This is a genomic window from Crossiella sp. SN42, assembly GCF_023897065.1.
GTDB lineage: Bacteria > Actinomycetota > Actinomycetes > Mycobacteriales > Pseudonocardiaceae > Crossiella.
The window spans coordinates 1-56,143 of record NZ_JAMHIV010000043.1; the positions used below are offsets into that span (position 1 = coordinate 1).

The window sequence follows — 56,143 nt, forward strand, 5'->3', positions numbered from 1 at the left end:
CTTCGGCGGCGAGGGCCGCGGGGAGCGCGAGGTCCAGGGCGCGAGCGGCGTGGTTGGCGGGGTTGGGGGCGCGGTCGGCGAGGGGCGCGGCGGGCGGGGGTTGTGCGGTGCGGTCGGCGTGGCTGGCGGAGGGTGCGGGGTCCGCGGCGGGGGCTGCGGGCGGGGCGGGGTTCGGCGGGTGGGGGGCTTGGGCGTGTTTGGCGCGGCGGAGCAGGGCGTCCGCGTGCCACCAGGCCAAGTTCAGCGCCAGGTGCCACAGGCCGTGTTCCGCGCAGGCCGCGCGGGCCTCGGCGAAGCTCTCGTCGGCCCGGTCGAACTCCGCCATCGCCTCACAAGCGCTGCCGCGCACCGACAACACCCCGATCCGCACCCGGGGCGAGTCCGTGGGCACCTCCGCCAGCAGCCGCACCGCCTCCGCCGGGCGGCCCAGCGTCACCTGCGCCGCCGCCTGGCCGAACGCGCTGGCGATCCGGTGCCACGGGTCGGTGCCCAGGCCGGCGGCCGCGGTGTAGTGCGACAGGGCCTCCTCGTCCCGGCCTGCCAGGTGGGCGAGGCGGCCCAGGCTGTTCAGCGCGATGGCCTCGCCGTCGGACTCGCCGAGGGCGGCGAACAGTTCGCGGGCCAGGTGCTGGTGTTCGGCCGCTGTTGCCGGGTCGCCGGTGCCGTCGGCGATCTCGGCCAGAGCCAGGTGGATGTTCGGGATCAGTTGGGGGGCGGCGGTTTCCGCCAGGGTTTGGGCGGTGGCGGCGTCGGTGGCGGCCTCGGCGAACTCGCCGGCGGCGGCCAGCACGGAGGCGCGGATGGTGTGCAGTGCGGCCAGTCCGCCTTCCTGGGGGAGCGGGAACCAGGTGCTGGCCTCGATGGCGGCGTCCAGGAGTTGCCGGGCTTCGGCGAAGCGGGCGTGGTGGCGCAGGACGTGCGCGTACTCGTGGCACCAGGTCAGCAGGTGGCCGAGGACCTGTTGGGCCAGTTCGTCTTCCGGGGCCAGGTCCAGTGCGCGGCGCAGGTCCGGCAGTGCGGACCGCCAGTCGCCGGTGTTGACCACGGTCTGCGCGCGGACGGCGAACAGGGTGGCGCGCAGGGACTCCGTGCCGAACTCGTCGCCGACCAGGGCCTCGCACTCGTGGGTCAGCTCGATCGCGGTGTTGACCAGCTCCAGTGCCGGTTCGCCGTCGGTGAGGCTGGCCAGGTTGATCAAGGTCTGGGCGCGGCGGGCCAGGGCTTCGGGGTCGCCGGGCGCGGCGAGGGTGAGGGCGTGCGCCTCGTGCATCAGCCGGGCGGCGCCCGCCACATCACCCTCGGCGAAGCGGTGCGCGCCCTCGTTGTGCAGCTGCTTCCACCGTTGCCAGGCCGGGCCTGCGGGAGTGGTCACGCACCGCTCCACAGCAGCCGGGCGGTGCGTTCGGTGAGCGTGGCGGCGGGATCGTCCAGGCGGGTCCTGGCATGGGCGATCAGCGCGGCGCGGCGGTCGGCGGCAGCCGGGTCCGGTGGCGCGGGCTCGGCGAAGCCGGGCGCGTAGACGGTGAGCACGCGCTGGTCGGCCGGGAGCAGGAGCGCGTTGGCGGGCAACGGGATCGAGCCGGTCAGCGCACCGGCCGGGGTCGGTTCCAGGGGCAGGTCGATGGGGCCGAACTGGGCGGCCAAGCGGGGTGGGACTCCGCCGGGAGCGGGCCGGGCGGTGACCTCCAGGAGGGTTTTTCCGTTGCGGCGCAAGATGAACCAGGTCGCCTCGGCGGCGGCGTCGACCGCGCCAGCGGGGACCATCGACCAGTCGACAAGTGCCGAACCTTGTTGCATCACAACGCCATCTGGGCGAGTGTCGGCACCGGCGGCGAGGGCGAAACCCTCGCGGGTCAGTGCGGCGGTCGGCGTGGGCGGGGTGACGCCGAAGTCCTCGGCGAGCTCGGCCAGCTCCTCGGCGAGGACGAGCGCTTCGGCGTGCCCGGACAGCGCGGCCAGGGGCAGCGGAAGCAGTGCGGACAGGGCGCGTTCGGTGGCTTGCTCGTCGTCCAGGAGGTGGCTGACCGCGGCGGTGGCCACCGCGTGCTCGGCGGCCAGCAGGGCGGGGTGCAGCGGCGGCACCCCGGCCACGGTTGAGGCGGGCCACCAGGATTGGGCCCAGTTCAGGCGGGCCAGGCGGTGCACCGCGGCGAGCACGGCCGGATCTTCGGTCAGCTCCCACAGCCAGGCGGCGGCGCGCTGCTGCTCGTGCACCTCGGTGACCGGGCCGGGTTCGCCGAGCACGTCCCAGCGCACCAGCGCGCCCGCGGCCTCGACCAGCGCGGTCTGTTCGGGATGGGTCATGCCGCACCGGCTTCCCGGCTCAGCGCCGAGCGCAGGTGGTCGCGCTGGTCCATGATCACCGAGCGCAGCACGCCGTCCAGCAGGTCCCACACCTGCCCCGCGGTGAGCTGCCCGGCCCGCAGCTCCCGGCCGTGCAGGCGCACCCACAACCGGCGCAGGTAGGCCTGGCGCACGCCGTGCACGCCCGCGCGCAGCCGGTCCGGCACCCGCGCGCCGGGCAGGCGCAGCACCCGGCGCACATAGGCCTCGCGCCGCCAGCGGGCGCGCAGCCGGGTCGCCGCGCCGGGCGGGACCGGATCGTCGTTGTCCAGGCCAGTGGTGGCGTCGCGGCCCAGCACCAGCGTCACCCGGCTGACCTCCTCGGCCAGCTGCCAGGGCTGGGCGCAGCGGTGGATCTCCTGGCGCACCAAGGCGGGCACCCCGGCCATCGACTCGCGGTGGAACCCGCTGGTGAAGGCGGCGAAGAGGCGTTCCAGCACCGAGCGGTCCCACGGTTTGGGCAGCTGCCGCTTGGACGCGCCGTCACCCAGCGCGGGCCGGGCCGGGCGTTCCTGGTCGGTCAGCCCGTAGCCGAGGGCGATCCCCGGCCGGTCCGCCTCGGCCGACTCGTGGGTGCCGGTGCGGCCGGTGACCAGCGCGGCGAACAGGTTCTCGTCGGGGGTCTCGGGGCAGGTGGCCAGGAAGTCGGCGGGCCGGGCCGCCGGTGCGGTGGATTCCCTTGGCGCGGGCCAGGTCTGGGCGAGCAGCTCGGTCAGTTCGGCGGCGTGCGCGCGGACGAACTCGCGCAGCTCGGCCACGGTCGGCCTGCCGCCGGGGGAGTGCAGCTCGACGATGGTGTCCGCGGCGATCCGCTCGGCCTCCGGGCGTCCGGTGGGGTCGCCGTGTTCGATGGCCAGCTCGAAGCAGCGCTGGAAGTACAGGTCCTGCGGGTTGCCCTCGGTGATCCCGGCCCGCCGCCGCGTCTTCTTCAGCAGGGTGAACCAGGAGGCCGTCGCGGCCAGCGCGGGACCGGCCTCGGTGATCACCCGGCGCAGCTCCGCGGCGTGCTCGGCGAGCACCGAGCCACCGGCGAACCGCGGGTTGCGCACCGGGCGCAGCACCAGCGGGTCCAGGATCAGCTTCTCCGTGCGCGCCAACGGCCGCCCCGCGCCGTTGCTCAGCGCCGCGACCGCGGACCCCAGCTCCGCCCAGCACTGGGCCAGCAGCTGCCCTCTCGGCACCGCCGTCGCGGTCGCACTCCCCATGCCCCTGAGCCTAAGGCGTGTGCTGCCCGCGATCGGGATCGCGGGCAGCACGCCACCGGCTTGTTACGAGGTGGGCTGGCAGGCCTTGGCGCGCGCCGCGGCCAACTTCAGCTCGTGCGACTCCAGCTTGAGCGGACGCAGCGGGTCGACGGCCTCACTGGTGTGGTCCTGCGCCGCATGCATCGCCTTGAGCGCGGCGTCCTGCCCGCCGCCGGCGTCCAGCTTCTTCTTGCCCTCCGCCGCTGCGTCCCTGGCCGCGGCGAACTTGTCCACGAAGGTCTTCTTCGCCGCGTCACCGTCCGGGACCGGCGAGGCCGCCAGCGCGTTCAGCTCGCCGACCGTCTTGCCTGCCAGCTCGGCGAGCCTGCCGAGCTCACCGCTCAACCACTTCTTGGTCACCGTGACGCCGGACTTCTCCTTGCTCCGGTGCTCGTTGTTGGCGAGCCGGTAGCCGTGCACCGCGCCGCACATCCCGTCGAACCAGGCGACCGCCTTGGCATCCGGCGCGGCAGGAGCCGCGGTCGTCGGACTGACGGTCACCGTGGTGGTGGACGGCGTCGGTGCGGGCGGCGCTTCCCCAGTACAAGCCGCTGTCCCGAACAATGCCCCCAGTACGCAAATCCCCAGAATTTTTGCGTTCATCGTTCCCCTCATGGCGTGAACACGCTCCGGGGCGGCCGCCGGTTGCCTTGGTTCCACCGGCAGATTTGGGCGGGCCACCCCGGATGACCGAGGCGGCCCCACCGCAACTGGCTGATCAGCAGGAGCGCAGCTCGGAGACCTTGGGCCTCGGCGGCACGGCGGCCGCGCCACGGGTCTCGGTGAACTCGTGGCCGCGCGGGACCGAGATGCAGCCGCCGTCGGCTGCCCAGGCCCAGATCATCCGCACCCGCTGGGTGCCGGTGCAGGTGTTGGTCGCCTTCGCGTGGGCGGTGTTGCCGGTGCGCCACTGCTTCAAGGTGACGCAGGACGGCGCGGTGCCCTCGATCCCGGCCTCCGCCGCCTGCGCGGGCGCGGCCATCAGGACCCCGCCCGTGACCGCCATCAGTGCCACTGCCACGGCGCTCGCTGTCTTACGCATGCAATCCCCTTCCCAGCCGCCGGACTCCAGGTGGGCCGGCGAGAGCAAACCTGGCAGGGGGCGGGTCCGCGCGCCCGGTCGTAGCAGGTCAGGACCGCCTGAACTGCTGATCATGCCTACCCGGTCGGGTGAACGCCGGGCCGAAAGTTGTGATCGGTAGGCGCGGGTCCCGCCAGAGGCTTCTCCCATGTCGAGAGGAGCAGCCCGATGAAGGACCCCAGCCAGACCGGTTACGTGTGGGCGGAGCCCGGACCCTACGAGGTGCGCCGCAAGCCCCGCGGCCAGCTGCGGGTGCAGTTGCCGCGGGTAGTGGTGGCGGCGCCGCTGGCGTTCGTGTTGTTCATGGTCTTCGGCTTCTCCTACCTGGTCTCCCCGGAGCCGGACGTGACCTTGAAGCCGGGCGCGGGTTTCGCCACCGTGCGCGGCGCCGAGGTGGCCCTGGTGCCCTACCAGCGTTCCGGCAAGCGGGGCCTGGTCCAGATGATCACCCAGGACATGTTCCAGGCGCGGCTGGCCGCGGTGGAGCTGGCCACCGGACGCGCGCTGTGGGACGTGCAGCTCGCCGACCGGCTGAGCTGGCCGGTCCGGGTGCTCGCCGCCGGGGAACGGATGGCCTACGTCAGCACGGACGAGGGCCTGGTGATCCTGGATCTTGGCAGTGGCAAGATCGAGGTTCGCGGCGGCCTGGTCCCCGGGCTGTCCCGGCCGGTGCACTCGCGGTCCGCCTACGGCTACGACCGGCGGCACCGGGCACTGGTGGCCATGGACGCCGACGGCGGCCTGCGCACCATCGCGCTGGATGCCGCCACCGCGACCCCCGCCGCACCGGAGGTGGCCGCGGCCTGGGCGGGCAAGCTCAGCGCGCAGCGATCCAGCACCAGTGCCACCGCCGCGTCGGCCACCGAAGCCCTGCTGCCCGGCCGGGAGACCGTGCAGCTGCGCGCTCGCGGGGCCGCACCCGGCCGCACCCTGGTGCGCCGCAGCCCCGACGGCCGCACCGGAGCGGTCGGCGAGACCGTCTTCCACGAGGCCCAGCTGCCGCTCACCCCGCCGCCCGGCGAGGCCGAGCCGGAGGGCTTCCCCACCGGGCCCCGCCCCGACGCCGCCGCGGGCGGGCCAGCCGGATTTGTGGTGGTGCACCACAACAAGGACGTCAACGCCAGGGACCGCGCGCTGAGCGTGGTGTCCCTGGAGACCGGCCAGGTCACCGCGACCCTGCCGGTGGGCACCGGCCAGGCCCGCGCGCTGACCAGCCCAGAGCACCGCACCCTGCTCTACGTCCGCGCCGGCGACCACGACACCGGCGAAGGGCTGCTCGTGGTCGGCCTGGACGGCCGGATCACCGTGGCCGAGTTCGGCCGCCTCGACTTCTTCGGCAACCCCTGAACCGGAAGGACATTCCCATGAAGATCATCGCCTGGCTCGTCACCCTCGTCGGCCTGGTCGTCACCGCGCTCTACCTGCACACCGGCCTCACCGGCACCGGCCCGGTGCCCTGGCTCAACGGCTTCCTGGCCGGACCGATCTGCGCGATTTTTGTCGCTCCCATGCTCTTCCGGATCGCCAAGCTGATGGAGAACTCCGGCTTCGGCGGCAAGGTCCCGGCCGCCTTCCAGGGCGCGCCGATCGGCATGGGCACGGTGATCTCGGTGTCCCGCACCGGGTTGTCCGTCAACGACCAGCCGCAGCTGCTGATCACCATGGACGTGGACACCTTGCAGGGCAACACTTTCCGCGCCGAGGCCAAGCAGCTGGTGGACCTCACCGACATCGCCGCGGTGCAGCCCGGCCGCCTGCTGCCGGTGCGCTACCTGCCCGGCACCGGCCGGGTGGCGCTGGCCACCGACGCGCCGCCGCAGGAGCTCCAGCACGCGCTCGACCAGATCCGCCTGGCCAAGGGGCTGATCACGCCGCGGCAGCTGCTGATCTCCCAGCAGGGCGTGGAAAGCCGGGCCGTGGTGCTGAGCATGTCGCCCACCGGCGAGCTGCGCGGCGACCGCGCGGTGGTCGCGCTGCGGCTGCGGGTGACCCGGCCCGGCGGCAGCACCTTCGACCTGGACCAGGAGAAGGCGCTGGAGCCGAGCCTGGTGGCGCAGGTGCAGCCCGGCGCGGTGGTGCGGGTGCGCTACCTCGCCCAGGACGAGTCCGAGGTGGTCATCCTCGCCGCCCTCCAGTCATGAAGCGGGCACTGGCGGTGCTGGTCGTGCTCACCGCGGTGGTGCTGGTCTTCCGCGGCTGCGACCACCACCTCCAGGGCTTGGGGGCCACCGTGCACGCGTACTTCCGCGCGGTGGGCGCGGGCGATCCGCCGGCGGCCTGCCGGGTGCTCACCGGAGCCGCGCTGGCCAAGCTCCAGGACCGGCTGAACGCGCGCGGCTGCGAGAAAGCGGTGGCGCGGCTGGCCGCCGGGCTCACCGAGGAGCAGCGCGCGATCCTCCGGGCGCGGGTGGCGGTGCTGGAGTACCGGTCGGCGATCCTGCCCGACTTCAGCTCCCGCATCGAGGTCACCATGGACCGCAACCCGTTGCGGCAGGAGCTGTTCGTGCTGGCCGAGGTCGACGGACGCGAGCAGATCGTGGACTGGGGCTGGGATGTCCGGCGGCTCTCCTGACCGCGCCGACCACGATCACGTCGGCGTCCGCACGGGGTCCGGCCACCGACGCGCGCTGTTACGCTCGCGTGACCACAGGTGACCAGTCGCGGCCGGGGCGGAGGCAGGTTCGTCCGTCCGAACGCCGCAGATCCCGTTGTGCGCTCGCCGCAACGACTTTCGGAGGTGCCGTGCCTGCCGGGATGACCGAGGCGGTGCTGCGGGCGCTGGCCACGATCGCCGCCGACGACCGGGTGGTGGCCAGGGTGACCGCGGCCGCGCGCACCCATTCCCCCGAGGTGGCCCGGCTGCCGGAGGAGGAGAACCGGCGGCACATCGCCACCCTGCTCGCCGAGGGCATCGCGCACCTGGAGCGCGGCGACCCGCACGAGGAGGGGGAGTTCAGCGCGGCGCAGGCGCTGGGCGCGGACCGCGCCGCGCAGGGCGTGTCCATCGGCGGCCTGCTGCGCGGGGTGCACGCCGGTCGCACCGAGCTGATCAGGGCGAGCGTGGAGCTGGCCCGCGGCATCGGCGCCGACGACGGGACCATCCTGGACTTCGTGGTGGACCTGGACCACTACATCGGCGCGGTGGAGCGCAACATCATCAGCGGCTACCACACCGCCGAGTTGCAGTTGTCCCGCACCGCGCGCGACCTGAACACCCAGGTGCTGCGGCGGTTGCTGGTGCCGGACGGCGACTTCCCCGACCCGGCCGAGCTGGACCGGGCCGGGCTGCGGCCTGCCGAGCGCTACCACTGCGTGGTCTCCGATGTCACCGATCCCAGCCGTGCCAGGGCATTGGAACAGCGCCTGCTCGCCTTCGGCGGCGTCTACGGACTGGTCGAGGGACGGCTGGCCGGGCTGGCCCAGCAGCCGCCGTCCTGGCCGGCCGACGACGGACCGCTGCTGGTGGCCGCGCCCGCCACCGCGCTGACCGCGCTGCGCGAGGTCTACCCGATGTGCGTGCGGGCACTGGGGGTCGCGAGCGGGGGCGGGGGCGTGCGGCTGCTCACCGACCTGGCCGCGGAGACCGCGCTGGCCGCCTACCCGGTGCTGGCGCGGACCCTGGCCGAGGGGCTGCTGCGGCCGCTGGACCCGCAGAGCACCTTCCACCAGGAGATCGCCGCGACCGCGTTGTGCTACCTGGACCACGGCCGCAGGCTGACCGCCACGGCCGCCGCCCTGCACATCCACGCCAACACCGTGCGCTACCGGCTGGACCGGCTGGCCGAGCTGACCGATCTCGACCTCAGCGAGGCCCCGCCCGCTGGGCGCTCACACGTGCTCACCACGGTGCACACGTGGTGGGCGCTGCGCACCTGGCTCGCCGAGAGCGGCTGAGGCGGTTCGCCCGGCTCAGATCCACCCCGCGTCCCTGGCGATCCGGATGGCGTCGATGCGGTTGCGCGCCCCGACCTTGCTGATCGCGTTGGACAGGTAGTTGCGCACCGTGGCCGGGGACAGCGACAGGGTGCGGCCGATCTCCTCGGTGGAGTCGCCGCTGACCGCGGTGCGCAGCACCTCGGTCTCGCGCGCGGTCAGCGGGCTGGCCCCGGTTTCCAGCGCGGCGGCCACCAGGTCCGGATCCAGCACCCGCTCGCCCCGGTGCACCCGGCGGATTCCGTCGGCCAGGTGCTGGGCCGGTGCGTCCTTGACGATGAACCCGCGCACCCCGGCGGTCAAGGCGCGCAACAGGTTTCCCGGCTGGCTCAGGCCGGTGAGGATGAGCGTGCGGCACTCCGGCAGCTCGCGGTGCAGCAGTTCGGCCGCGCTCAGGCCGTCCATGCCGGGCAGGTCGATGTCCAGCACCGCCACGTCCGGGCTCGATTCCCTTGCCGCGGCGAGGATTCCGTCTCCCCGGTCCAGCTGGGCGACCACGGTGAAGTCGGCCTCCATGGTCAGCAGCGCGGCCAGCGCGCCCCGGATGAGGTGCATGTCCTCGGCGATCAGGATGCGGATCACGGGGCCTCCACGGGTAGTTCGAGCACGAGCCGGTACTCGCCGTCCCGGCACTGCGTGTGCAACCGCCCGCCGTGGGCGCGGGCGCGCTGGCGCAGTCCGGTGAGGCCGTTGCCGTCCGGGCCGGGAGAGTCCGCGCCGTCGTTGACCACTTCAAGGCGGCCGGGGCGGACGGTGATGGTCGCGGCGGTGGCGTGGCTGTGCCGCACCAGGTTGGTGACCGCCTCGCGCAGGGTCCAGGCCAGCACCTCCTCGTGCTCGGCCGGCGCCAGCACGTCGAGATGCGGCCGGATGCCCGCCGCGCGCAACAGCGACTCGGCCGCGGCCAGTTCCCCGGCGAAGGTCGGCGTGTGCTCGCCCTGGCTGATCTCGCGCAGGCTGCGCAGCGCGGCGCCGGCCACCTCCGCCATCCCGGCCACCTCGGCCCGCGCGGCAGGCGGATCGGTGGTGAGCAGGCGCAGCGCCAGGTCGCCCTTGAGCGAGAACGCGGACAGGCTCTGCCCCAACAGGTCGTGCAGGTCCCGGGAGATGCGCAGCCGCTCCCGGTTGACCGCCAGCTCGGCCAGCTCGCGGCGGTTGGCGGCCAGCTGGTCCATGATCCGCACCACCCTGGCGCCGCCGTAGAGGGTCAGCGAGATGCCGACCGCGGTGGCCACCCCCTGCACCGACTGGAACAGCGCCAGCGGCTTGCCGACGCTGAGCGCGTAGTAGACCCACCAGCCGAGCCCGCCCAGCACCACGAGCGCGAACCAGGCCAGCGCGGCCCGTCTGCGCAGCACCATCAGCGCGGAGGCGGCCACCGCCTGGTTCACGTTGAGCCCCCAGGTCCAGGTGAACCACAGCTGCGGCACCGCGACCAGCACCACCAGCAGCGCGAAGGTCCACTTCCCGTGCTTGGGGGTCTCGCCGCGCATCACGGCCAGGCTGTGCCGCAGTTGCAGGGCCAGGATCGCCGCGCCGAAGAGCAGGCCGGTGCCCGCGCCCTGCGGCGGTTCGTGCCGGGCGCCGAAGGTGACGAACAGCGGGCCGACGGAGAGCAGCACGACGTGCACCACGATCACCAGCACTCGCAGGTAGCGGACCGGGATCATCCGGTCACCGCCAGCGAACCGTTGGCGCGCACGGTGATCACGCACTCCGCGACCGGCGGCCCGGCCAGCACCGCGGCCAGCTCCGCGCGCAGCCGGACCAGCTCCGCCTCCGCCGGTTCGGGCAGCGGGTCCTCGGGCAGCTCCAGCCTGGCCGGGATGCCGGCCGCGGCCAGCAGCGCGACCGCGGTGTCCAGCTCCGCGCGCAGCGGGCCGCGCCGGTACCGGCTGACCAGCCGCCTGGCCCCGGCCAGCGACTGCCGGGACACCCCGGCCAGCTCGCGGATGCGCACCGCCGCGCCAGGGGTGTCCGCGCCGATGAGCCGGGTGGCCGCGGCCGCGCCCTCGGCCAGCCGGGCCAGCGGCGCGCCCAGCGACGCGGTGATCTCCGCGCCCGCCCTGGCCCGCTCGGCCAGCACCGCCTCGGCGGCCAGCTCCGCGTGGCTGTCCCGCAGCCGGACCACCGCGACCAGCAGCCAGGTCAGCACCGCCGCGCCGAGCCCGATCATCGGGCCGCCGAGACCGAAGAACAGCACGTGGTCCGGGCGGCCCATGGCCAGCGGCAGCAGCACCAGCGACGCGGCCAGCAATGCGGCGGCCAGTAGCGACCACGGCGGCCGGAGCACCACCAGCACCAGGGTGATCAGCAGGTAGTAGGAGGTCAGCCAGTCCAGCCCGATCACCGCGGTCGCGCCGAGCACCACCAGCGCGACCCAGCCGAGCAGCAGCCCGGCGTGCCGGGGCCGCCGCCCGCCGGTGGCGGCGTAGAGCAGCACGCAGGCAGGCGGCAGGAACAGCAGGGTGGCCACCGCAGCCTGCCCGGTGTGGCCCGGTTCGACCGGCGTCAGCTCCAGGCGCACCAGGGACATCAGCGGGATGTGCGCCAGGAACGCGACCAGCCCGATCCGGGCGGCGAGCAGCCAGCGCGGTGGCACGTCGAGGGAGTCCGGCACGGGTGCACGGTAAACGACCGGCGCGGTTCACAGCCGCCGATCGTGCCCGCCGGAACTTGTCAGTGACCAGATGCGGATGTCACAAGGCTCCGGTGACTTCGCGATCTGCCCGGTCCGGTCCGGAGTGGACAGGCTGTGGCCATGGCTGAAACCACAACGGAAACCCGGATCGAGATCAACCGTGTGCTGCCCGGCACCAGGGCGCGCATCTACCAGGCGTGGACCGACGTCGAGCTGTTCGTGCAGTGGTACGGCACCGACCCCGAGCGCACCACCCTGGACGCCCGGCCCGGCGGCAAGTGGCGCGGCGTGCTGGTCTACGAGGGTCAGGAGATGACTTTCTCCGGCGAGTTCGTCGAGCTGGTCCCGGACAGCCGGGTGGTGCTGACCTTGACCGACCAGGCGGACGGCTCCGGCCCGCACGCGCTGATCACGGTCGCGCTGACCGAGGTCGAGGGCGGCACGAACGTGCGGTTCACCCAGGTCGGGCCGCTGCCGGAGGAGTACCTGGAGGCGACCACCGCCGGCTGGCAGGGCTACCTGGACGAGCTGGAAAAGGTGACCGGCTGAGTGTGGGGGAGGGGCGGGGGTGGTCTGGACCACCCCCGCTTCCGCACGCTTAGGCGAGGCTAACCTATGCTGCGAACGTCGGGTCAGGGCCGCCGCCCTGGTAACTGGGGAGTTCGCAGTGGAAAAAGTAGATCATCGACATCGGCACCGGGAGCGGATCGCCGAGGTCAGGGCCGGGACCAGCGCGGAGCGGGTGCCCTACCCGATCCGCATCCGGCAGGCCGAGGTGCGCGCGGTCCGTCCGGTCGGCGCGGGCCTGGTCCGGGTGACCCTGGGCGGTCCCGGCACCAAGGGCTTCGAGGCGCACGCGCCGGACGAGCACGTGAAGCTGATCTTCCCGGAGCCGGACGGTTCGCTGCGCCTGCCCGAGCCCAACGGCCTCATGCTGCGCTGGCCCCGGCCGGCGCCGACCTCCCGCGAGTACACCGTGCGACGCTACGACCCGGCCACCGGCGAGCTCGACCTGGACATCGCCCTGCACGAGGGCGGCCTCGGTGCGGACTGGGCCCGCACGGTCCAGCCCGGCGAGCCGGTGCACGTGGCCGGTCCGCCCGGCGGCCGGATCGTGCCGCACACCTTCGACCGCTACCTGCTCGCCGGTGACCTCACCGCGCTGCCCGCGATCGCCCGCTGGCTGGAGGAGTTGCCGCGCACCGCGAAGGGCTGGGCCTTCATCGAGGTCGCCGACGCCACCGAGCAGATCGAGCTGGCCGCGCCCGAGGGCTTCGAGGTGCGCTGGCTGCACCGGGGCGCGCTGCCGCCGGGCACCGCCGGACTGCTCGCGCCCGCCGTCCAGCAGCTCAGCCTGCCCGAGGGCGAGCGGATCCATGTCTGGGTCGCCGGGGAGGCCGGGGAGATCAAGCCGCTGCGCCGCTGGGTCAAGGAGCTGGGGCTGGGCAAGGGCGAGCAGGACATCACCGGCTACTGGAAGCGCGGCGAGGCCGACTTCGACGAAGACCACGAGCACGAGCACGAGCACGAGCACACCGCCGCCGGAAGCGAGGAACGCTGATGTCCGCCCGCAGCCCGCTGCGCCTGCTCGGCGCGCTCACCCTCACCCTGGCGCTCGCGGTCACCGGCTGCGGCTCGGGTGAGTCCGGCAAGGAGAACGCCGGTGGCACCAGGGTGGTCAAGGCCGACAACGGCGACATCACCATCCCGGCCAAGCCGCAGCGGGTGATCGCCACCGGCTACGCGGTCCCCGCGCTGATCGAGGCCGGCGCGCCGCTGGTGGGCATCTCCACCTGGGCCCGCGGCCTGCCGCTGATGACCCCGGAGGACCGCAAGACCTACGACGGCCTGAAGAAGGTCGCCGGCGAGCAGGCCAAGGAGACCAACTACGAGGCCATCGCCAACGCCCAGCCCGATCTGATCGTGATCGGCGTGCCCGCGCCGGTGCTCGGCGACATCGACGTGGCCCGGCTCAAGACGGTGGCCCCGGTGGTCGCGATCGGCCCGACCGTGCCCTCCGCCTGGCGTGAGCTCTCCCGCCGCCAGGCCGACGCGGCCGGCGTCTCGGCCAAGTTCGACGACGCCAAGAACAAGTACGACGCCAAGGCCGCCGAGCTGAAGGCCAAGTACCAGGCCGTGCTGCCCAAGCTCAAGCTCGGCCACCTCGGCGCGTACGGCGAGGTGGCCAAGGGCCAGTTCCACCACGAGTTCAACGGCTCCTGGGGCACCAACATCGCCCAAGACATCGGCGCGAACTACTACGGCGAGGTCAAGCAGAAGGGCAGCGGCTCCAAGGCCGTCGCCGAGTACTCCTCCATCGAGGAGCTGACCGCCGCCTACGCCGAAGCCGACGCGATCACCTACTCGGTCAAGCCGGACGGCTCGGTGCCCGCGCCGGTGCAGTACGTGCTGGACTCCGAGCTGTGGAAGAACCTGCCCGCGGTCAAGGCGGGCAAGACCTTCCCGTTCCGCTACACCGAGGCCGCCACCTACTCCTCGGCGCTGACCACCCTGGGCGCGATCGACACCGCGTTCGCGCCGCTGCTGGCCGGGTGATGGGGCGGCAGCTCGGGGTGCTGGCCGGTGCGCTGGCGTTGCTCGCGGTGGCCGTGGTGGTCAGCATCGGCGTCGGCGCCAACCCGGTCGCGCCCGCTGAGGTGGTGCGCGCGCTGGTGTCCTACAACGGATCCAGCGACCACCTGATCGTCTGGGACATCCGGGTGCCGCGCGCGCTGCTGGCCATCGGGGTGGGCGCGGCGCTGGCCACCGCGGGCGCGGTGATCCAGACCCTGTCCCGCAACCCGCTGGCCGAGCCCGGCATCCTCGGCGTCACCGCGGGCGCCGGGTTCGCCATCACCGTCGGCTCCGCGCTGGGCCTGGCCGCTTCCCAGGGGGAGCAGCTCGGGCTGGCCATGCTCGGCGCGGTGCTGGCCGCGCTGGTGGTCTACTCGGTCGGGCACCGCTCGCCGCTGCGGCTGGTGCTCACCGGGGTGGCGCTGACCGCGGTGCTCACCGGCGTCGCCCTCGGCCTGCGGCTGATGTCGCCGGAAGTGCTGGACCAGTACCGGTTCTGGTCGGTCGGCTCGCTGGCCGGCCGGGAGCGGCTCTCGCTCGCGCTGCCCATGGCGGCCATCGGGATCGCGCTGCTGGGCACGTTGCTGCTGAGCCGTTCGCTCGGCGCGGTCACCCTGGGCGAGACGGTGGCGCACGCGCTCGGCGTGCGGGTGGCCAGGGTCCGGCTGCTCGCGCTGGTGCTGATCACCGTGCTGGTCGGCGCGGCCACCGCGGTGGCCGGGCCGATCATCTTCGTCGGGCTGATGGTGCCGCACCTGGCCCGGCGGCTGGCCGACGGCTCGATCCCCTGGCTGCTCGGCCACACCATGGTGCTCGGCCCGGTGCTGCTGCTGGTCGCGGACACCCTGTCCCGGGTGCTGCTGGTCACCGGCGAGGTGCCGGTGGCCATCGTGACCGCCTTCCTGGGCGGCCCGGTGCTGATCTGGGCGGTCCGGCGCTACGGGGCGGACTCGTTGTGAGCGGCCCGGTGACCTTCGCCCTGCCGCGCGGCGGGAAGACGATCCGGGTCGAGCGCCGGACGCTGGCGGTGGTGCTCGCGCTGGTCGTGGCGATGCTCGGCCTCGGCCTGCTCGGGCTGTGCCTGGGCGCGTCCTGGTCCAGCCCGGCCCAGGTGTTCGCCGCACTGGCCGGAACCGGGGATTCCATCGTGGTGATCAGGGACTGGCGCTTGCCGAGAGTGCTGGCGGCGCTGGTGTTCGGGGCCGCGCTCGGCCTGGCCGGGGCGATCTTCCAGAACATCACCCGCAACCCGATGGGCAGCCCGGACGTGCTCGGCCTGGACAGCGGTGCCTACACCGGCGCGCTGTTCGCGATCACCGTGCTGGCCGGCACCTCGGCGCAGCGCGCGGTGAGCGCGGTCTGCGGCGCGCTGCTGGTGGCCGGGCTGATCTACCTGCTGGCCAGCCGGGGCGGGCTGTCCGGGCTGCGGCTGGTGGTGATCGGCGTGGCGATGAACGCGATGGCGGCGGCGCTGAACTCCTGGATCGTGCTGCGCGCCGAGCTGGAGGTGGCCATCGCCGCGGTCGGCTGGCACGCCGGTTCGCTCAACGGCATCGGCTGGCCGCAGGTGTGGCTGCCGTTCGCGGTGGTCGCGGCGCTGGTCGTGGTGCTGGCGACCCAGTCGCATGCCTTGCAGCAGCACGCCTTGGGCGCGGACCTGGCGGCCACCACCGGGGTCGGGGTGTCCCGGCTGCGGCTGCTGGTGGTGCTCATCGGCGTCGGCTGCACGGCCACGGTGTCCGCGGTGGCCGGGCCGATCGTGTTCATCGCGCTGGCCGCCCCGCAGATCGGGCGCAGGCTGGCCCGCTCGCCCGGCGTGCCGCTGCTGCCCGCCGCGCTGACCGGCGCGGTGCTGCTGCTCGGCGCGGACCTGCTCGCCCAGCTGCTGCTGGCCCCGGTCGCGCTGCCGGTCGGCGTGCTCAGCAGCGCGATCGGCGGCTGCTACTTGATCTGGCTGCTCACCAGGGAGGTGAGGCGCGCGTGACCGCACGCCTGCACGCACGGGAACTCACCCTTCGCTACGGCGAGCGGGTCGTCTCCACCCGGCTGGACCTGGACATCCCGGACGGGAAGTTCACCGCCATCGTCGGCCCCAACGCCTGCGGCAAGTCCACCCTGCTGCGCGCCTTCGTCCGGCTGCTCCGCCCGGCCGAGGGCGCGGTGCGCCTGGACGACCGCGAGGTGGGCGCCTACCCGGCCAAGGCGCTGGCCCGCGAACTCGGCTTCCTGCCGCAGGATCCGGTGACCCCGGAGAACATCAAGGTCCGCCAGCTGGTCGGCCGGGGCCGCTTCCCGCACCAGTCGCTGCTGTCAACCTGGTCCACAGTGGACGATCAGGCGGTGGCCGGGGCGATGGCCGCCGCCGGGGTGACCGAGCTGGCCGAACGGGGTGTGCACGAGCTCTCCGGCGGGCAGCGGCAGCGGGTGTGGGTGGCCCTGGTGCTCGCCCAGCAGACGCCCTACCTGCTGCTGGACGAGCCCACGTCCTTCCTGGACATCACCCACCAGTACCAGCTGCTCACCCTGCTGGCCCGGCTGCGGGAGCAGGGCCGGACCATCGTGGCGGTGCTGCACGACATCAACCAGGCCTGCCGCTACGCCGACCACCTGGTGGCGATGAAGGAGGGCAGGGTGGTCGCCGAGGGCGCCCCGGCCGAGGTGGTGGACAGCGCGCTGCTCAAGGAGGTCTTCGACCTGCCCAGCATCGTGGTGCCGGACCCGGTGACCGGCACCCCGATGGTGGTGCCGACGCTATGACCCGACCGCGGCGCCGTCGCTGACGTGCAGCACCGCGGCGGCGCCGCCCAGGTTGAACTCATCCAGCGGGAAGTAGCCCTGCTGCGGCGTCATGTCGGTGCGGACCTCCGCGGGCGCGATCGCCTCGGCCTTGGTCAGGCCCCAGGTGGCGAACCGCTCCTGCAACTCGGCCTCGTAGGTGTCCGGGTGCGGCTCGCCGAGCCCGATCTTGGCGCTGCGGCCCAGGCTGCCGGCCACGAAGGTGTAGCGCTCCTGGGTCAGCGCGGCCACCATCGCGCCCGCGGACAGCCAGGAGATGGTCAACGGCCCCATCGCCATGTGGCTCTGGCGGGTCTGCAGGTGCAGGTTGTGCGCGCCGAGCAGGGTGCCGCCGCGCCGGGCCTCCAGGCCGCGGATGTCCAGGATGTTGCGCGCCATGAAGGTGTCCCTGGTCGCGCTCAGCCGGCCCCACCGCTCGTTGGACTCGATCTGCTGCGCGGCCAGGTAGTGGTAGCGCAGCAGGTCCAGACCGGCGGTGAGGTGGACCCGCGCCCGCTCCCAGGCCGCCCGCGAGGTCGTCGCGATCAATCCTGGGGCGCACTGGTCCAGCATGGTGAGCAGCTCGTCGGCGAGCACCCGCGCCCGCACCGCCTCGGGCGTGGCCCCCGGCGACTGGTCCGGGTCCATCACCGCCGCGGTGTCGCTCCACTGCTCGTCCGCGCCCAGCAGAGCGGCGAAGTCGAGGTCGAGTCCCAGGTAGTCGCGGGCGTGTTCGAGGAAGCGGCGGGGGCTGGGCACGCTGAAGGTCTCCATCGCGGCGTCAAAGCCGTGGCAGGCCAGCCGGTCCGCGGGCGGCCTGCCCTCGTTGTACTCGCGCATCCAGGCCACCAGCTCCCGGTTGGCCGCCAGCTCGCCGAAGTTGTGCGTGAAGCCCTCCGCCAGCACCGAATCGAGGGTGCCGATGCCCTCCTGGACGTAGTCGTTGACCGCGAGGGCGGCCACCCGGCAGGTCTCCAGCGCGATCGAGCGGAAGCCGTGCGCGGCCAGCTGGGCGAACAGCTCGTTGCGCAGGTGCCCGAAGGCCGGTTCCTGATGCGTCGGCTCGCCCAGCGCCACCAGCTCGGCTGTGGTCACGAAGTCTCTGATGTCCTGACTCATGGGTCTCAATCGTAACTTTGAAAGACCGGTTGAGACTTCCAGCGCGCTGGCCAGGGCAGGGCTGCGGTAAAGTCTCAAACCGGTGAGAACCCTACGACCAGCCGACCTCGCGCGGGAGCACAACCTGTCCACCCAGGCGGTGCGCAACTACGAGCGGGACGGCTTCCTGCCACCGGCCGAACGCACCGCCAGCGGCTACCGGATCTACACGCAGCGGCACGCCGCCGCGCTGCGCGCCTACCTCGCCCTGGTCGGCGCCTACGGGCACGCCCTCGGCGGCCAGATCATGCGCACGGTGCACCACGGCGAGCTCAACGAGGTGCTGCTGACCATCCACCGCGGCCACCACCAGTCCCTGCGCGATGCGGAAACCCTGGCCGCGGTACGTGAAGCGGTCGCCCACCTGACCGAGCACCCAGCGCCTCCGCCGTCACCGGGACCGCGCAGCATCGGCGAGCTGGCCCGCCAGCTCGGCGTCACCCCGGCCACCGTGCGCAACTGGGAACAGGCCGGAATCCTCACCCCCGCACGGGATCCGGCCACCGGCTACCGGGTCTACACCGCCGAGGACCGCCGCGACGCCGAGCTGGCGCACCTGCTCCGCCGCGGCGGCTACCCGCTCGCGCACATCGCCACCGTGGTCCGCCAGATCCGCACCGCGGGCGGCACCGACTCGCTGGCCGACGCGCTGGAAGACTGGCAGCGCAAGCTCACCGCGCAGGGCCTGGCCATGCTGCGCGCGGCCACCCAACTGAGCGACTACCTGGGATTGGCCGGCTGAACACGGGGTAAGACCACCGCATGGCCGAGGACCAGTACACCCAGCAGGACCCGCGCACCCAGTACCCGCGCCCAGGGCAGCAGCAGGGCCAGGAGCAGTCGCACCCCGGCACCGGCGAGGCCATGGGCCCCGAACCCGACCACGGCGAGCGCACCTACCGCGGCAGCGCCCGCTTGGCCGGCCGCAAGGCGCTGATCACCGGCGGCGACTCCGGCATCGGCCGCGCGGTGGCCATCGCCTTCGCCCGCGAAGGGGCCGATCTGCTGCTGTCCTACCTGCCCGAGGAGGAAGAGGACGCGCAGAGCACAGCCGAGCTGGTGCGCGAGGCCGGTCGCGAGGCGGTGTGCGTGCCGGGGGACATCCAGTCCGAGGAGCACTGCCAGCACCTGGTCGCGCGGGCGGTGCAGGAGTTCGGCCGGATCGACGTGCTGGTCAACAACGCCGCCTACCAGATGTCCCAGGACGAGGGCATCCTCGGCATCAGCACCGAGCAGTTCGACCGGGTGCTCAAGACCAACCTGTACGCGATGTTCTGGCTGTGCAAGGCCACCGTGCCGCACATGCCACCCGGCGGCGCCATCATCAACACCGCCTCCATCCAGGCCTCCCAGCCCTCCGCCGAGCTGCTGGACTACGCGACCACCAAGGGCGGCATCGTCACCTTCACCAAGGCGCTCTCCAGTGACCTGATCGAGCAAGGCATCCGGGTCAACGCGGTGGCCCCCGGTCCTATTTGGACACCGCTGATCCCGGCCACCATGCCCGAGGAGAAGGTGGACTCCTTCGGCGGCGACACCCCGATGGGCCGCGCCGGTCAGCCCGCCGAGCTGGCCCCGGCCTACGTGTTCTTCGCCTCCCAGGAGTCCAGCTACATCACCGGCGAGGTGCTCGCGGTCACCGGCGGCAAACCGCTCACCTGAGCCGCGCGCCGAACCGTTGGCAGGCCTGGCGGAACTCCGCGGGTTCGTGGATGGTGAAGTCCGCGTCCAGGAACGCCAGGCCCTGCACCAGCCACTGCCAGGAGTCCAGGTACAGCACGGCTTTGGTGCCTTCGGGGAGCGGGCTGAGCTCGACGTCCTGGTACTTGAACGCGTCCGCCACCACGTCCAGCGGCGCGTCCACGGTGAGCACCACGCGCTGCCGCTGCCGCCGCATGCCTTGGCGCACATAGTCGATCCCGCTGCCGGCGGGCAGCGGCCGGGGCGTGAAGGTCCGGCCCAGGTCGCGCGGCCCGGTGATGCGGTCGATGCGGAAGACCCGCCAGTCCGCCCGGTCGGTGTCCCAGGCCAGCAGGTACCAGCGCAGGTGCAGGTGCAGCTGGCGGTGCGGCTCCACCCGGCGGGTGCTCGCGGCCCCGTTCGCGCCGGTGTAGCCGAAGGACACCAGGTGGTTGTGCTGGATGGCCTCGGCCAGCGTGCTCATCGTCTCCGCGCTGGTGCTCGGCGCGGGCGTGGCCGTGGTCTCCAGGCTGGCGCGCAACGCCGCCGCGCGGGGCCGCAGCCGCTTGGGCAGGTACTGGTCGACCTTGCCGTAGGCGCGGTTGGCCGCGTCGTCCACGCTGCCCTCGCCTGCCTGGCCGACGGCGGCCAGCGTGGCCAGGCCGAGCAGGGTGGCGATGGCCTCGTCGTCGTCCAGCAGCAGCGGCGGCATGGCCCGCCCGGCGGCCAGCCGGTAGTAGCCGCCCGGCCCCGGCTGGGTCTGCACCGGGTAGCCGTAGCTGCGCAGCCGGTCCACGTCCCTGCGCAGCGTGCGCGGGGCGACCGCGAGCCGGGCGGCCAGCTCCTCGCCGGTGAACGCCCGGCCGGTCTGGAGCTCGGCCAGCAGCGAGAGCACCCGGTGCAACACATCCGCCATGCCGACATTCTCCCGTGAATCGCGGTCAGTTTCTGGCCACATCTGCTCCTAGCGTGGCGGCCATGTCGACCATCCGCATCCGGGACGCCCGGACCAACAACCTGAAGTCACTCGATGTGGACGTGCCGCGCGGGCAGGTGGTGGTGTTCGTCGGCCTGTCCGGCTCCGGCAAGTCCTCCCTGGTGTTCGACACGATCGCGGCCGAGGCGGGCTTCCAGCTCACCGAGACCTTCCCGCCGTTCACCCGCAATCGGCTGCCGAAGTGGACCAGGCCCGAGGTCGGCCAGATCGACGGCCTGTCCCCGGTGGTGGTGATCGACCAGCGCCGCCTGGGCGGCAACGCCCGCTCCACCGTGGGCACGATCACCGACGCCTGGACCTACCTGCGCCTGCTGTTCTCCCGGCTGAGCACCCCGCACGTGGGCGAGTCGAACCACTTCTCCTTCAACGACCAGGCGGGCATGTGCCAGAAGTGTTCCGGCCTCGGCGAGGTGGTGGCCAGCGCGGTGGACCGCTTCCTCGACCTGGACCGCTCGCTGGCCGAAGGCGCGATCCTGTTGCCCGGCTTCGGAAACGGCGGCTACTGGTACTCCCAGTACGCCGACATCGGCACCTTCGACGTGCACACCCCGCTGCGCGAGTGGAGCCAGGCCGAGCGGGACGCGCTGCTCTACGGCGGCGAGCACGCCGCGCGGCTGGGCACCAAGCCGCCCAAGGACTACGAGGGCGTGGTGGAGCGGTTCGAGCGGATCTACCTGCACACCAGCGACGACCTCTCCGAGCGCAAGAAGGAGACGCTGGCCCGGTTCACCCGCGCCGAGCGGTGCCCGGACTGCCACGGCGACCGGCTGAACGAGGCGGCCCGCACCGCCACCGTGCGCGGCCACACCATCGGCGAGCTGGCCAGGATGGAGATCAGCGAACTGGCCAACCTGGTGGCGGAACTGACCGATCCGACGGTGCGGCCGGTGCTGGAGGCGTTGCGGGACCGCCTGGACGCGATGGTCACCATCGGCCTCGGCTACCTGCACCTGGGCCGCGCCACCACCACCCTCTCCGGCGGCGAGTCCCAGCGCATCAAGACGGTGAAACACCTGGGCAGCAGCCTGATCGAGATGCTCTACGTCTTCGACGAACCCACCGTCGGCCTGCACCCGCACGACGTGGCCGCGATGACCACCCTGCTCAAACAGTTGCGGGACAAGGGGAACAGCGTCCTCGTCGTCGAGCACGACCCGGAGGTGATGGCCATCGCCGACCAGATCATCGAGATCGGCCCGCACGCGGGTGAACACGGCGGAACCCTGGTCTTCCAAGGCACCTTCGCCGAGCTCCAGCAGGCCAGCACCCCCACCGCGACCGCGCTGTCCCGGCCCCGCCCGATCAAGACCCAGCCCCGGGAACCGCACGGCTGGCTCACCATCGCCAACGCCACCCGCAACAACCTGGACCACGTCACCGCCGAGATCCCCACCGGCGTGCTGACCGTGCTCACCGGCGTGGCCGGGTCGGGCAAGTCCAGCCTGGCCGCCGAGCTGCTGGCCCAGCACGAGGCCATCGTCATCGACCAGAAACCGGTCAGCACCAACCGCCGGTCCACCCCCATCACCTACACCGGCATCGCCACCCCCATCCGGAAACTGTTCGCCCGCACCAACAACGTCTCCGCCACCCTGTTCAGCGCCAACTCCGCTGGCGCCTGCCCCGACTGCGCGGGCCTGGGCGTGATCTACACCGACCTGGCGTTCCTGGACGGCCAGGAGACGGTCTGCCAGACCTGCCACGGCCGCCGGTTCACGTCGGAAGTGTTGCGGCACAAGGTGGACGGCCTGTCCATCGCCGACATCGACGAGCTCACCATCACCGAGGCCATCCACCGCCTCACCGACCCGGCGATCGCGAGCTCCCTGCGCCACCTGGACCAGGTCGGCCTCGGCTACCTCCGCCTCGGCCAGCCGCTGACCACCCTCTCCGGCGGCGAATGCCAGCGCGTCAAGATCGCCAAGGAGCTGCGCGAGGCGACCGAGCCCACCCTGTACGTGCTGGACGAACCCACCACCGGCCTGCACCTGAGCGACATCGACAACCTGCTCTCGGTGCTGGACGACCTGGTCGAACACGGCCACACCGTGCTGGTCATCGAACACAACCTGGACGTGATCCGGCGCGCCGACTGGCTGATCGACCTCGGCCCCGGACCGGGCAGGCACGGCGGCCGGATCCTGTTCCAGGGCCGGGTCGCCGACCTCACCGGCACCGCCACCGCGGCCGCCCTCCACCCCGGGGTGGAGATCCCCGGCTGAGGGAACCCACCCGTGCGCCGAGGCAACTCCACCCGGTGCGTCCCTAGCGTCGCAGTTGTGAAACTCCCGATCCCGCGCACCTGCCCGCACACCGAACCGCCGGAGTACGCCCGGCTGCGCGCCACCGACCCGGTCGCCAGGGCCACCCTGCCCAGCGGCGACCGGGTCTGGCTGGTCAGCAGGCACGCCGACGTGCGCACGGTGCTCACCGACCCGCGCTTCAGCATCGACGCCACCCGCCCCGGCTTTCCCCGCAGACGCCCCGGCGACGGCCCGCCCGCGCGGCGACGGCCGTTCCTGGACACCGATCCGCCCGAGCACGGGGTGTACCGGCGGATGCTCAACGCCGAGTTCACCGTGCGCCGGGTGAGCGCGCTGCGGCCGGAGATCGAGCGGGTGGCGGACCGGCTCATCGACGACCTGGTGGCGAGCGGACCGGAGGCAGACCTGGTGTCCGCCTTCGCGCTGCCGCTGCCCTCGCTGGTGATCTGCCGACTGCTCGGCGTGCCCTACGCCGACCACGAGTTCTTCGAGTCGCGGACCCGGATCGCGTTGAGCCAGGCCAGCAGCGCCGAGGAGTCGGGCGCGGCCACGGGGGAGCTGTTCGGTTATCTGGACGCGCTGTTCGAGCTACGGCAGCGCGAAACCACCGGTGATCTGGCGACCGGACTGCCAACCGGGCCGGTTCCCGGGGATCTGGTGAGCGGGCTGGCTGCCGGGCCGGTCGCCGGGGACCTGGTAAGCGGGCTGGCTGCCGGGCCGGTTGCCGGCGACCTGATCAGCAGGCTCGCCGCGGGGCCGGTCGCCGAGGGCAGGCTGAGCAGGCCCGGCGCGGTCGGCATGCTGCTGATCCTGCTGGTCGCCGGGCACGAGACCACGGCGAACATGATCTCCCTCGGCCTGCTCACCCTGCTCGGTGAACCCGACCTGTGCCGGGAACTCCGCGAAGATCCCCGGCGTATGCCCGCGGTGGTCGAGGAGCTGCTCCGGTTCCACTCGGTCGCCGACACGGTGGCCGCCAGGGTCGCCACCGCCGACGTCGAGCTGGGCGGCAGGCTCATCCGGGCGGGGGAGGGTGTGCTCACCCTCGGCCTGTCCGCCAACCGGGACCCCGACTTCCTCGACCGCCCCGACGAGTTCGACCCGTCCCGCCCGGCCCGGCACCACCTCGCCTTCGGGCACGGGCCGCACCAGTGCATCGGCGCGCACCTGGCCCGCGCCGAGCTGGAGATCGCCTTCACCCGCCTGCTCACCCGGCTGCCCACGCTGCACCTGACCTCGGCGGAGCCGCACTACAAACAGCAGGCGCAGGTCTTCGGGCTCGACTGCCTGCCGGTGGGGTGGTGACCATGCCGCGCAACCGGTTCACCTGGCTGCTGGGACTGGTGCTGGACATCGGCCTGTCCCCGCTGACCTTCTACGCCGCCCGCCTGTTCGGCTACGACAACCTGACCTGCCTGCTGGCCGGCACCATCGCGGTGGGGCTGCGCGCCGGATACCTGCTCTGCATCCGCCGCCGGGTCGAGCCACTGGTCCTGCTCATGCTGCTGACCAGCCTGCTCAGCCTCATCGCCGCCCTGCTCACCAGCGACCCCCGGCTCATGCTGCTGCGCGAACCACTGATCACCACCGCGGTCGCGCTGGTCTTCCTCGGCACCTGCCTGACCACCCGGCCCGCCCTCTTCCACGTGGCCAAACGCATGCGCGGCACCGGCACCGAGGACTGGGACCAGCGGATCGCCGCGGAACCCGCGTTCCGCCGGCTGTTCCTGCTGCTGACCGCGGTCTGGGCCGGGGGCCTGCTGGCGGCCTCCGCGGTCAGGGCGGTGCTGGTCTACCGGCTGCCGATCGAGGTGATGGCCGGGCTCAGCCAGGTGATCGAGCTGGCCGCGATCGGACTGCTGGTGGCGTGGACGATGTGGTTCCGCCGACGGCCGCACGCCGCGACCGCGCCGCGTCCGGACCGGGCGGTCCGCTCCTGACCTGGGCTTGGGGGTGCCGTGGGACAACTCACTGGGCGAGCGGCGCGCGGTCTGCTACCGTGAAGGCGTCTACCGCTCGCGGGTTCTGGACAGTCGTCCCCCAACAGCCGGTTTCCGATTTCACGGTTCCCCCCTCGCCGGACGTGGCTACCCGCCTTCCCCGGCGAACCCACTCACGGAAAGAAACCCCATGTCCGACAACACCTTCACGGTGTCCGGGGTGCTCGACACCCAGGACAACCGCAGCTACCTCCGCAACCACTCCTACCTGTCCACCCCCGACGATGTCCTTGTCCCCCAAGCCATCGCCGGTACCTGCAAGCTACGCCGGGGCGACCTCGTCACCGGAGTCGCGCAGCCGGCCGGAAACGGGAAGCTGCGCCTGACCCAGGTCGAGACGGTCAACGGCCAGGACCCGCTGCGCGCGGCCACCCGCCCGGCCTTCACCGACCTGACCCCCATCCACCCCCGCGACCGCCTGCGCCTGGAAACCACCCCGCAGGCGCTGACCACCAGGGTGATCGACCTGCTCATGCCGGTCGGCAAGGGCCAGCGCGCGCTGATCGTCGCGCCGCCCAAAGCGGGTAAAACCACGGTGCTGCAAGCGATCGCGCACGCGATCAGTCATAACCACCCGGAATGCCACCTGATGGCGGTCCTGGTCGGTGAGCGCCCGGAGGAGGTCACCGACTTCGCCCGCACCGTGCCCGGCGAGGTCATCGGCGCCACCTTCGACCAGCCGCCCCGCGAGCACACCGCACTGGCCGAGCTCGCCATCGAACGCGCCAAACGCCTGGTCGAACTGGGCCAGGACGTGGTGGTGCTACTGGATTCCCTCACCCGCCTTGGCCGCGCCTACAACCTCGCCGCCCCCGCCTCCGGCCGCATCCTCTCCGGCGGCATCGACGCCGCCGCGCTCACCCCGCCGAAGCGGTTCCTCGGCGCGGCAAGGGCGATCGAGCAGGGCGGCTCCCTCACCATCTTCGCCACCGCCCTGGTCGACACCGGCTCCGCGGGCGACAACCTGATCTTCGAGGAGTACAAGGCCACGGGCAACGCCGAGCTCGTGCTCGACCGGGGCGTCGCCAACCAGCGTCGCTACCCGGCCATCGACATCCGCCGCACCGGCACCCGCAAGGACGAGATCCTGTGCTCCGCAACGGAAATCGCCGCCACCCGCGCCCTGCGCCGCGCCCTGCACACCTGCGAACCCCACCAGGCCGTGGACAAGCTCCTGGACGGCCTGCGCGCCACCCCGGACAACACCGAGTTCCTCACCCAACTCCTCCGGGCCACACCCCGCGCCGCCTGACCTCGCTATCGTGCGTCCGTGACCGGCGCCGCACCACCTCCGCTGCTGTTCCTCGACGTCGACGGCCCCCTCATCCCCTTCGGCGGGCAGCACTACCCGACCTACCCAACCGGAGGGCAAGCACCGGCGAACCCGTTGCTGCCCAGGCTCAATCCCGCCCACGGCCCCCGCCTCGCGGCCCTGCCCTGCGAACTGGTCTGGGCCACCACCTGGATGGCAGAGGCCAACGAGTGCCTCACACCGCTGCTCGGCCTCCCGCGACTCCCGGTGGTCGACTGGCCGGAACCGTCCGATGTGGACGAACGAGACGAGCGAACCGGCTTGCACTGGAAAACCCGCGCCCTGGTCACCTTCGCCGCCGGCCGCGCCTTCGCCTGGGTCGACGACGAGATCACCGCCCCCGACCGCGCCTGGGTGTCCGCCCACCACCCGGGAACCGCCCTGCTGCACCGGGTCGACCCGCGACACGGCCTCACCGACGCCGACTACGCCACATTGACCGAGTGGCTACTCGGCTGCGTACACCACGGCCGATAGCATGATCGTCTGGCTCACTGCGCTCCGCGCTGGGCGACCTGGCCCGCTGTGTGGGTGGTGGCGTGCCCCGGCTGGGCAACACCACGAGAGCTGATCAAAGCAGATCACGACACCCACTGTGAAAACGCCCGCTAGCGGCTACCAAGGCAGAGCGTCTTCCGATGGGGGTTCAAGCCGGTTGGAGTGGATCGGGGGCTAGGAGCTGGGCGGCGAGGGTGTCGATGGCCCAGCGTTGCCATGCCTGGGGTGTCCAGGCCCGGTCGCGGGTGAGGATGAGAAACAGTTCCGGGCTGAGCAGGGCGTAGAGGACGTCCGCCGTCTGCTGCTCGGTCAGGCCAGCGCGGGCGCCGGGTTTGTCCAGCAGGGCCTTGGCGGCCGTGGTGTGCACGGTGTAGCGCGGGTCCTCGCGGCCGGGCCACAGATCGCGTAGTTCGGGGTGCGCGGAGGCCGCGGTGCGGACCATCTCGGAGACGGCGGCGACGCGCTGGAGAACGGCGTGGGTGCCGGTCACCAGTGCGGTGAGGCCGGTGCGGGCGTCGGGCGCGTTGACCACCTCGGCGAACCAGGGCCGGTCCATGGTCGCCAGCGGCTGGTCGTCGCCGGCGATGGTCACGTCGAGGAGTTCCTTGAGCAGGGTGGGCTTGTTGCGGAAGGTGAAATAGATGGTCTGGACGGCCACGCCCGCCCGGTCGGCGACCTGCTGGAGCGTGGTCGCGCCATAGCCGTTGGCCAGGAACAACTCGGTGGCTGCCGCGATGATCCGGCGCCGCGTCTGGCTGGCCCGGTCCGCTCGGGAGCCCTTGACATCGGTCATGCCTGGAGTCTATCTCTAGAGTCCAACTCTAGTCACAGCGATGAGGGGATGCCGCCATGACGGTGATCGCCAACCAGCAGCAGGCGCAGGCGTGGAACGACTGGGAAGGGCGGCACTGGGCCGATCACCCGGAGCGCTACAACGCGATGACCGAAGCCTTCAACGCGCCGCTGTTCGCCGCGGCGGGCATCGCCGTCGACCACGCGGTCCTGGACGTGGGGTGCGGCACCGGGCTCACCACCCGGCTGGCCGCCCGCAGCGCCCACCGCGGCCACGCGCTCGGCATCGACCTGTCCGAGCCCATGCTGGAACGGGCCCGCCGCGACGCGGCCGCCCAGAACATCACCAACGTCACCTTCGAGCGGGGCGACGCCCAGGTCCACCCGTTCGGCAAGGCCCGCTTCGACGTCGTCATCAGCCGCGGCGGGGTGATGTTCTTCGCCGACCTGGTGGCCGCGTTCAGCCACCTGCGCGACACACTGGTGCCCGGCGGGCGACTGGCCTTCCTCGGCCCCCGGCCCGGCGGGGCCGACAGCGCCTACCACCGAGCGACCGCGGCGCTCGCCCCCTACCTGCGGGAGCCGTCACCGGCCGCACGCGGCATGGGCTCCCTGCTGGATCCGGCACGCATCACCGAGGTGCTCACGGCGGCGGGCTTCCGCGACATCGACATCACCCCGGAACAAGCCGACATGGGCTTCGGCGCGGACGCCGGGGACGCGGCCGACTTCATCTTCGCGATGGGGCCGACCCGCCACAACCTGCGCGAGGTGGACGCGGCCTCGGCGGCGGAACTGCGCGACCGGGTACGGGCCGCGCTCGGTGAGTTCGAGACACCGCAGGGCGTGCGGATCCCCGGCGGGGTGTGGATCGTCACCGCCAGGTGCTGAAGCAGCTGGTTCTGACTTGCCGGTCTTCGTGTCCTCACCAGTCGCATCCCCAGGTCCTGACCAGCGCGACGAAGGCTTCGGCGGCTTGTCGCAGAACAGGTCGGAACGGGTCGTTCCGAGCCTCTGCGGCAGGCTCGTGATGGGGTCGTAGTACGGGTACCGGCGATCGAGCGCTTCGGGGTCTTCCAGCTCGATCCCGGTGCGGTAGTTCTTTGTCCAGTAAGAGATTCCGCGTTCCCGGTCGTACTCCGACACCACGTCGAGAGCGCAGCTGGATTCGGTCGCACCGCTGCTCGGACAGGGCGAACTAGTCGGTACCCACGAGGGCTTCCAGGTCGCAGTCCGCGACCTCGGGGTAGTCGCAGTGGGACGTTTGTTCGCTGGGGCCGGAGTCGCGGACGTAGTGAAGCCTTTCGTTGCCGTGGCCCATCGCGCAGGGCATGCGGTAAGCCGTGCCATTGGCGGTGCAGGCGATGTAGTGGTCGCAGCTGGTGGGATCGGGGTAGTTGCCTTGGGCGGGGCAGTCGTACCAGTCGACTTGCTGGCCTGACATGGACTGTTCTCCTCAGTTAGGTGCTCGGGCGTGAGTGGGCTGGTGTGGCGGGGAAGCCGGGGGAGGTGAGGAGCTCGCGGATTCCGGCGACTGTGCGGGCGAGCGGGGCGGCGATGCGCCCGTCGGCGTCGATGAGCACGGCGGAGGGGATACGGGTCGCCCGGTACAGGGTCGCGGTTTCGGTGCGCTGTTGGACGAGGAGCCGGCCGAGCTGGAGTTCCTGGGCGAAGGTGGCGTTGACCGCCAGATCACCGCTGCTGATTGGCACCATGGTCACGGTCTCGCGGTGCTGGTCACGCCAGGCCGGGAGTTGCGGTGCCAGTGCGTGACAGCTTGGACAGTTCGGATGCACGAAGATCAGCAGGACCGCTCGTCCCGTCTCGAGCAGCCCGTCCAGACTGCCTCGACCGCCGTCGACGCCGGGCAGGTCGAACGGCGGCGCGGTTGTCCCGACGGGCAGGCCCTCCACCGCGAGCGCGGCGGCGGACCGGGCCAGGCGGTCACGCAGTTCCCGGATCGTCGCGGCCTGCACTGCCGTGATCGCGAGGAGCAGCACGACGACCGGTACGCCGATCCCGTATTCGGCCGGAAGTTGTTGCGGCACATCGCCAGTGGTCCATGATCCGGTGAGCGCGGCCAGCACCAGGACCGCGATGAGCCCGTTGCGGACGACCGTCCAGCCGGTGATGGGTTTACTGGTAGCTGTCCCGAAACAGGAACAGGACGGATGCTTTCCTTGCCGCAGTTGCGTTGCGACCGCTGCTGTGAACACCGCCAGCAGCCCCAACGCGGCAGCGCACGCGAGCACCGCCGAGCCCGAGGGCAGTACCGCGACCGCGACCACCACTTCGACCGCGGGTAGTGCCCACGCCACTGCCTTTGCCCACCGGACGGGCACGCCGAACTCCACTACCGCCTGCCGTGTCCCGTCGCGATCGGCCAGTTTGCCCCACGCGGCCACGGCGAACACCGCCGACACCGCACACCGTAGAGCCCACACCACGACCGCCATCACGAGCGGCACCCAACCGCGACGACGAGAAACTCCAGCGTCACCAACAGTTGCGCGGTCGCCGCGTCACCGGTCAAGCCGTGCCGGGTGGCCCAGCGCCGGACCTGGCCTTCGGCGCGGTTCCAGCGCGAGCTGCAAGAGGTGATCATCGAAGATCACCTTACCGACGAGCAGACGCCTACCAACTCGGCCATGCGGGCGAGCGTTGATCACACAGACGAGTGATCGGGGCTGCGCAACGGAGTCACGGCAGGCCAGCAGAACCACCGGAGGATCACTGCGTTGGTCCGTCCTCGTGGTTCTGCAGGCCGAACGGGCTGAGGCCGACTTCGAGGTGGAGCCGGAGAACACCATCCGAATCTGGGCCAACCAGATCCAGGTCCTGGCACTGCACAAGGCCGAACTGGAAGACCAGGTTCAACAGCATTCGCGGCGGGCGGCCTCGTCGAGGTGGCCCGGCCCAGCAGCAGGTCTTCGGCGATCAGCATGCCGTCCCCTTCTTCGGGCGTTCCCCGGTGACGAGGAACTTCGTCGAGAGGTCGTGGACACACGGGTTGTCCAGGTACAGGTAGGCCAGGTGCCCGCCCTGGTCGGCGGTGACCAGCCGGGCGCGGTCGCCGAAGGCCTGCCGCAGCTGCCTGGCCCCGGACAGCGGGGTCGCCGGATCGCGGAGGTTGTGCACGATGAGCACGTTGGACGGGCCGCGGTCGCTGATCTTCACCGGCGGCTCGACCGGCTCCGACGGCCAGAACGCGCACGGCGTGATGTTGGCCGCGGCGGCGCCGAACATTGGGTGCCGGATTCGGTCGATGGCGACGTTGCGCTGGTAGGTCCCGACCGACTCCGGCCAGTCCGAGTCGTTGCAGATCACGTGCAGCTGGCTGGCGAGGTAGTTGTCCGAGGGCACCTGAGCGGCCGGCGCCGCGGTCCCGGTGGGCATCGCCACCGGCTTGCCGGTGTCCAGTGCGTGCCAGGCCTCGGCCAGCCACGGGAACTCCGCGTCGAAGTAGAACTTGGCGAAGGTGACCTGGCGGAACACCTGGCCGTTGACGCCTTGTGGGCTCGGCTTCGCATCGAGGCGCGCGGCGAGGTCGAAGTACTTCGCGGTCACCTTCGCCGGTGTGTCGCCGAGGCCGTATTCGGGCCGCGCGGCGGCGAACTCCGCGAAGTCCGGGAACCGGTCCTCGAAGCCTTCGCCGAACTTCCGGCTGAACGAAGCGTCCCAGCCGCCGGGGCCGGTCGCGCTGTCGAGCAGGAACCGGTCACTGCGGTGCGGGAACAGCGTGGTGTAGACCGAACCGAGGTAGGTGCCGTAGGACCGGCCGAAATAGGACACTGTGGACTCACCCAGCGCCTCGCGCACGCGGTCCAGGTCGCGGGCGGTGTTCGCCGTGGTGAGGTGCGGCAGCAGCGGTGCCGTCGCCGACTTCCCGCACTGCTCGGCGACAAGCTTCGCCTGCTCGGCCTGCGCGGTGACCTCGGCCGGGTTCCGCGCGTGCAGGGGGATGTTGGTGATCCACTGCTCCGGCTTCAGGTCGCAGGTCACCGGCGTGCTGTGGGCGACCCCGCGCGGGTCGATGCCGATCACGTCGTAGCTGTCCAGCACCTCCTGCGGCAGCTCCAGGGTGTCACGCAGGATGGCCGGGTAGGCCAGGCCCTCCCCGCCCGGCCCGCCGGTGTTGGTCAGCAGCACACCGCGGCGCTTCGCCGGGTTCGGGCTGGCCAGCCGGGAGATCGCGATCTCGATCCGCGGCCCGTCCGGTTTCCGGTAGTCCAGCGGCACTTCGAGCGTCGAGCACTCGAGACCGGCTCCGGTGATGCCTTCGGGGCACGGGCCCCAGTCCACTGCGTCCACTGCCGCCACCGCGGGCAGCGAAGACGCCGTCAGCGTCAGCACGGCGGCGAACACGACCGGGATGACCTTGCGCATGCCATTTCCTCCTTGTGGGGTTTTCGTCACTGGCGCGGTTCCCAGCGGAACATGCGGGAGGCCAGCGCGACGGCGACCACGACCCAGCTCAGTGTGGACACGCCCTGATTCCACCCGTCGCCGCACGTTCCGGGCAGTGCGCTCACGTCATGTCCTCGCCATGACATTCCTCGGGGTGAACGTGTGACGCGGCGTCACTGGTGCCGCGGCGGGCGCGGAGGAATGCTGGGCGACATGCATCCCCGACCACCGCGTGCGGACCGGTGACGGCGCACACCCCGGAAACCCAGCGACGGCTGCGACGGCTGAACCTCGTCACGATCTCCCCGGTGCTCGTGGCCGTCGGGTTGCTGATCATGGTGGTGGACGCGCGGTCCTGGTTGGACGCCTTCGTCCTGGCCCTCGGCGTGGTGGCCGCGCTGCTGGCGTTCGAACGGTGGACGGCGAACGACGTCTTCCGCGTCGCGATCCCCTGCCTGCTCGCGAGCGCGGGGGTGTGGGTCTACGGGGCTTTCGTGGCCGGCGCCGGAGCGGCGTTCTTCGGCCTGTCCATCGTGGGCTCGCACGTCGTGCCCCAGCTCGCCCGCCTCCGCGGCCTGGCCGTGGCCGGCTTGGTCGCCTTCGTCGCCGTGGTGGGCGCGACGAGGCTGCTGCTGTTCCACGACGACCTACCCGAAGGGCTGATCAGCTGGCTCGTCGTGCCCAGCGGGATCACCGCGATGGTGACCGGGATCATGTTCCCCAACAAGAGGTTCTACGGCGTGGTGCAGGATCTGGAGGAGGCCAGGGATCGTGAAGCCGAACTGGCCGTGGTCCGGGAGCGCATGCGGTTCGCCAGCGACCTGCACGACATCCAGGGCCACACGCTGCACGTGGTGAAGCTGAAGACCGCGCTGGCCCAGAAGCTGGTGCGCACGGACGCCGGGCGGGCCGAGGAGGAGCTGCGCGAGATCCACGCGCTGGTCGCCGACACCATCGCCCAGACCAAGGAACTCGCCTACGCGCAACGGCGGCTCAACCTGTCCGCGGAGCTGGAGAACGCGAAGAACCTCTTCGAGGCCGCGGGCATCGATGTGCGCGTCGACCGCGAAGCCGAGGTCGACGCCCGGGCGAGCGAACTGCTCGGCCAGGTCCTGCGCGAGACGACCACGAACATCCTGCGGCACGCACAGGCCGGACAGGTGCGGATCACGCTGTCGAAGTCCGGCATCACCATCCTCAACGACGGCGCGCCGGACGCCCCGCTGCCCGAGCTCAGCGGGCTCTCCACGTTGCGCGAACGGGTGGCCGGTGACGGCGGGGAGCTGACCGTGGCGCAGAAGGACGGCACTTTCCTCACCGCCGCGGCGTTCCCGCACCTTCGACCGCAGGAGGCCCGATGACCACCGTGGTACTCGCCGACGACGAAGCCCTGCTGCGCAAGGCACTCGCGTCGTTGCTGCCGCTCGAAGGGGAGATCACCGTGCTCGCCGAGGCGGAGGACGGTGAGGCGGCCGTGGCAGCGACCCTGCGGCACCAGCCCGATGTGCTCGTCATCGACCTGGAAATGCCCGGGGGGACGGACTCGGCGCGGTCGCGCGAATCCGCCACACGCGGCCGGACCAGGTGATCCTCATGCTGACGCGCCACGCCAAGCCCGGCGTGCCCGCTACGCCCGCGAACACGACTGGCTGTAGGTGAGGCGCTGTCCGGTAAGTCACGGTCGCGCTCTCCGCGCCCAGGCGGCCCCTGACGGCACGGGCGGGCGAGCGGTGCCGCAAGTTCCTCGTCCACGGCCTTGGGTTCCACACCGGGTTGTGTTGTGGGTTTGCTTATCTGCCCATTGTCCACAATGCGTTCAGTCGACCGTTTCACGCGACGCTGGCGAAAATCGTGTGTCGACCCGACGGATATGCTCCTCCCACTGCTGTGAGGCTGTCCCGGATCGGAGGCCACATGCCGCGCTCGTTCTCGTCCGTGACGCTCGGCTCGGGGATCAACCTGGGCAACGCCCTGGACACCGCCGACGAGCACGCGCTTCGGCTGCCGCGGCGGTATTTCGACGAGATCAAGGCCGCCGGGTTCGACACGATCCGGTTGCCGGTGGCGTGGTCGGCGCACGCCGGACAGACCGCTCCGTACACCATCAGAGAGGACTTCTTCCAACGCGTCGACCGAGCGGTCGACCAGGCACTGGCGCGGGATCTGAACGTCGTGCTCAACGTGCACCACTATCACGAGCTCAACCACGTGCCCGACGCGCAGACGGAGCGGTTTCTGGCATTGTGGCGGCAGATCGCTCCACGCTACGTCGATCGTCCAGATCTCCTTCATTTCGAGTTGCTCAACGAGCCGCGTGCCGCCATGACCGCGCGGCGGTGGAACGCCCTGCTACCCCAGGCCTTGGCTGCCGTGCGGGAATCAAGCCCAGAACGCACGGTGCTCATCGGGCCGGCGGAGATGAACGACATCAGCGCTCTTTCGAAGCTCGAACTGCCCGATGACGACCACTTGGTGGCGACGGTCCACTACTACGCCCCGTTCGAGTTCACCCACCAGGGCGCGCCCTGGGTCGAGAACTCCGCCCCGTGGCTCGGCACGACCTGGGGTGGCGAAGCCGACCGGAAGACCGTGAGCGAGGACCTTGCCGTAGCGGCGGCCTGGGCGGACGCTCACGCGGTTCCGTTGTTCATCGGCGAGTTCGGCGCATACGAGCGGGCGGATATGGATTCCCGGGTCCGCTGGACCGCCTGGGTACGGGCGGAAGCCGAGCGTCTGCGGATCGGTTGGGCCTATTGGGAGTTCGGCACCGACTTCGGTGTATACGCCCGCGAAACCGATACCTGGCGGGAGCCCCTGCGGCAAGCCTTGATCGCCGGGTAGCGATCACATCTCAAGATGGCCTCGGTGGTCGCACGCAAGATCGAGCGTCAGGTCGGCAAGACGCCGTCTTCAGGTTCGACCCCATCAGGTCCGAATGCCATCGACTACCGGGGTGGTCCGCTGTCGTGCGCGCTCTGTTCGGCCACCGACGCGGCGAGCATGACCACGGCGTCGTCGACCGCGCCGTCGGCGAGGTTGCCGTAGCCCAGGACGAGGCAGTCGGCCGGTTCCCGGCGGTCCACTCGGTAGGCCTCCAGGTCGACCAGCCGAAGCCCGCGCGCGGCCGCGGCCGTGACGACGTCGGCCGCGTCGACGCCGTCCCCGAGGTGGGCCACCAGGTGCAGACCGGCGGCCGACCCGGTGACCCGGCAGGCCGGCAGCCGGGTGCGCAGCGCGTCGAGCAGGGCGGCCCGCCGGGCCCGGTAGCGCTGTCGCACCGACCGCAGGTGCCGGTCATAGCCCCCGGTCCGGATCAGGTGGGCGAAGGCCAGCTGGTCCAGCACCGGCGGGCCGGACCGGGCTGTGCCGCTGGCCAGCAGCGGCAGGCGCCACCGCGGCGGCGCGACCACCCAACCGATGCCGAGGGCCGGTGACAGCGTCTTGCTGACCGAACCGAGCAGCACCACTCGCTGCGGGCACATCCCCTGGACCGCGCCCAGCGGGCGGTGGTCGTAGCGGAACTCGGCGTCGTAGTCGTCCTCCAGCACCACCCCGTCGATCCGCCGCACCCACTCCACGAGCGCGCCGCGCCGCTCCGCGGTGAGCGTGACACCGGTCGGAAACTGGTGGGCCGGCGTGGTGAGCACCGCCCTGACCGTCGGATCGCGGTCCAACTCGGCCACCCGCAGGCCGTGCTCATCCACCGGGACCGGCACGACGGTCAGTCCAGCCTCGCGCGCCACGTGGTGCAGCCGCGTCCAACCGGGATCCTCGACGGCCACGCGGGTGATCCCCTCCGCCCGCAAGGCCCGGAACAGGCGGGCGGCGCCGTCGGTGACGCCCGTGGAGACCACGATGTTGTCGGTGTCCGCCACGACGCCCCGGGAACGGTGCAGGTGGTCGGCCAGGGCTCGGCGAAGCTCGGGGTGTCCGCCCGGCGGGGGGAAACCCAGGTCGGGGAACGGCGCCAGGCGCGCCTGGTCGCGGACCGCCTCGCCCCACCGGGCGCGCGGGAAGGCGCGCAGGTCAGGCAGGCCCGGGGTCAGGTCGAACAGGGTCTGTGGTACCGGCGGCCGGCCGGACAACGGCGGCGCGGGCACTGTGTCGGGAGTCCAGCGCACCCTGGTGGCCGACCCGACCCGCGCGTCCAAGTACCCCTCAGCGACCAGCTGCGCGTACGCCTGTGTGACGACCCAGCGGGACCAGCCGAGGTCGGCGGCCAGGGTGCGGCTCGGAGGCAGCGCACTGCCCGCGGGCAGCCGCCCGGAGCGGACCGCCACCCGCAGTGCGCGGGTCAGCCGCTCGTGCTTCGCGCCCGCCCCGGGGAGGTCGAGCAGCGCGCTCCACGCGAGATTGGTCCGGGATTCGTCCATGCGATTGGATCATAATGCCGAGCCAATCGCCGTTAGCGTCATCCGCGATCACCACAGGAGGTGCACGTGGAGCAGTGGATCTTGTCCGACGGCGGGTCGGGGCTCAGCGCGAGTGCGCTGTGCCTGGGCACCATGCACTTCGGCACGACGGTCGACGAACAGCGGGCGTTCGCCATCCTCGACCGGTTCACCGACGCCGGCGGCACGTTCATCGACACCGCCAACACCTACGCGTTCTGGGTCCCTGGCGGCACCGGCGCGGAGAGCGAGCAGCTGTTGGGCCGGTGGCTGGCGTCCCGGCGGGCCAGGGACCGGGTCGTGCTGTCCACCAAGGTAGGAGCGCTGCCCGACCCGCTGGGCGCTACCTGGCCGCAGCACGCGGAAGGGCTGTCCCACAAGGTGGTCCGGGCCCAAGCCGAGGCCAGCATGCGCCGCCTGGGCACCGACCACCTCGACGTCTACTTCGCCCACATCGAGGACCGTCGCACACCGCTGGAAGACACCGTGGCCACCTTCGCGTCGTTGGTGACCGACGGCCTGGTTCGGGTTACCGGGTGCAGCAACCACGCCGCCTGGCGCATCGCCAATGCCCGTGAGATCGCCAGGACCGCGGGACTGCCCGGCTTCACCTGTGTCCAGCAGCGCCACAGCTACCTGCGGCCGCGGCCGGGCGCCAAGTTCGGTGCGAACCCGCACATCAGCGACGAACTGCTCGACTACGCGCGCGAAGAGCCCGACCTGACCGTGCTCGGCTACTCGGTGCTGCTGTCCGGCGCGTACACCCGCTCCGACCGGCCCCTGCCCGAGCAGTACGACCACGAGGGCAGCAGGCGTCGGCTGGCGGTGCTGGCTGACGTGGCGAACGAGCTGGGCGCAACGCGGAACCAGGTGGTCCTCGCCTGGCTGCTGCGCGGCGACCCGCCGGTGCTGCCGGTGCTGGGCATCAGTTCGGTGAACCAGCTCGACGAGTGCCTCGGCGCCCTGGACCTGGAGCTGGACGACGAGCTGCGGGACCGCCTCGACAACGCCTCATGACCTTGCGCGACCCCACCGTCCGGGCATTGACGAGGCAAGGCGACACAACTGCTGGGGCTGGGGGGCAGTGTGACGCAGGCGGGCGTGCTGGGCTTCGGCATCGGCGGCCTGATCCTCGCCGCGGGCACCGGCCCCGGCCACCTCTTCCCCGACGACAGCTGATCCACAGCGCGCCGGCGATGGATCTGAGTATGTTCCTGATGATCAATTCCGAACACAGGAGGAACCGTGGCCAAGGGCTACTGGGTCAGCGTCTACCCCACCATCACAGACCCCGAGGGGCTTGATGTCTACAACGAACTGGCCGGTGTGGCCGTCAAGGCCGCAGACGGGCGGGTACTCGCCAGCATCGGCAGCCGGGTCGTCGCACACGAAGCCGGAATCGCCGAGCGCGTTGTCCTGATCGAGTTCGACAGCTTCGAACAGGCGGTCGCCGCATACGAGAGTGCGGCCTACCAGAAGGCGCTGGCCGAACTCCCCGACGGCTTCGAGCGCGACTTCCGCATCATCGAAGGCCTCGACTGACGTTCGAGGCTGCGCCGGCGACGAACACGAAGCCGACTGGCGGGGATCACCCCGCTCGTCAGCGCGCCGCACCGTCGCGGACAGCGCCAGGCCAGTGGCATCGGCGGTGATGTCCAGTCCGGCGACGGTTCCCGGCGGTGCGGCGGCGCGGACGTCGGCCTCGATGTCGGCGGGTGCGTTCGACGAGGTTCCAGCGGCCGATGTGGGTCCCCGTCAAGACCCTGGCAGCGGATCGTGCCCACCGGGCACGGTTGAGTTCGAAGACCCGACATGTCCCGGACGCCGTGGGTGATCACGGCTCACCCGCGTGTCGTGGCCGGTGCGTGCTGAGGCCGGTGACGCCGCTGCGGGCCGCGAGTTCGTTGGCGAGCCGGGTGTTGTCCACGGTGAGCCGCCGGATGCGTTCCTCGTAGCGCTCTACGTGCGGGCGCAGTTGTTCGTTCTCCTGCCGCAGCTTGGTGTTCCCGGCTCGACAGCCGCTACGCGCACGTGGAACCCGAGGACCGGACGCAGCAGCTGCCCTCGTACTACCTGCGGAACAACGTGTACGTGACCACCAGCGGTGTCATGTCGCACGCCGCGCTGCTGGGCGCCACCCACGCCGTCGGGATCGACCGGGTGCTGTTCTCGATCGACTACCCGTTCGAGTCGAGTGCCGAGGCGGTCGAGTTCCTCCGTACCGCGCCCTACTGCCCGGCCGACCTGGAGCGCATCGCCCACGGCAACGCGGAACGCGTCCTGGGGCTGTGAACATCCGTCCCCTGTCCACAGAGGAGAGTGAGAGACGTGCGTTCGACCGGGTGACCTGGGCGCTGGGACTGTCGGTGGCGCACTATTCCCTTCTCATTTCCATTCACCACCATCCCGGCTTGACCGCGGTCATCCTGGCGTGGGTTCTCCGATAGTGACGGAGCCGTCATAGCGGCCACACCTCCTTGTTCCGGGAACAGGACGGGCAGGCAGGTAACGCAACAGCGCGCTGCTGGTTGCCGAAGCCACTATTGGTGATGGATGAGCGAACCGTTCGTCTCGACTGGTCAGCGGGAGAGGGTGTTGTTCAGGCAAACTCCGGCCTTTTCGGGACCGGTGTCGAGTACGCCCTCACTGCCGATAAGGACAGCTTTGCAGCGGCGGTGGGGGAGTTGCCGTGGTGGCACGAGGGCCGGGCCAGGTGGCCAGCGCCGCTCAGCCTGTCCCGGCGGTGGGCGACAGGCGAAGCACGCTGCCCTCGCCGTTGGCGGACAGGTAGAGGGAGCCGTCCGGGCCGGTGGCGAGGCCCGCGAACTGCCGCGGCACGCCGGGCATCCCGTGGGTGAACAACTCGGGGGTGGTCGTCCGCGGCGAGCCGACGGCGAGGTCGTCGGCCTCAATCCTGCGCTCGCCGGTGTCGAGGCGGACGGCCAGCAGCCGTCGTCGTCCGGCCTCCACGATGAACAGCTCGTCGCCGCGGACGGCCACCCCCTGTGGGGCGACCAGACCGTCCACAACGGACACCGATGGCCCGCCGTCGAGGCGGTACACCGCACCGCGCCGCTCATCGCTGACGTAGCAGCGTTGTCCCGCGTCGAACGCCACGTCCAGCGGTTCGTCGAAGCCGTCGGCCACCACGGTGACCCTGTCGTCGGCGTCGATCGCGACAACGCGGCCGGCGCCCGCCTCGGCGACCACGAGCGTGCCATCGCCGCGCACCGCGATGCCCGTGGGCCGGGCCAGTCCGGTGGCCCGCACCCGCGTGGTCCGCCGCGCCGGGTCGTGCGTGCGGACGTCGCCGTACTGCGAGGTGACGTGCAGCAACCCGCGGTCGGCGGCGATGCCGTGGGTGAAGATCAGCAGCTCGTGCGTGACCACCTCGGGGTCCGCCGGGATCGCCACGCGGTAGTGATCCCCCGCGTAGACCGTGCCGCCGGCGTCGACGGCCACCCCGTGCGGGCCGACGAGGCCCCGCGGCACGACCTCGCGCGTCCGGCCGTCCGGGTGCACCTCCGTGATGCCGCCCGAGGCGAAGCTGGAGACGTACATGCGGTTCTCGCCGTCGAACGCGGCATTGTCCAGGCCTGCCACGCCGGTGGTGACGATGCGCCGTTCCCCGCTGCCGAACAGGTCAACGCGCGTCACGATCCCGGCCGCGCCGCGGGAGAGGACCACCAGGACGCCGCCGCGGTCGAAGCGCACCGCGACCGGCTCGTGCACCTCCGCGGCGACCAGCTCAGGCGGGCCGCCATCCGGCGAGATCCGGAAGACCTCACCGGTGAGCATGTGCGGGTAGTACAGGCACCCGTCCGGTCCGAGCTGCATGGCGTTGCCCATTGCCAGGCCGTCGGCGAGCACCACCGGGTCACCGCCGGTGGGGAACAGCTCGACCAAACGGCCGCCAACGCGCATCTCGTTGACGAACAGGCGTTCGCCGACACAGGCGATGCCGTTGGGCACCAGCACCGCATCGGACACCAGGGTGCAGACGCCGCGCGGGTCGCGCCGCCACACCCGGCCGGGCACGAGGTCGGTGACGTACATCGAGCCGTCCACACCGAAGGCGAGGTCGTCGGGCGACTGGAGCGGGCCGTCCGCCGGTGTCACCACCTCGACCTCACCCGAGGCGAGGTCCACGGCGCTGATCCGCCCGGCCAGGAACTCCGCGACGTGGAGCCGCCCGTCGGGGCCGAACGCGATGCCGTTGGAGCCGCGCAGCGGGCTGGGCCGGTTGCGACGCCGATGGCTCATCCGGCACCGACCAGAACCTCGTCCAGACCGCCGTTCTCGCGCCAGTGCCGCAGCAGGTCGTGGAACGCGACAGCCCCGCCGCCGAAGGTCTCGCCGCGCTCGCGGGGCTTGCCCTCGTTGTTGTAGTAGCCAGGCGTGCATTCGGCCTGGAACCGGTGCAGGTCCGGCGCGGTCTCGCGGATGGTGGCGATCCAGGCGTCCTCGGCCGCCGTGCTCGGCTCGACCCGGTGGGCGCCGCGCTTGCGGGCAGCCGCGACGACCTCGGCGATGTGGCCGGCCTGCTCGTCCAGGACGTGCACGAAGTTCACCGAGGGGGCGTTCTGCAGCGCCCCCAGGTGGAACAGGTTGGGGAAGCCGTGGCTGTAGAAGCCGTGCAGCGTCCGGGGTCCGCTGCGCCAGTGCTCCAGCAGCGTGTTGCCACCGCGCCCGTGCACCGGCAACCGGCCGGTCAGCACGTCCGACATGCCGACCTGGAAACCGGTCGCGAAGATGATGCAGTCCACCTCGTACTCGCCGTCGCCGACCACGAGGGAACGCTCCGTGACGCGCCCGACGCCGCCGTGGTCGGCGGTGTCGACCAGGGTGACGTTGGGGCGATTGAAGGTCTGCAGGTACTCGTCGCTGAACGTGGGCCGCTTGCACAGGTAGCGGTACCACGGCTTGAGCAGCTCGGCGGTGGCCGGGTCTCCGACGATGGCGTCCACGCGGGCGCGGATCTCGTTCATCTTCTGGAAGTCGGCGATCTCCTCGACGTACTCCCGTTCCGCGGGTGACAGGGAGTCGTGCACCTCGCCGGGCGTCAGCTTCCGCAGCAGGCCGGCGCTGTCAGTCCAGCCGTCGTCCACCAGGTCCTCCTCGACCCGGCCGCCGCTGACGATGGTGAGGAAGTTCTCCCGGCGGCGGCGCTGCCAGCCGGGGGTCAGCGAGGCGGCCCAGTCCGGGTCGGTGCGCCGGTTGCCTCGAATGTCCACAGAGGACGGTGTGCGCTGGAAGACGTACAGGTGCCGCGCGTCGCGGCCCAGGTGCGGCACGACCTGGATGGCGGTCGCCCCGGTGCCGATGAGGGCGACGCGCTTGTCGGCGAGGTTGCCGAGGTTGCCGTTCGCGTCGCCGCCGGTGTAGCCGTAGTCCCAGCGGCTGGTGTGGAACGTGTGGCCCCGGAAGGTGTCGATACCGGGGATGCCGGGGAGCTTGGCCCGGTCGAGAGTCGCGTTGGACACCACCACGTACTGGGCCCGCATCCGGTCACCGCGGTTGGTGGACACGATCCACTCGGCCGCGTCCTCGTCCCACCGCAGCTCGGTGACCGCGGTCTGGAAGCAGGCGTCGCGGTAGAGGTCGAAGTGCCGGCCGATGGCGCGGGCGTGCTGGCGGATCTCCTCGCCCGGCGCGTACTTCCAGCGTGGGACGTAGCCGAGCTCCTCGAGCAGCGGCAGGTAGATGTAGGACTCGATGTCGCAGTGGATGCCCGGGTAGCGGTTCCAGTACCACGTGCCGCCGAAGTCCCCGGCTTTCTCGATCACCCGGATGCCGTCGACGCCCGCCTGGCGCAGCCGCGCGGCGGCGAGCAGGCCGCCGAACCCGCCGCCGAGGACGACCGCCTCGACCCGGTCGTGCAACGGTTCCCGGGTGAAGCCGGGGTCGGCGTAGGGGTCCTCGGCGTAGTAGCCGAACTCGCCCTCGGCCGGCCGGTACTGCGCGTTGCCGTCGGGGCGGATGCGGCGGTCCCGCTCGGCCCGGTACCTGGCGCGCAGGGCGTGCGGGTCGAAGCCCAGGTCGTCCGGGACCGGAAGATTCCCGGCGTTGCCGGAGGTGGACATGCGATGCCCTTTCTGCTGTGTGTCGGCATCAGAAGGAACTGCCGGTGGAAATCGCTTTCCGCGCGCCGGACCGGGCGGGCGGCCGAGCCACGCGGCGGCCCGTCGCGCTCAGACCGCGGCCCAGCCGTTGTCGACGGGAAGGACGACGCCGTTGATGTTCGCCGCGGCGTCGGAGGCGAGGAAGACGATGGCGGCGGCCTGCTCGTCGGCCTCGGCGAGGCGGCCGACGTTGTGCAGATACCCGGCGAGGACCCGCGGGCCGTGCCCGGCGGGGTCGGCGTCGACGACGATGCCGGTCCTGGTGCCGCCGGGGGCGATGGCGTTGGCGCGGACACCGGCGTTGCGGTACATGACCGCGACGGAGCGGGTGAGCCCGACCAGCCCGTGCTTGGACGCGGTGTACGCGGCTCCGGCGGCGCTGCCGCGCAGGCCCGCCTCGGAGGCGGTGTTGACGATCGCGCCCTTGCCCTTGGCCAGCATGTGCGGCAGCGCGGCGCGAGTGAGCAGGAACGGCGCGGTGAGGTTGACGCGGAGGACACGTTCCCATTCGGCTGCGGAGACATCCGCCGCGGCGGACATCGTGTCCATGATCCCGGCGTTGTTCACCAGGACGTCCAGGCCGCCGAAGGTGGTCACCGCGGTCGCGACCACCTCGTCGACCACGGCCTGCTCACCCAGGTCGCCGGTCACCGCGACCGCGGTGGCCCCGGTTGCCTTGATCTCCGCGACGACGGCCTTGGCGGCATCGCCGTTGATGTCGGCCACCACCACGTGCGCGCCCTCGCCGGCGAAACGGAGGGCGGCGGCCCGCCCGATCCCCGAGCCGGCGCCGGTGACGATGACGCTGCTGCCGGCCAGACCACTGTTGCCCATGTGTGTCTCCTCGTGTGACGTGAGCCGAGCCTACCTACTTTTTGGCACGCTCTGCCAGTAAGGCGGTGAGTGACAAAAAGTGGTACCGTCCCCGGACGTCCCGCGTGCCACGCCAGGGAGGGGACATGTCGCACGAGCAGAAGCGGACCGGACGCCCGCCCCTGACCGAGCGGCGCAAGGCCGAGACCCGGCTGGAGGTCGCCCGTGCGGCGGTCCGCCTTTTCCTCGCCAACGGCGTGGCCGGCACCTCCGCCGACGAGATCGCCGAGGCGGCAGGCATTTCCTCCCGCACGCTGTGGCGGTACTTCCCGACCAAGGACAGATGCGTCCTGCCTCTACTGACCGGCGGAATCGAGCTCACCGCGCAGTGTCTGCGGTCCTGGCGCGGCGACCAGGGCGTGGCCGAACTCCTCGAGGTGATGCGGCAGCGCGCCGACGGGTTCGTCAGCGACCGCACGTCGCTGCTGAACCTGGTGCGCCTGACCAGGATCGAGCCCGGGCTGCGCGCGGTGTGGCTGGAGGCGCACCGGGAGGCCGAGCCGGTGTTCGCCGAGGCGCTCGCCCAGCGCGCTGGGCTGCCCTGCCCCGACCTGGCCACCACCGTGCACGCTGCGATGATCAATGCCGCGCTGCGGGCGGCCGTGGAGCATCACGCGTTCAACACCGACCCCGCCGATGGCGAGCAGGCGGGTCGCCTGGAGGCGGCGGTCAGCCAGGCCCTGCAGGTGGCCGCCCGAGGTTTCTCGTCCTGAATCCATGTCCGTTCGACCGGAATTGCCGAACGCGCCGAAACGCGTGATCCGGGGACCGGTGCGCACGTCCGTGTTGTTGTTGGGTGGGTGCTGGCCGGACCGGAGCGGGTCACTCCGGAACTTCTCCTGCTGCGCGGGCCATCACGGACAACATCCGGCACGCCGCCGCGCGGTTCGATGAGGCCGCCGTGGATGACGTGATGCTCCGCGGCTACGCGAGCGCGGCGGTTGTCGTGACCCACGACCCCGGCGGGCTTCCGCCGGACTGTGCGGTGTGGACACTCCGGAATGGGCAGTCGCATGAGGAGAACGGGGCCGGTGGGCTTGCTCTCACGGGAGGAGGCTGTTGAGGTACCTCTCCACGGCGGAGTACCCGTCCGGGCCGAGGTCGTTCCCGTCGCTGGGGTCGCTGGGACTGCGGCCGTTCGCCCGCTCCCCACGTGTCCGGCATGCCGTCGCGGTCGGTGGCGGCCGGAGTTCGGCCGCCGGTCAGGCTGCTGAACCCGCCGACGGCGGCCGGATCGGTGATGATCGCACTGGTCCGTCGGCCGTCCTTCGGGCGGGTTGCCGGGGGCTGGGGTGAGAATGGGCTTGAGTTTCCACCTGCTGGAAGGTTCAGGCTTCTCCTCGTGAACGACGACGACGAGCTGTTCACCATCGGACAGCTCTCCCGCAGCACCGGTCTGTCGACCAGGACCATCCGGTTCTGGTCCGACAGCGGCCTCCTCCCGCCCACTACCAGGTCCTATGGGGGTTACCGGCTCTACGACGCGGCCGCGGTTGGTCGGCTTGAGCTGGTGCGCACCCTGCGTGAGCTGGGGATGGACCTGGACACGGTGGCCAAGGTGCTGGCCGAGCAGGTCACGGTGACCGATGTGGCGCGGACGCATGTGACCGCGCTGGATGCCGAGATCCGCACCTTGCGGGTGCGGCGGGCGGTGCTGCGGGCGGTCGTTCGACGTGGCGGAACTACCGAGGAGATGAAACTCGTCTCCTCGCGAAAGGCGCTGAACAGCGCAAACTCGTGTTCGGGTGGGCCGTCGGGCCGTCCTCGGGCCGCCTGAGGCAAGGTAGATCAGCTCGCGAGGAGCAGGCCGGCTGACGTCGGCCCGCTGCGTGGTGGGAACAACGCGTTGGCCGCGAGCCGAGCGCGCCGGAAACTCGACGGCATCAGGTGCACGTAGGTGCGCAGGGTGAAGGCCTCTGAGGAATGTCCGAGGTACGCCGCCAGCTCCTTGATGCTCACCCCTTGCGCGAGCATGTGCGAGGCGAAGAGGTGCCTCAGCGCGTGCATCCCGTCGAGTTTGCGTTCATAGGCCAAGTCACCGATGACGAAGGCGGCCAGCCATCGGTTCCGACGAAAGTGCGTCGGCAACCAGGGGCCACCGCTTGGCGTCGTCATGAGGAGGTTGGCGGTCTCGGTTTCCCGTCCATCCCGTTCGTCCCACGGCAGCGTCACCGGCACGGGTGGGTAGAGCTCCACGTGGTGATCCAGGTTCTCCAGGACACCTTCGCCGAGCGGAATGGTCCGGATCTTATGCCCCTTGGGCAGCTTGAATCGCAAGGCACCCTTGAGGTAGACGAGCTGACGCCGGCAGACGTAGACCATCTTCTTGCGATCGACGTCGTCCATGGAGAAGGCGAAGATCTCACCCTGTCGCAGACCAAGGCCCGCGCCGATCGGGACGCAGATCCGCTCGCGCTCAGGCAAACCCTCGGTGATGCGGTGAAGCTTGCTGGTAGCCCACGGGGCAATGCGGTTCCCGACCGGCTTGGGTCTTGAGATGGAGCGGTTGTCGAACGGGTTCCGGTGGATCTTCTCATCGATGACAGCCGCGTCCATCATGGACGACGCGAGCGTCCAGATCTGGGCCTGGAAGTTGACTGACACGCCGCCCGGCCGGTTCAGCCAGGCTCGCCACTCCCGGATCAGGTCAGCGCCGATCTGATCGAGGTTGTAGTCGCCGAGGAAGGGAAATATGTGGTTCTTGAAGATGTTGTTGAACGCCACCTGGCTCGACTCGACCTGGGACAGGCCCTTGAGGTACGTCAGACCGTAAGCGCGCACCTTGATACTGCCGGAGTCTGGCGGCCTGTACTTGCCCCTGAGTAGATCATTTTCTATTTTGATCTTGAACTCGTTGGCCATGCTCAACTGCTTGTCGGGGAAGCTCCTCGAACAGTCCTTACCCTGGGGATCCTTGTAGCGGACCCGGTATCGATCGCCCTTGCCATGCCGTTCGGTCTTCTCCCGCAACGGTTTCCCGTTCGAGCCGAATACGGCCTGGTCGGTCTTCGGGTCCTTCTTGTCCCGCCACCAGCGGTCCTGAACGTGTGCCACAGTCACTCCTGCCTGAGCGCCCCGACGCTTCGAGCTACCGGTCCCTGTTCTCGGGACAGGCATGGGAGTCGATCGCGGCCAGCCACGCCCGGATATCCTCCGGGGCGTAGCGGACGTGCTTGCCGATCTTCCGCCAGGCCGGTCCCTTCTGCTTGCTGCGCCAGCACCGGAGGGTCTTCTCTGGAACCTTCAGGAACTCAGCGAGTTCGTCTGGTGTCCACAGTGGATCCTGTGATCGGTTGTCAACCATCGCGGAGACTCCAGTGCTGTCAGGCTGAGCATGCGACCCGGCATGAAGTAAGCCCGGCCACACCCCCCGCAAAGGGCGGCGCCTGCCGGGCGGTGGGCGGTGTCCGCTGCGGCTGCCCGGACAGATAACGCGGACGGGGTGGCGTGGTCGGCGTAGTGCGGAGCAAGTCGTGGTGGAGCTTTCGGCCGCGCCGAGGCATCGACAGGTTGTGCCGCGCCAACTGGTGGCGATCCGTGTTACCTGGTGGCCGGTCCGCGGCGTTGGCGTGGACGCGCACTCGGACAGTTCCATAGCGTGTCCAGCGATCTACTGATGTTCGCGACAGCCCGTTGCTCCCCGCCAGAGAGCGCCACGACTTCCTTGAAGGTGGTGGAACCCCTGGTGGCGGCGCAGTCGCGGCCAGGGGCCGTCGCCTGCGATGCCCTGGCGCGCCAGGGAAGTTATGCACGGCAACGACAATGAGGTCGGCAAACCTGGGACCGGGCAGCGTGGACTCGAAGCGTCCTGTCTCTTTCGCCGGCTGCGACCCGAACAGGCGCAGGCACTTCGACGCGACATGGTGATCGAGTCTTTCGAGCCGGACGAGCAGATTTTCACTGAGGGTGAGGCCGCTGATCGACTGCATGTCATCGGGACCGGAAAGGTCAAGATCGGACGCGCGATATCCGACCGTGCTTGCTACCTGATGGCGTTGCTGCTGCAGGGCGATCTGGTGGAAGCATTCCCCGGGCTTGACGCGGTTCGCCGGGACGTGACTGCGACCGCGGTGACGCGGGTGACCACGGCAAGCATCGACCGCTCGGTGCTGCGTGGCTGGGCCGCCCGGCAGCCCGAGATCGGCCGCAGCATGATTCGTGAGCTGCAGGCCCGGTTACGGGCCATGGAAGAGCGCCGCAACGACCTGGTGTTGCTCGATGTGCCCGGTCGGCTGGCCAAGTTGTTCCTGGAATTCGCCGGCCGCCTGGGAGTGCCGCAGGGCGAGTCGATCAAGGTCAAGCATCACCTGATGCAGAGCGAGTTGGCTGAGCTGATCGGCTCATCCCGGGAGACGGTCAACTACGCCATCGCGGAGTTCGTCTCCCGTGGGTGGATCTTGACCACCCCTCGGGGCCTCTATGTGCTCAAGCCTGAGGCTCTGGCTCGTCGGGCACGTTGAGTGTGCGGGGCACCGGGTCGCGTTCCGCGACACCGGTGTCCCTCCCCACGGTCGCGAACCGTGGTGGAGTGGAAGGTGTTGCCGAGCCCGAAGTGGGGACTCGGCAACACCGGTGTGATGGGTATCCACACGCTTCCCGATCAGTCCGGATGGCTCACGACCGACGCCGAGATCGGACTTCGTTCTCGATGATGCCGTTGAGCAGCACGGGAAGTTGTTCTGTCTGGTCGGCTGGGAGCACCACCACCGTGGGAATCAGGCGTTGCAGCTTGTCCTGGTCGAGCGCGCCGAATCCTATGAGGACGGTGAACACGTCCGGCGGTGCCTGGGACAGTCGGCGAGCGGTGTTTGCCCGGTCGTCGATGCCCAGGAAGGCGTCGGTGAGCACGATCAGCATGCGGCGATGGTTTCGACCCGGCGCGGAGCGCTCGAGCTGGGCCAGCGCCCAGGCCACGGCGGGTTCCAGGAGCGTGCCGCCGCCCAGCGCCTGCGCCTTGGCCAGCAACTGCTCGGCGTTGTCCCGGGCGATCGGGTCGTTGAAGCCGCGGACTGTGCGGACGCCCTCGGTGAAGCCCGCCAAGGCGATTTCGACGCGCCCGTTGAGTTCGGCGGCCGCACCGAGCAGGCTGGCGGCCGCGACATGGCAGGCGGTCGCTGGTGCGGGATTGCCGGCGAGCATCGAGGACGAGCAGTCCACGACCAGCGCGATGGCCAATCGCGTCGCACCCTCGCAACGATAGGGGTCGAGCCAGATGGCGGGATCCTGCTCGCCGCCATGGGTGGCATGGAGGTAGATCCGGCTGGCCTGGCGATCCAGGTCCAGCCGCGACCCGCGGCCGCGTGGTCGGCACTGGAATGCCATCCCGGCCAGCAACGGTTGGAGCACCGTGCTGAGCTGGGTGGCCAGCGATTGGATCAGGTGCGCCTCGCGGCGAACATGAGCGAGGTTCTTCCCGCGTACCCTGGCTCCGGACCACTCGTCCGGAAGAAGCTCCTTTCGGTGCAAGGGATCCGCGGACAGAGCAGCGGCTGGATGGTTGCCGCGGAGCTGCTTGGTGATCGATCGCTCCTGCGCCTCGGCCTCTTCCCAGATCGCCTCGGCTTCCCCGCGCAGTGGTGACGCGGCGATCTCTTCGACAGCGTCTTCGACTGTCCATGGGCAGGGCTGTTTCGGTGGCTCTGGTTTGCCCGCGTCGCGGTGGCACTCGTGCCCGCCGCGGTTGCCGACCAGTTCGTCACGCAGGTTGCGCTCGAAGTCAGTACGTTCTTCGGCTGGTTGATTATCCTGCCAGTACAAGGGATTCGGTGGACAAGGATCGCAGGACTGGCCGCTGGCTTCGTTGTCGATGATGGTCGCCCCAGCTTCGTCGGGGTTGTACCGGCCGCGGCGGAGTTGCTCCTCGCGGGTCCAAGTCCAGATCAGGTCGAGCAGTTTGTCGATCAGGGCTGGTTCGGCCTCCTGTCCGTGGAGCCGGGCCGCGAACAGGAGTTCGAGCACTTGTGGCCACAACCCGGCGTAGCACTGGTCCGTAGGGGCTGAAGCGATTGTGCCGTCTGTACAACGGAGTCTGCCGCAACGCAACATGCCAAGGCCCCAGCTGAGCACCCGGAGGGCGTCGGCGTGCGGACTGTCCGCGGGTTCGAGGTCGGCGGCGGGGATCAGCGGCTCGAACAGGATCCGGTAGGCGATGTCGCGGTTGATCGGCCACCGGGTCAGCGTGCGCATGATGGGCAGATGGTCGCCTCGGATGTCGGCCAGGATGTTGGCCACGACGCCCCGCAGGGTGTTGCCGGGCTGCACCTGGTAGCCGTGGGCGATCTCCCAGGCGTGCATGGCTTCGTGACCGGCGACGTAGCTGATGAGCTGGTACCGCAGAGGGGAGTCCAATGTGGACCAGGTCGGGCCGAAGAAGTCCTCGGCCAGCTCGTCGGTCACCGGGAATCCCACGTGCAGGCCTGCCGGACTCGGGCCAGTGGCCGGTTGGGCAGATGGTGTGATCAGGACCGTGTGGCCCGGGACCAGCACCTGGAACATGCGGTGGACGATTCCTTCGTAGGACCTCATTCCAGGGCTCCTTCGTGTGCGGGGAAGGCGGCCTTGAGTTGCTCGGCGGTCAGGCTTTCCCGGAACGGCAGGTCGGTGATCTTCGGTTGACCCCAGCCCTGCAGGTTGTGCACGGTGGCCAGTGCGCGCAGCGCCAGACTGGGATCGCGGAGCAGCTTGCCCGCGAACACCGCGGCGGCGATCTCGTTCGGCTGCTGCCCCATGACCCTCCGGGTGACGGCCTCCCGCGCGGAGCGGGTGCCCCAGGTGTGGCGTGCGGCCAGCACATGGTCCTGGTTGAGGATGGCGACCGCCTGTACCGTCAACTGCGCGAACTGATCGATCTCGCTCAGCGCGGCGCCCCGCTCGGCGGCGGTCACCACGCCTTCGCCGATCAGGTGGTCCAGCATCGCGGTGCCGGCCTGGACGGCGTCGGCTTGTAGCGCCGCGACGTCGGGCTGTCCGAACGGGACGGCTGTCCAGCGCGACATCCACTTCTCGCTGATGTCCGCGCTGGGCCGGTTGGTGGTCACCGCGACCAGCGCGCCCGGATGGATCGGCACGTCGATCGCACCGTTCTCGATGGGGTAGTACGCGCGCAGCCGGGTGGCCGAGGGGTTCAGCAGCGGTTCGAGTGCGTCGAGCACCTCCAGGCGGTCCATCCAGTGGTGCAGGTCGACGAACTCGACCACGCAGGGCCCCTGGATCGCCTTGACCAGCAGGCTGTGCTCCAGCTTGGTCGCGCCGCCGGTCAGACCGACGCGGAACAGCTCGGCCTGCTCTGGGCTGTTGATGGTCAGGTAGGGCACCTTGCGGATGGCCGCGATCCGCGCCAGGCTGGCTGACTTCGCGGTCCCGGGCGGTCCGGCGAGTAGGAACACCGAGCGGCCGAACCGGCTGAGGTTGGCGATCTGCGCGCAGGCTCGGTCGTTGGTCACCGCCCCGGCCAGGCTGGCCAGGTCCGGCACGAGCCCGGCCAGTTCAGGTGCCAGCTGCTCGGTGACTTCCTGGAAGGGCAGGCTGAACGTACTCAGGACTGGGCTGGCCTCTTCCCAGGTTTCCTTGTCAACGGAGAAGAATCGCCGGGCCCCGCCACTCGAGCTGGGAAGTTCCCCCGCGGGCACCAGGTCATCGTCCGGCAGCCCCGCTGTCACTCTGAGCGTGGCGCCCGCCGCGCCGGCCAGCTTCGCGCCGGCCTCGAGGACGGCCCGGTGGTGCTGGCATGGCCTCTGCTGGCACTCCGCGCAGTAGGTGCTGCCGCCGACGGGCTGCGCGACCTCAATGATCTTGACGGTGTGGAACCCGGCCGCCCGCGTCACCTCGATGCAGACCTTGGTGAGCTGCGCCGAGATGTTGTCCTGCACGAACTGTCCGTGCAGCGTGATGAGCAGGCTGTTGTCGCCTTCCAGGACGTCGGCGTAGAGCTCGTCCATGCTCTGCCAGAGCACGCGGGCCGCGGTCAGTCGCTTGTTCAGTGTTTGTCCAGCCATGTTCTTCCCTGGCACGCCAGACACCCCGAGGGTCGCCAGGGAGTTGCCACCACCTTCGGCATGAGCGGTGGGCGCCCCCTGGCGAGAGGCGTGATCGGGATGCGCTGTGGAGCTGTCAACGTGCGTGCCCGCGATCGACCGCGGGCCCAGCGTCAGGTAACGCGAACGGCCGGCGACGGCCGCACTGGGCGTGTTGGCGCCGACTGTTGCTGGATATGAGATGGAAACGGCCTGCATCGCAGGACCCACAGCGGCAACTGCTCGACTACCTCGGCCGGCTGGACGCCTCGTGGCGGGACCGGGTCAGCGCCGTGATCCGGCCGACGCTGCCCGGGGCCGTGGTCACCGGCTACTGGCTGCGCACCACCACGGTGACGGACGAGGACGCCGGCGAGGCCGGAGCGCTGGACCTGATCGTGGCCACCGAGCGGGTGCTGGCCTACCTGCAGTTCCTGGCCCTGCCAGGCGTCCAGCGGTGGCGACTGGTCGACCGCACCCAGACCTGGGCGTTGTGCGAACTGGCTTCGGTGGCCACCGAAACCCTGCCGGCGGCGCCGGGCGGCCAGGACGGGCTGTGCTTGCAGATCGCCCCGCCTGGTGCGACCAGCGAGGTCAAGCTGACCCGCGTGCGGCGGCAGCCGGAGGGGGAAGCACTGGCACTGGCGACACTGCTGGGCACGGTGCGGCCGGAGGTGCTGCGGATCGTGGTCGAGGCCACGACCGCCGAGGCCACCGAGGAGGAGAACCAGCGGCAGCGCCTGGAGCTGGACCGGCTCCGCGGCTTGGCCGAGGCCGTCCACCGCGGCCTCGCGTTCGGATGAACGATTCGTTCCCGCTGTGCCTCAGCCCGAGGTGGAGCCCCAGAGTGGGTTCGTGATCAGTTGATCTGGCCGGTGGTGGGCGGCACGGCCGGTGCCGTCGGCGGCCAGGCCCAGCTCCGTCAGCGCCGCGTCGACCTGGTCAGCCAGGTCGGCTCGCTGGGAGTCGGCCAGCGTGTATACGAGGTCGATCAGCTGGATGACTTGGCCGGTCCACTCCGCGCGGAACGCGGGCCTGGCGCCGGCCGAGCTGTGCGTCCGGCCGCTGGCGTGCCGGTCGTCCAGCGCGCGCTGAACCTGGTGCAGCGACAGCTCGTTGCGGATCGCGGCCGGCAGGTGCACGCGGCTCTGGTCTTGCCAAGGCAGGACCAGGTCGGTGAGCTGGTTCTCGATCCGCTCGATCTCCGCGGCGGTCAGGTCGAATCCGGTGGCCAGGTGGTGCACCAGGACGGTGACCAGGGCCTCGCGGACTGCGGCTGGACTGTGAGCGGCGGACACCGGGGTTCCTCGCGTTCGCGTCAACGGGACGACCGCCAGGGTAGCGCCGCGAACCTGGGAAGGGAGGGCTCGCCACCCGCACGACCTGGGGAATGCTGGTCGGCGGGTGGCGAACCCGGTGCCGTTGAACGGCTACCGCGGTGAGGCCTGACCCGTGCCGGTGGCTCCCGGCGGGGCCCAGCCTTTCCGGGCTGGATCGGCGCGCACCCACCGCTCGTGGCTGACCCCGGACGCCCCATCCGCCTGCGGGCTGAGCGGAGGCGCCACCACGTACGGCGGGCGCGCCCAGAGCAACTGCTGCTCGGTGGGCTCCACGGCGACCGGGCTGGTCCGTTGTGGACTGAGTCGGTCAGGTTCGGCTTTCTCGGCCAGGGTGCCGGGCAGGGAATCGCCGAGCAGCTCGAAGATCCCGCCCGCGTAGCGCAACGGGAACTCGCAGCTGGCCACCGAACGACCGGAGACCCGCAACACGGCCTCCTCGGGTGGGTGAACCCGGCCGTCGGGGTCCCTGGCCAGCATCAGGTACACCGATGCCGTCTCGAACAGCGCGCGGGCGCCGTTGATCTCCGTCGGCGCAGGCGGATCCAACGGCGGGCGATGGGTCTTGCCGGTCCGGCTGTCCACGGTGACCTTCGGCGGCGGTTCCCGGCGAGCGTTGACCTGCTCGCACACCAGGACCGTGCAGTGCTGCCCGGTCAGCTCGGCGAAGCGGGCAGGGTCCAAGCCCACCCAGCCGGGGTCGAAGACCCGCAGCGAGGTGTCCACCCCGCGGACGAACTCTTCGCAGACGCTGAAGTCGCTGCCGGTGGCCAGCATCGAGGTCAGGTAGTCGACCACGATCCCGGCGAACCAGCAGTCCGCCACCGCCAGTTCGTGCTGCCGGGCCCACCGTAGGTTGGCCGCGGCGAAGCGGCGCAGCTCGGTCTTTACCGCTCGCAACCGGGCCTGCGGATCGCTGCCGACGCGCGCGAAGAACTCCTTGCCGAACAACAGCATCCGCGGCCGGCCAGCCGGAGTCGGCTCGAACAGCAGCCGTCCGTCCGGGCAGTAGCCCTGGAGCAGCAGCACGATCTCGGCCCGGGTCAGCTCGGTGCAGAAGAACACGACCTGCGTCTCCGGAAACACGTGCGCAGCCGAGGTCGCCACTTGGATGGCCCACCAAGCCGCCAGCCGGGTCTTGCCGACCTTGGTCTTGGCGCCGAGCAGCACTAGCTCGGCGAGCCAGTCGGTGCGGTGGTGCAGCAGTGCGTCCAGACGTGGGTGCACCGCGATGCCGCGGCCGGTGGCGTGGGTGACCAGCTCGGCGGTGAGCCGGTCGGCGGTGTGTTCGGCGTAGGGATCGGTGTCCTCCCAGCGCTCACCGCTGGTGCGGACCAGTTCTCGCAACTCCGCGGCGACCTCCGCTGCCTGCTCGTGCGCGCCGGAGAGGTAGTGGTGGCGAGCGGTGGCGAACAGGTTGTCGACCTGGCGGTGCCGCCAGCGCCGGTTCACCGCCGCGGCCACCATCTCCACCTCCTCCGGCACCACCGGCAACTGAGGGTGTGGTTGGTTGGCTTCGCGGTCCCACCAGGCCAGGGCACGGTCCAGCGGGACGTGCAGTTCGGGGTCGAGGTTGTAGCGGATCCCGAGCCCGGCGAGCTGCGGGTGGGTGTCGCGGATCGTGCGGAGCCGGTCGAACAGCTGCCCGAGTTCGCGATCGACGAACTCCTCGGTGCCACTGCCCACCAGCGTTGTGCGGCCCGCGGCCAGTGTCGGCTCGCGCACCAGGCAGGCAACCAGCGCCGACTCGTCGTGCAGCGCGTTGAGATCGTCCACACCAACTCCTCCAAGGCGACAGGCGAGCGGAACTGCTGAGCCGGGGCTCACCCGTGTCCTGGTAACGCGGCAGACGGCTGCCTGGCTGGCCACCGGGACGAGTGCGCGTTACCTGCCGTCGCGTCCGAGCAATGAGAGGAGAACCTGGCGATGATGGGCGATCTCGCGTCCTGGGCCCACCCAGGAACGATCATCGGCGACAGCAGGTCGCACGGGAACTACTGGCTCGACCGAACTCCGCCTGAACATTGCTGCTGGATCGGCTGCAATCCGGTGCACGGCACCTTCCACTTCGGTGCTCGCTGGTTCACACCGGTCGACGGCATTCCCGAGCTCCACATGGTGGCCAACCGCCACCACGGTCTCTTTGTCCTGCAAGGGCTGCCGTACCTGCGGGCTGGACAACCCGTTGCGGTGGCGGACATCGAGCGGATGGAGAAGCACCTGGCCGCGCTGGCACGCAACCCGGAAGCACGAGTGGATCCCATGGACAGCAGGCGCTTGCCGTTGCTGGACATCCTCTTCCGCGCGCAGTCCGGCGGCGTCCACTCCTGGATCAGCGTCCGCGACGGTGACCTGTCCAGCCCGGCACGCGACAAGGTCGATGGCCTGGACCGCTTGCGCTGCCGACTGGCCAGTGCGGAACAGCTGGCCTTCTGGGCACATTCCGACGGAGTCGACTGGGGAAGGCCAGCGGCTCATGTTCCTGTACCGCACCAACTCTCGACATCCGGGAGCATCCGATGACAGCGAAGTCCACTGTGGATTCTCAAGAGCTGGACCTGTTCGGCAACGTGGTGGAGCAGGCCAGGGAACTCTGCCACGATCTCGACGGCGAGCAGGTCTCGATCCGGGTGCACCGGACTGACTTGTCGCAGTGCCTACAGGAGGACATCGAGCAGCTGGCCGACCTGGAAGCGGTGCTCGTCGGGCTGAGCCAGCAGACCGTGCCGCGATCGGCAGCCGCGAACCGCCGGCCGCACCTGCTCGCGACCAGGAATCTGCTCACGGAGGTGGCCAACACCACCGCCGTGCTGCACCGCCTGTTGACCGCACTGCACCAGCGACCTGACCACACCGAGTTCCTCGCGGCCACCGCGGTGGCTCACCTGGTGCTGCACGGCCGGCTCGGCTCCGCAGCCACGGATTCGCACTCCTTCAGCGGCCCGCCGTTGAAGGAGCCGTTGCCGGTCCGCTTCGCCGCGTTGACCACGCTCAAGGAGTCCGGGACGAACGTGGCGGCGGTCTTCTGGGGCCGCACCACCAAGGCCCGGTCTGTGTTCCTGGACGATCTCCGGCTGCTCCGTGAATGGGTCTCTGCGGTGCCTGAACTGCGCGCACCGGACCGACTGCTGCCCGGCGGCACGACCACCAAGGTGGCTCGACCGGCCACGCCCCGGCTGGCCGGGCAGGTGGCGCCCGTGTGCGACTACGAGACGCTGAGCGAACCGCAACTCACCGAGGTGCACCGCTGCCTGCGCAGCGGTCAGGGGCCGCAACAGGCCGCACACCAGGCGCGGACCGCGGACCGGCGGCTGCGCTCGCAGGAAGTGGTGGTGTCGGCTGCTCGGTTCGGTATCTGGGCCCAGCAGTCGCTGCTGGCCGGCGTTCTCGATCCGTGGATCACCGAAGCCCTCGGCCTGGATCGCGGGCAACGTCCCAGGCCGGGCGAGCTGCTGCGCCTGGTGCGCCGCCGGGTCGCCAGCGGCGCCGAACACGCGAACCTCGGCGAGACGGAGGAGGACGACAGGGTGTACATCGCCTCCAGCTGGTTCGACCCGTCCTGGCAGGGGAACGAGGACCCGGTGCGGGTCTTCGCCACGCTCTACACCCCGGCCGTTGGGGCCTGGTACCAGATTGTGCGCGGAGACGTGCACGACCTGCTTGGCCTGACCCCGATGCGACAGGCGCACTACGCCGCGCTGATCGCCCA

54 protein-coding genes and 1 pseudogene (1 of these 55 cut by a window edge) are annotated in these 56,143 nt (G+C 71.0%); 30 read left to right on the top strand and 25 right to left on the bottom strand.

Annotated elements, in window-relative coordinates; all coding sequences use genetic code 11:
• The 5 genes from M8C13_RS38215 to M8C13_RS38235 form a co-directional block, all read right to left on the bottom strand.
• Positions 1-1,372 (bottom strand): tetratricopeptide repeat protein (locus tag M8C13_RS38215; protein ID WP_252485693.1); only part of this gene is annotated, 1,372 nt, incomplete at its 3' end.
• Positions 1,369-2,304, bottom strand: a complete 936-nt coding sequence (locus tag M8C13_RS38220) for a hypothetical protein (protein WP_252485694.1) — start codon at positions 2,302-2,304, stop codon at positions 1,369-1,371. The genes M8C13_RS38215 and M8C13_RS38220, both read right to left, overlap by 4 nt.
• Positions 2,301-3,548: a hypothetical protein gene (locus tag M8C13_RS38225; RefSeq protein WP_252485695.1), complete on the bottom strand. Its 1,248-nt coding sequence runs from the start codon at positions 3,546-3,548 to the stop codon at positions 2,301-2,303. Before M8C13_RS38225 ends, M8C13_RS38220 begins: the two co-directional genes overlap by 4 nt.
• Positions 3,549-3,611: 63 nt before the next feature.
• Positions 3,612-4,088, bottom strand: a complete 477-nt coding sequence (locus M8C13_RS38230; RefSeq protein WP_252485696.1) for a hypothetical protein — start codon at positions 4,086-4,088, stop codon at positions 3,612-3,614.
• A gap of 217 nt (positions 4,089-4,305) precedes the next feature.
• Entirely contained in the window at positions 4,306-4,629 is a 324-nt protein-coding gene (locus M8C13_RS38235) for a hypothetical protein (protein WP_252485697.1), read from the bottom strand.
• Between the two features lie 207 nt (positions 4,630-4,836).
• Here M8C13_RS38235 and M8C13_RS38240 point away from each other — a divergent pair, with 207 nt between their 5' ends.
• The 4 genes from M8C13_RS38240 to M8C13_RS38255 all read left to right on the top strand — a co-directional run bounded on the left by M8C13_RS38240 (position 4,837) and on the right by M8C13_RS38255 (position 8,562).
• The gene (locus M8C13_RS38240) at positions 4,837-6,015 is read left to right on the top strand and encodes a PA2928 family protein (protein ID WP_252485698.1); all 1,179 of its coding nucleotides are present in this window, start codon (positions 4,837-4,839) and stop codon (positions 6,013-6,015) included.
• Between the two features lie 17 nt (positions 6,016-6,032).
• Complete coding sequence (locus M8C13_RS38245; RefSeq protein WP_252485699.1) at positions 6,033-6,809, top strand: hypothetical protein; 777 nt, start codon at positions 6,033-6,035, stop codon at positions 6,807-6,809.
• Positions 6,806-7,240, top strand: a complete 435-nt coding sequence (locus tag M8C13_RS38250; RefSeq protein WP_252485700.1) for a hypothetical protein — start codon at positions 6,806-6,808, stop codon at positions 7,238-7,240. The genes M8C13_RS38245 and M8C13_RS38250 overlap by 4 nt, the downstream gene beginning before the upstream one ends.
• A 170-nt stretch (positions 7,241-7,410) precedes the next feature.
• Complete coding sequence (locus tag M8C13_RS38255) at positions 7,411-8,562, top strand: helix-turn-helix domain-containing protein (protein ID WP_252485701.1); 1,152 nt, start codon at positions 7,411-7,413, stop codon at positions 8,560-8,562.
• 15 nt (positions 8,563-8,577) lie between these two features.
• Here the strand turns inward: M8C13_RS38255 and M8C13_RS38260 are convergent, their stop codons facing one another.
• The 3 genes from M8C13_RS38260 to M8C13_RS38270 are packed head-to-tail and all read right to left on the bottom strand — an operon-like array spanning position 8,578 to position 11,221.
• Positions 8,578-9,183 (bottom strand): DNA-binding response regulator, encoded by a 606-nt coding sequence (locus tag M8C13_RS38260; protein ID WP_252485702.1) that lies wholly within the window; start codon positions 9,181-9,183, stop codon positions 8,578-8,580.
• Positions 9,180-10,271, bottom strand: a complete 1,092-nt coding sequence (locus M8C13_RS38265) for a sensor histidine kinase (protein ID WP_252485703.1) — start codon at positions 10,269-10,271, stop codon at positions 9,180-9,182. The genes M8C13_RS38260 and M8C13_RS38265 overlap by 4 nt, the downstream gene beginning before the upstream one ends.
• Positions 10,268-11,221, bottom strand: a complete 954-nt coding sequence (locus tag M8C13_RS38270; protein WP_252485704.1) for a hypothetical protein — start codon at positions 11,219-11,221, stop codon at positions 10,268-10,270. Before M8C13_RS38270 ends, M8C13_RS38265 begins: the two co-directional genes overlap by 4 nt.
• 141 nt (positions 11,222-11,362) lie before the next feature.
• Here M8C13_RS38270 and M8C13_RS38275 point away from each other — a divergent pair, with 141 nt between their 5' ends.
• The 6 genes from M8C13_RS38275 to M8C13_RS38300 all read left to right on the top strand — a co-directional run bounded on the left by M8C13_RS38275 (position 11,363) and on the right by M8C13_RS38300 (position 16,573).
• Positions 11,363-11,791, top strand: a complete 429-nt coding sequence (locus tag M8C13_RS38275) for an SRPBCC family protein (RefSeq protein WP_252485705.1) — start codon at positions 11,363-11,365, stop codon at positions 11,789-11,791.
• A 118-nt stretch (positions 11,792-11,909) separates the two neighbouring features.
• On the top strand, positions 11,910-12,803 hold the full coding sequence (locus tag M8C13_RS38280; RefSeq protein ID WP_252485706.1) for a siderophore-interacting protein: 894 nt from the start codon (positions 11,910-11,912) through the stop codon (positions 12,801-12,803).
• A complete protein-coding gene (locus M8C13_RS38285) occupies positions 12,803-13,798 on the top strand; it encodes an ABC transporter substrate-binding protein (RefSeq protein WP_252485707.1) in 996 nt (331 codons plus the stop codon). The genes M8C13_RS38280 and M8C13_RS38285 overlap by 1 nt, the downstream gene beginning before the upstream one ends.
• Positions 13,798-14,775, top strand: coding sequence for an iron ABC transporter permease (locus M8C13_RS38290; protein WP_252485708.1), 978 nt, complete (start codon positions 13,798-13,800; stop codon positions 14,773-14,775). Before M8C13_RS38285 ends, M8C13_RS38290 begins: the two co-directional genes overlap by 1 nt.
• The gene (locus M8C13_RS38295) at positions 14,772-15,800 is read left to right on the top strand and encodes an iron chelate uptake ABC transporter family permease subunit (protein ID WP_252485709.1); all 1,029 of its coding nucleotides are present in this window, start codon (positions 14,772-14,774) and stop codon (positions 15,798-15,800) included. Before M8C13_RS38290 ends, M8C13_RS38295 begins: the two co-directional genes overlap by 4 nt.
• Positions 15,797-16,573, top strand: a complete 777-nt coding sequence (locus M8C13_RS38300) for an ABC transporter ATP-binding protein (RefSeq protein WP_252485710.1) — start codon at positions 15,797-15,799, stop codon at positions 16,571-16,573. The genes M8C13_RS38295 and M8C13_RS38300 overlap by 4 nt, the downstream gene beginning before the upstream one ends.
• Here the strand turns inward: M8C13_RS38300 and M8C13_RS38305 are convergent.
• Complete coding sequence (locus M8C13_RS38305; RefSeq protein ID WP_252485711.1) at positions 16,568-17,710, bottom strand: erythromycin esterase family protein; 1,143 nt, start codon at positions 17,708-17,710, stop codon at positions 16,568-16,570. The genes M8C13_RS38300 and M8C13_RS38305 overlap by 6 nt on opposite strands.
• 82 nt (positions 17,711-17,792) lie before the next feature.
• Here M8C13_RS38305 and M8C13_RS38310 point away from each other — a divergent pair, with 82 nt between their 5' ends.
• Together M8C13_RS38310 and M8C13_RS38315 are read left to right on the top strand one after the other, a co-directional pair.
• A complete protein-coding gene (locus tag M8C13_RS38310) occupies positions 17,793-18,491 on the top strand; it encodes a TioE family transcriptional regulator (protein WP_252485712.1) in 699 nt (232 codons plus the stop codon).
• Positions 18,492-18,511: 20 nt separating this feature from the next.
• Positions 18,512-19,411, top strand: coding sequence for an SDR family oxidoreductase (locus M8C13_RS38315; protein ID WP_252485713.1), 900 nt, complete (start codon positions 18,512-18,514; stop codon positions 19,409-19,411).
• Here M8C13_RS38315 and M8C13_RS38320 read toward each other — a convergent pair.
• Positions 19,404-20,345, bottom strand: coding sequence for a YafY family protein (locus M8C13_RS38320; protein WP_252485714.1), 942 nt, complete (start codon positions 20,343-20,345; stop codon positions 19,404-19,406). The genes M8C13_RS38315 and M8C13_RS38320 overlap by 8 nt on opposite strands.
• A 62-nt stretch (positions 20,346-20,407) precedes the next feature.
• Here M8C13_RS38320 and M8C13_RS38325 point away from each other — a divergent pair, with 62 nt between their 5' ends.
• The 5 genes from M8C13_RS38325 to M8C13_RS38345 all read left to right on the top strand — a co-directional run bounded on the left by M8C13_RS38325 (position 20,408) and on the right by M8C13_RS38345 (position 26,479).
• A complete protein-coding gene (locus M8C13_RS38325) occupies positions 20,408-22,648 on the top strand; it encodes an excinuclease ABC subunit UvrA (protein ID WP_252485715.1) in 2,241 nt (746 codons plus the stop codon).
• A 57-nt stretch (positions 22,649-22,705) separates the two neighbouring features.
• The gene (locus tag M8C13_RS38330; RefSeq protein WP_252485716.1) at positions 22,706-23,995 is read left to right on the top strand and encodes a cytochrome P450; all 1,290 of its coding nucleotides are present in this window, start codon (positions 22,706-22,708) and stop codon (positions 23,993-23,995) included.
• 2 nt (positions 23,996-23,997) lie between these two features.
• On the top strand, positions 23,998-24,630 hold the full coding sequence (locus M8C13_RS38335; protein ID WP_252485717.1) for a VC0807 family protein: 633 nt from the start codon (positions 23,998-24,000) through the stop codon (positions 24,628-24,630).
• A gap of 190 nt (positions 24,631-24,820) precedes the next feature.
• The gene (rho, locus tag M8C13_RS38340; protein ID WP_374213303.1) at positions 24,821-25,942 is read left to right on the top strand and encodes a transcription termination factor Rho; all 1,122 of its coding nucleotides are present in this window, start codon (positions 24,821-24,823) and stop codon (positions 25,940-25,942) included.
• A gap of 18 nt (positions 25,943-25,960) precedes the next feature.
• Positions 25,961-26,479 (top strand): HAD domain-containing protein, encoded by a 519-nt coding sequence (locus M8C13_RS38345; RefSeq protein ID WP_252485718.1) that lies wholly within the window; start codon positions 25,961-25,963, stop codon positions 26,477-26,479.
• Positions 26,480-26,648: 169 nt separating this feature from the next.
• Here M8C13_RS38345 and M8C13_RS38350 read toward each other — a convergent pair whose 3' ends face one another.
• Positions 26,649-27,293, bottom strand: a complete 645-nt coding sequence (locus tag M8C13_RS38350) for a TetR/AcrR family transcriptional regulator (RefSeq protein WP_252485719.1) — start codon at positions 27,291-27,293, stop codon at positions 26,649-26,651.
• A 56-nt stretch (positions 27,294-27,349) separates the two neighbouring features.
• Here M8C13_RS38350 and M8C13_RS38355 point away from each other — a divergent pair, with 56 nt between their 5' ends.
• Positions 27,350-28,183, top strand: a complete 834-nt coding sequence (locus tag M8C13_RS38355; protein WP_252485720.1) for a class I SAM-dependent methyltransferase — start codon at positions 27,350-27,352, stop codon at positions 28,181-28,183.
• A gap of 307 nt (positions 28,184-28,490) precedes the next feature.
• Here M8C13_RS38355 and M8C13_RS38360 read toward each other — a convergent pair whose 3' ends face one another.
• The 4 genes from M8C13_RS38360 to M8C13_RS38375 form a co-directional block, all read right to left on the bottom strand.
• Positions 28,491-28,736: a carbohydrate-binding module family 14 protein gene (locus tag M8C13_RS38360; RefSeq protein ID WP_252485721.1), complete on the bottom strand. Its 246-nt coding sequence runs from the start codon at positions 28,734-28,736 to the stop codon at positions 28,491-28,493.
• Between the two features lie 16 nt (positions 28,737-28,752).
• The gene (locus M8C13_RS38365) at positions 28,753-29,748 is read right to left on the bottom strand and encodes a peroxiredoxin (protein WP_256510422.1); all 996 of its coding nucleotides are present in this window, start codon (positions 29,746-29,748) and stop codon (positions 28,753-28,755) included.
• The gene (locus M8C13_RS38370) at positions 29,748-29,897 is read right to left on the bottom strand and encodes a hypothetical protein (protein WP_252485723.1); all 150 of its coding nucleotides are present in this window, start codon (positions 29,895-29,897) and stop codon (positions 29,748-29,750) included. Before M8C13_RS38370 ends, M8C13_RS38365 begins: the two co-directional genes overlap by 1 nt.
• Before the next feature lie 332 nt (positions 29,898-30,229).
• A complete protein-coding gene (locus M8C13_RS38375; protein ID WP_252485724.1) occupies positions 30,230-31,678 on the bottom strand; it encodes an alpha/beta hydrolase in 1,449 nt (482 codons plus the stop codon).
• Between the two features lie 263 nt (positions 31,679-31,941).
• Between M8C13_RS38375 and M8C13_RS38380 the strand changes: the two genes are divergently transcribed.
• The 3 genes and pseudogenes from M8C13_RS38380 (at position 31,942) to M8C13_RS38390 (ending at position 34,540) form a co-directional block, all read left to right on the top strand.
• On the top strand, positions 31,942-33,060 hold the full coding sequence (locus tag M8C13_RS38380; RefSeq protein WP_252485725.1) for a sensor histidine kinase: 1,119 nt from the start codon (positions 31,942-31,944) through the stop codon (positions 33,058-33,060).
• A pseudogene (locus tag M8C13_RS38385) lies at positions 33,057-33,322 on the top strand (response regulator); the annotation flags it as partial. The gene M8C13_RS38380 and the pseudogene M8C13_RS38385, both read left to right, overlap by 4 nt.
• Before the next feature lie 291 nt (positions 33,323-33,613).
• Positions 33,614-34,540, top strand: a complete 927-nt coding sequence (locus tag M8C13_RS38390; protein WP_252485727.1) for a glycoside hydrolase family 5 protein — start codon at positions 33,614-33,616, stop codon at positions 34,538-34,540.
• Between the two features lie 104 nt (positions 34,541-34,644).
• Here M8C13_RS38390 and M8C13_RS38395 read toward each other — a convergent pair whose 3' ends face one another.
• Positions 34,645-36,072, bottom strand: a complete 1,428-nt coding sequence (locus M8C13_RS38395) for a PLP-dependent aminotransferase family protein (RefSeq protein WP_305884046.1) — start codon at positions 36,070-36,072, stop codon at positions 34,645-34,647.
• 66 nt (positions 36,073-36,138) lie between these two features.
• Between M8C13_RS38395 and M8C13_RS38405 the strand changes: the two genes are divergently transcribed.
• The 3 genes from M8C13_RS38405 to M8C13_RS38415 all read left to right on the top strand — a co-directional run bounded on the left by M8C13_RS38405 (position 36,139) and on the right by M8C13_RS38415 (position 38,382).
• Positions 36,139-37,107: an aldo/keto reductase gene (locus tag M8C13_RS38405; RefSeq protein ID WP_252485728.1), complete on the top strand. Its 969-nt coding sequence runs from the start codon at positions 36,139-36,141 to the stop codon at positions 37,105-37,107.
• Between the two features lie 228 nt (positions 37,108-37,335).
• Positions 37,336-37,632 (top strand): DUF1330 domain-containing protein, encoded by a 297-nt coding sequence (locus tag M8C13_RS38410; protein WP_252485729.1) that lies wholly within the window; start codon positions 37,336-37,338, stop codon positions 37,630-37,632.
• Positions 37,633-38,121: 489 nt separating this feature from the next.
• Positions 38,122-38,382 (top strand): amidohydrolase family protein, encoded by a 261-nt coding sequence (locus M8C13_RS38415; RefSeq protein WP_252485730.1) that lies wholly within the window; start codon positions 38,122-38,124, stop codon positions 38,380-38,382.
• Positions 38,383-38,817: 435 nt separating this feature from the next.
• Here the strand turns inward: M8C13_RS38415 and M8C13_RS38420 are convergent, their stop codons facing one another.
• The 3 genes from M8C13_RS38420 to M8C13_RS38430 form a co-directional block, all read right to left on the bottom strand.
• Entirely contained in the window at positions 38,818-40,353 is a 1,536-nt protein-coding gene (locus M8C13_RS38420; RefSeq protein ID WP_252485731.1) for an SMP-30/gluconolactonase/LRE family protein, read from the bottom strand.
• Positions 40,350-42,173 carry an NAD(P)/FAD-dependent oxidoreductase gene (locus M8C13_RS38425; RefSeq protein WP_252485732.1) on the bottom strand — a complete coding sequence of 608 codons (1,824 nt, stop codon included), beginning with the start codon at positions 42,171-42,173 and terminating at the stop codon, positions 40,350-40,352. Before M8C13_RS38425 ends, M8C13_RS38420 begins: the two co-directional genes overlap by 4 nt.
• A 108-nt stretch (positions 42,174-42,281) precedes the next feature.
• On the bottom strand, positions 42,282-43,046 hold the full coding sequence (locus M8C13_RS38430; RefSeq protein ID WP_252485733.1) for an SDR family NAD(P)-dependent oxidoreductase: 765 nt from the start codon (positions 43,044-43,046) through the stop codon (positions 42,282-42,284).
• A 125-nt stretch (positions 43,047-43,171) separates the two neighbouring features.
• On the opposite strand from M8C13_RS38430, the gene M8C13_RS38435 reads away from it, so the two are divergent.
• Positions 43,172-43,798, top strand: coding sequence for a TetR/AcrR family transcriptional regulator (locus M8C13_RS38435; RefSeq protein WP_252485734.1), 627 nt, complete (start codon positions 43,172-43,174; stop codon positions 43,796-43,798).
• 629 nt (positions 43,799-44,427) lie between these two features.
• Positions 44,428-44,862: a MerR family transcriptional regulator gene (locus M8C13_RS38440; protein ID WP_252485735.1), complete on the top strand. Its 435-nt coding sequence runs from the start codon at positions 44,428-44,430 to the stop codon at positions 44,860-44,862.
• A gap of 11 nt (positions 44,863-44,873) precedes the next feature.
• On the opposite strand, the gene M8C13_RS38445 is transcribed toward M8C13_RS38440, so the two are convergent.
• The gene (locus M8C13_RS38445) at positions 44,874-46,139 is read right to left on the bottom strand and encodes a tyrosine-type recombinase/integrase (RefSeq protein WP_252485736.1); all 1,266 of its coding nucleotides are present in this window, start codon (positions 46,137-46,139) and stop codon (positions 44,874-44,876) included.
• A gap of 34 nt (positions 46,140-46,173) precedes the next feature.
• Positions 46,174-46,680 (bottom strand): helix-turn-helix domain-containing protein, encoded by a 507-nt coding sequence (locus M8C13_RS45650; RefSeq protein ID WP_308202908.1) that lies wholly within the window; start codon positions 46,678-46,680, stop codon positions 46,174-46,176.
• Positions 46,681-46,831: 151 nt separating this feature from the next.
• Between M8C13_RS45650 and M8C13_RS38455 the strand changes: the two genes are divergently transcribed.
• Complete coding sequence (locus M8C13_RS38455) at positions 46,832-47,545, top strand: Crp/Fnr family transcriptional regulator (RefSeq protein WP_252485738.1); 714 nt, start codon at positions 46,832-46,834, stop codon at positions 47,543-47,545.
• Between the two features lie 154 nt (positions 47,546-47,699).
• Here M8C13_RS38455 and M8C13_RS45655 read toward each other — a convergent pair whose 3' ends face one another.
• Both M8C13_RS45655 and M8C13_RS38465 read right to left on the bottom strand, forming a co-directional pair.
• Positions 47,700-49,481 carry a vWA domain-containing protein gene (locus M8C13_RS45655; RefSeq protein ID WP_252485739.1) on the bottom strand — a complete coding sequence of 594 codons (1,782 nt, stop codon included), beginning with the start codon at positions 49,479-49,481 and terminating at the stop codon, positions 47,700-47,702.
• A gap of 125 nt (positions 49,482-49,606) precedes the next feature.
• Positions 49,607-51,079, bottom strand: a complete 1,473-nt coding sequence (locus M8C13_RS38465) for an AAA family ATPase (protein WP_252485740.1) — start codon at positions 51,077-51,079, stop codon at positions 49,607-49,609.
• Between the two features lie 215 nt (positions 51,080-51,294).
• Here M8C13_RS38465 and M8C13_RS38470 point away from each other — a divergent pair, with 215 nt between their 5' ends.
• Positions 51,295-51,900 carry a hypothetical protein gene (locus M8C13_RS38470; RefSeq protein WP_252485741.1) on the top strand — a complete coding sequence of 202 codons (606 nt, stop codon included), beginning with the start codon at positions 51,295-51,297 and terminating at the stop codon, positions 51,898-51,900.
• Between the two features lie 21 nt (positions 51,901-51,921).
• Here M8C13_RS38470 and M8C13_RS38475 read toward each other — a convergent pair whose 3' ends face one another.
• Both M8C13_RS38475 and M8C13_RS38480 read right to left on the bottom strand, forming a co-directional pair.
• Entirely contained in the window at positions 51,922-52,395 is a 474-nt protein-coding gene (locus M8C13_RS38475; protein WP_252485742.1) for a hypothetical protein, read from the bottom strand.
• Positions 52,396-52,527: 132 nt separating this feature from the next.
• On the bottom strand, positions 52,528-54,210 hold the full coding sequence (locus M8C13_RS38480) for a hypothetical protein (RefSeq protein WP_252485743.1): 1,683 nt from the start codon (positions 54,208-54,210) through the stop codon (positions 52,528-52,530).
• A 153-nt stretch (positions 54,211-54,363) separates the two neighbouring features.
• Between M8C13_RS38480 and M8C13_RS38485 the strand changes: the two genes are divergently transcribed.
• Both M8C13_RS38485 and M8C13_RS38490 read left to right on the top strand, forming a co-directional pair.
• A complete protein-coding gene (locus M8C13_RS38485) occupies positions 54,364-54,957 on the top strand; it encodes a hypothetical protein (protein ID WP_252485744.1) in 594 nt (197 codons plus the stop codon).
• Positions 54,954-56,143: the 5' portion of a hypothetical protein gene (locus M8C13_RS38490; RefSeq protein ID WP_252485745.1), read on the top strand. The gene runs 754 nt beyond the window's last position; 1,190 of the gene's 1,944 nt are visible here — the first part of the coding sequence; it begins with the start codon at positions 54,954-54,956; its stop codon lies beyond the right edge, outside the window. The genes M8C13_RS38485 and M8C13_RS38490 overlap by 4 nt, the downstream gene beginning before the upstream one ends.

Bases quoted from the DNA above. Each gene is read 5' to 3' on its own strand.
- M8C13_RS38290 (WP_252485708.1), top strand. From the start codon at position 13,798: ATGGGGCGGCAGCTCGGGGTGCTGGCCGGTGCGCTGGCGTTGCTCGCG.
- M8C13_RS38390 (WP_252485727.1), top strand. From the start codon at position 33,614: ATGCCGCGCTCGTTCTCGTCCGTGACGCTCGGCTCGGGGATCAACCTG.
- M8C13_RS38365 (WP_256510422.1), bottom strand. From the start codon at position 29,748: ATGGCGGTCGTGGTGTGGGCTCTACGGTGTGCGGTGTCGGCGGTGTTC.
- M8C13_RS38455 (WP_252485738.1), top strand. From the start codon at position 46,832: ATGCACGGCAACGACAATGAGGTCGGCAAACCTGGGACCGGGCAGCGT.
- M8C13_RS38430 (WP_252485733.1), bottom strand. From the start codon at position 43,046: ATGGGCAACAGTGGTCTGGCCGGCAGCAGCGTCATCGTCACCGGCGCC.
- M8C13_RS38220 (WP_252485694.1), bottom strand. From the start codon at position 2,304: ATGACCCATCCCGAACAGACCGCGCTGGTCGAGGCCGCGGGCGCGCTG.
- M8C13_RS38435 (WP_252485734.1), top strand. From the start codon at position 43,172: ATGTCGCACGAGCAGAAGCGGACCGGACGCCCGCCCCTGACCGAGCGG.
- M8C13_RS38325 (WP_252485715.1), top strand. From the start codon at position 20,408: ATGTCGACCATCCGCATCCGGGACGCCCGGACCAACAACCTGAAGTCA.
- M8C13_RS38240 (WP_252485698.1), top strand. From the start codon at position 4,837: ATGAAGGACCCCAGCCAGACCGGTTACGTGTGGGCGGAGCCCGGACCC.
- M8C13_RS38425 (WP_252485732.1), bottom strand. From the start codon at position 42,173: ATGTCCACCTCCGGCAACGCCGGGAATCTTCCGGTCCCGGACGACCTG.
- M8C13_RS38305 (WP_252485711.1), bottom strand. From the start codon at position 17,710: ATGAGTCAGGACATCAGAGACTTCGTGACCACAGCCGAGCTGGTGGCG.
- M8C13_RS38350 (WP_252485719.1), bottom strand. From the start codon at position 27,293: ATGACCGATGTCAAGGGCTCCCGAGCGGACCGGGCCAGCCAGACGCGG.
- rho (WP_374213303.1), top strand. From the start codon at position 24,821: ATGTCCGACAACACCTTCACGGTGTCCGGGGTGCTCGACACCCAGGAC.
- M8C13_RS38275 (WP_252485705.1), top strand. From the start codon at position 11,363: ATGGCTGAAACCACAACGGAAACCCGGATCGAGATCAACCGTGTGCTG.
- M8C13_RS38360 (WP_252485721.1), bottom strand. From the start codon at position 28,736: ATGTCAGGCCAGCAAGTCGACTGGTACGACTGCCCCGCCCAAGGCAAC.
- M8C13_RS38315 (WP_252485713.1), top strand. From the start codon at position 18,512: ATGGCCGAGGACCAGTACACCCAGCAGGACCCGCGCACCCAGTACCCG.
- M8C13_RS38485 (WP_252485744.1), top strand. From the start codon at position 54,364: ATGGGCGATCTCGCGTCCTGGGCCCACCCAGGAACGATCATCGGCGAC.
- M8C13_RS38235 (WP_252485697.1), bottom strand. From the start codon at position 4,629: ATGCGTAAGACAGCGAGCGCCGTGGCAGTGGCACTGATGGCGGTCACG.
- M8C13_RS38375 (WP_252485724.1), bottom strand. From the start codon at position 31,678: ATGCGCAAGGTCATCCCGGTCGTGTTCGCCGCCGTGCTGACGCTGACG.
- M8C13_RS38420 (WP_252485731.1), bottom strand. From the start codon at position 40,353: ATGAGCCATCGGCGTCGCAACCGGCCCAGCCCGCTGCGCGGCTCCAAC.
- M8C13_RS38225 (WP_252485695.1), bottom strand. From the start codon at position 3,548: ATGGGGAGTGCGACCGCGACGGCGGTGCCGAGAGGGCAGCTGCTGGCC.
- M8C13_RS38355 (WP_252485720.1), top strand. From the start codon at position 27,350: ATGACGGTGATCGCCAACCAGCAGCAGGCGCAGGCGTGGAACGACTGG.
- M8C13_RS38265 (WP_252485703.1), bottom strand. From the start codon at position 10,271: ATGATCCCGGTCCGCTACCTGCGAGTGCTGGTGATCGTGGTGCACGTC.
- M8C13_RS38245 (WP_252485699.1), top strand. From the start codon at position 6,033: ATGAAGATCATCGCCTGGCTCGTCACCCTCGTCGGCCTGGTCGTCACC.
- M8C13_RS38320 (WP_252485714.1), bottom strand. From the start codon at position 20,345: ATGGCGGATGTGTTGCACCGGGTGCTCTCGCTGCTGGCCGAGCTCCAG.
- M8C13_RS38465 (WP_252485740.1), bottom strand. From the start codon at position 51,079: ATGGCTGGACAAACACTGAACAAGCGACTGACCGCGGCCCGCGTGCTC.
- M8C13_RS38250 (WP_252485700.1), top strand. From the start codon at position 6,806: ATGAAGCGGGCACTGGCGGTGCTGGTCGTGCTCACCGCGGTGGTGCTG.
- M8C13_RS45650 (WP_308202908.1), bottom strand. From the start codon at position 46,680: ATGGAACTGTCCGAGTGCGCGTCCACGCCAACGCCGCGGACCGGCCAC.
- M8C13_RS38370 (WP_252485723.1), bottom strand. From the start codon at position 29,897: ATGATCACCTCTTGCAGCTCGCGCTGGAACCGCGCCGAAGGCCAGGTC.
- M8C13_RS38395 (WP_305884046.1), bottom strand. From the start codon at position 36,072: ATGGACGAATCCCGGACCAATCTCGCGTGGAGCGCGCTGCTCGACCTC.
- M8C13_RS38470 (WP_252485741.1), top strand. From the start codon at position 51,295: ATGAGATGGAAACGGCCTGCATCGCAGGACCCACAGCGGCAACTGCTC.
- M8C13_RS38285 (WP_252485707.1), top strand. From the start codon at position 12,803: ATGTCCGCCCGCAGCCCGCTGCGCCTGCTCGGCGCGCTCACCCTCACC.
- M8C13_RS38335 (WP_252485717.1), top strand. From the start codon at position 23,998: ATGCCGCGCAACCGGTTCACCTGGCTGCTGGGACTGGTGCTGGACATC.